Source organism: Microbaculum marinisediminis (genome assembly GCF_025397915.1).
In the GTDB taxonomy this organism is placed as follows: Bacteria; Pseudomonadota; Alphaproteobacteria; order Rhizobiales; family Tepidamorphaceae; genus Microbaculum; species Microbaculum marinisediminis.
In genome coordinates this window covers 171,578-220,809 of the sequence record NZ_JALIDZ010000009.1, presented here as the reverse complement: position 1 = coordinate 220,809, position 49,232 = coordinate 171,578, and the positions used below count along the sequence as shown (strand labels likewise).

The 49,232-nt window shown below is 62.8% G+C and carries 43 protein-coding genes and 1 tRNA gene (1 of these 44 cut by a window edge); 26 read left to right on the top strand and 18 right to left on the bottom strand.

The features are described from left to right. Nucleotides 1-84: 84 nt before the first annotated feature. Nucleotides 85-1,473 carry an aspartate aminotransferase family protein gene (locus tag MUB46_RS19265; protein WP_261617586.1) on the bottom strand — a complete coding sequence of 463 codons (1,389 nt, stop codon included), beginning with the start codon at nucleotides 1,471-1,473 and terminating at the stop codon, nucleotides 85-87. Between the two features lie 233 nt (nucleotides 1,474-1,706). Here MUB46_RS19265 and MUB46_RS19260 point away from each other — a divergent pair, with 233 nt between their 5' ends. Further along, nucleotides 1,707-3,131 (top strand): amidase, encoded by a 1,425-nt coding sequence (locus tag MUB46_RS19260; RefSeq protein ID WP_261617585.1) that lies wholly within the window; start codon nucleotides 1,707-1,709, stop codon nucleotides 3,129-3,131. A 70-nt stretch (nucleotides 3,132-3,201) separates the two neighbouring features. Here the strand turns inward: MUB46_RS19260 and MUB46_RS19255 are convergent, their stop codons facing one another. Both MUB46_RS19255 and MUB46_RS19250 read right to left on the bottom strand, forming a co-directional pair. Further along, entirely contained in the window at nucleotides 3,202-3,579 is a 378-nt protein-coding gene (locus MUB46_RS19255) for a hypothetical protein (RefSeq protein WP_261617584.1), read from the bottom strand. Nucleotides 3,580-3,724: 145 nt separating this feature from the next. Beyond that, nucleotides 3,725-4,096: a DUF4870 family protein gene (locus tag MUB46_RS19250; RefSeq protein ID WP_261617583.1), complete on the bottom strand. Its 372-nt coding sequence runs from the start codon at nucleotides 4,094-4,096 to the stop codon at nucleotides 3,725-3,727. 163 nt (nucleotides 4,097-4,259) lie between these two features. Between MUB46_RS19250 and MUB46_RS19245 the strand changes: the two genes are divergently transcribed. Further along, nucleotides 4,260-5,900 (top strand): fatty-acid--CoA ligase, encoded by a 1,641-nt coding sequence (locus MUB46_RS19245; RefSeq protein ID WP_261617582.1) that lies wholly within the window; start codon nucleotides 4,260-4,262, stop codon nucleotides 5,898-5,900. Nucleotides 5,901-5,909: 9 nt separating this feature from the next. Further along, nucleotides 5,910-6,701 carry a DUF1499 domain-containing protein gene (locus MUB46_RS19240; RefSeq protein ID WP_261617581.1) on the top strand — a complete coding sequence of 264 codons (792 nt, stop codon included), beginning with the start codon at nucleotides 5,910-5,912 and terminating at the stop codon, nucleotides 6,699-6,701. Nucleotides 6,702-6,707: 6 nt separating this feature from the next. Here the strand turns inward: MUB46_RS19240 and MUB46_RS19235 are convergent, their stop codons facing one another. Beyond that, nucleotides 6,708-7,619, bottom strand: a complete 912-nt coding sequence (locus tag MUB46_RS19235) for an MBL fold metallo-hydrolase (protein ID WP_261617580.1) — start codon at nucleotides 7,617-7,619, stop codon at nucleotides 6,708-6,710. Nucleotides 7,620-7,822: 203 nt separating this feature from the next. Between MUB46_RS19235 and MUB46_RS19230 the strand changes: the two genes are divergently transcribed. From MUB46_RS19230 to MUB46_RS19220, 3 genes are all read left to right on the top strand, one after another. Further along, nucleotides 7,823-7,896, top strand: a tRNA-Gln gene (locus tag MUB46_RS19230). 234 nt (nucleotides 7,897-8,130) lie between these two features. Then, entirely contained in the window at nucleotides 8,131-8,760 is a 630-nt protein-coding gene (locus tag MUB46_RS19225; protein WP_261617579.1) for a toxin-activating lysine-acyltransferase, read from the top strand. 261 nt (nucleotides 8,761-9,021) lie between these two features. Next, complete coding sequence (locus MUB46_RS19220) at nucleotides 9,022-10,122, top strand: hypothetical protein (RefSeq protein WP_261617578.1); 1,101 nt, start codon at nucleotides 9,022-9,024, stop codon at nucleotides 10,120-10,122. Between the two features lie 386 nt (nucleotides 10,123-10,508). Here MUB46_RS19220 and MUB46_RS19215 read toward each other — a convergent pair whose 3' ends face one another. Both MUB46_RS19215 and MUB46_RS19210 read right to left on the bottom strand, forming a co-directional pair. Continuing rightward, complete coding sequence (locus tag MUB46_RS19215; RefSeq protein ID WP_261617577.1) at nucleotides 10,509-11,210, bottom strand: GntR family transcriptional regulator; 702 nt, start codon at nucleotides 11,208-11,210, stop codon at nucleotides 10,509-10,511. Continuing rightward, a complete protein-coding gene (locus tag MUB46_RS19210) occupies nucleotides 11,210-14,143 on the bottom strand; it encodes an FAD-binding and (Fe-S)-binding domain-containing protein (RefSeq protein ID WP_261617576.1) in 2,934 nt (977 codons plus the stop codon). The genes MUB46_RS19215 and MUB46_RS19210 overlap by 1 nt, the downstream gene beginning before the upstream one ends. A gap of 240 nt (nucleotides 14,144-14,383) precedes the next feature. On the opposite strand from MUB46_RS19210, the gene MUB46_RS19205 reads away from it, so the two are divergent. The 4 genes from MUB46_RS19205 (at nucleotide 14,384) to MUB46_RS19190 (ending at nucleotide 18,542) form a co-directional block, all read left to right on the top strand. Then, the gene (locus tag MUB46_RS19205; protein WP_261617575.1) at nucleotides 14,384-15,562 is read left to right on the top strand and encodes a pyridoxal-phosphate-dependent aminotransferase family protein; all 1,179 of its coding nucleotides are present in this window, start codon (nucleotides 14,384-14,386) and stop codon (nucleotides 15,560-15,562) included. 56 nt (nucleotides 15,563-15,618) lie between these two features. Beyond that, on the top strand, nucleotides 15,619-16,596 hold the full coding sequence (locus MUB46_RS19200; RefSeq protein WP_261617574.1) for a TRAP transporter substrate-binding protein: 978 nt from the start codon (nucleotides 15,619-15,621) through the stop codon (nucleotides 16,594-16,596). Between the two features lie 99 nt (nucleotides 16,597-16,695). After that, the gene (locus tag MUB46_RS19195; protein WP_261617573.1) at nucleotides 16,696-17,265 is read left to right on the top strand and encodes a TRAP transporter small permease; all 570 of its coding nucleotides are present in this window, start codon (nucleotides 16,696-16,698) and stop codon (nucleotides 17,263-17,265) included. Then, nucleotides 17,262-18,542, top strand: a complete 1,281-nt coding sequence (locus MUB46_RS19190) for a TRAP transporter large permease (protein ID WP_261617572.1) — start codon at nucleotides 17,262-17,264, stop codon at nucleotides 18,540-18,542. Before MUB46_RS19195 ends, MUB46_RS19190 begins: the two co-directional genes overlap by 4 nt. A 725-nt stretch (nucleotides 18,543-19,267) precedes the next feature. Here the strand turns inward: MUB46_RS19190 and MUB46_RS19185 are convergent. Both MUB46_RS19185 and MUB46_RS19180 read right to left on the bottom strand, forming a co-directional pair. Then, nucleotides 19,268-21,154, bottom strand: coding sequence for a bifunctional sugar phosphate isomerase/epimerase/4-hydroxyphenylpyruvate dioxygenase family protein (locus MUB46_RS19185; protein ID WP_261617571.1), 1,887 nt, complete (start codon nucleotides 21,152-21,154; stop codon nucleotides 19,268-19,270). 30 nt (nucleotides 21,155-21,184) lie between these two features. Beyond that, nucleotides 21,185-21,841: a TetR/AcrR family transcriptional regulator gene (locus tag MUB46_RS19180; RefSeq protein WP_261617570.1), complete on the bottom strand. Its 657-nt coding sequence runs from the start codon at nucleotides 21,839-21,841 to the stop codon at nucleotides 21,185-21,187. A gap of 163 nt (nucleotides 21,842-22,004) precedes the next feature. Between MUB46_RS19180 and MUB46_RS19175 the strand changes: the two genes are divergently transcribed. The 5 genes from MUB46_RS19175 (at nucleotide 22,005) to aroQ (ending at nucleotide 26,363) form a co-directional block, all read left to right on the top strand. Further along, complete coding sequence (locus tag MUB46_RS19175; protein WP_261617569.1) at nucleotides 22,005-22,892, top strand: shikimate dehydrogenase; 888 nt, start codon at nucleotides 22,005-22,007, stop codon at nucleotides 22,890-22,892. A gap of 115 nt (nucleotides 22,893-23,007) precedes the next feature. Next, nucleotides 23,008-23,997 (top strand): sialic acid TRAP transporter substrate-binding protein SiaP, encoded by a 990-nt coding sequence (locus MUB46_RS19170; RefSeq protein ID WP_261617568.1) that lies wholly within the window; start codon nucleotides 23,008-23,010, stop codon nucleotides 23,995-23,997. Nucleotides 23,998-24,106: 109 nt separating this feature from the next. Further along, entirely contained in the window at nucleotides 24,107-24,622 is a 516-nt protein-coding gene (locus MUB46_RS19165) for a TRAP transporter small permease (RefSeq protein ID WP_261617567.1), read from the top strand. Next, entirely contained in the window at nucleotides 24,619-25,920 is a 1,302-nt protein-coding gene (locus tag MUB46_RS19160) for a TRAP transporter large permease (protein WP_261617566.1), read from the top strand. The genes MUB46_RS19165 and MUB46_RS19160 overlap by 4 nt, the downstream gene beginning before the upstream one ends. A gap of 11 nt (nucleotides 25,921-25,931) precedes the next feature. Further along, nucleotides 25,932-26,363: a type II 3-dehydroquinate dehydratase gene (gene aroQ, locus MUB46_RS19155; protein WP_261617565.1), complete on the top strand. Its 432-nt coding sequence runs from the start codon at nucleotides 25,932-25,934 to the stop codon at nucleotides 26,361-26,363. Between the two features lie 435 nt (nucleotides 26,364-26,798). On the opposite strand, the gene MUB46_RS19150 is transcribed toward aroQ, so the two are convergent. The 4 genes from MUB46_RS19150 to MUB46_RS19140 all read right to left on the bottom strand — a co-directional run bounded on the left by MUB46_RS19150 (nucleotide 26,799) and on the right by MUB46_RS19140 (nucleotide 31,809). Further along, entirely contained in the window at nucleotides 26,799-28,718 is a 1,920-nt protein-coding gene (locus MUB46_RS19150) for a TRAP transporter permease (protein ID WP_261617564.1), read from the bottom strand. After that, a complete protein-coding gene (locus tag MUB46_RS19145; RefSeq protein ID WP_261617563.1) occupies nucleotides 28,715-29,737 on the bottom strand; it encodes a TAXI family TRAP transporter solute-binding subunit in 1,023 nt (340 codons plus the stop codon). Before MUB46_RS19145 ends, MUB46_RS19150 begins: the two co-directional genes overlap by 4 nt. Next, the gene (locus tag MUB46_RS24400; RefSeq protein ID WP_425256288.1) at nucleotides 29,625-30,404 is read right to left on the bottom strand and encodes an aldehyde dehydrogenase family protein; all 780 of its coding nucleotides are present in this window, start codon (nucleotides 30,402-30,404) and stop codon (nucleotides 29,625-29,627) included. The genes MUB46_RS19145 and MUB46_RS24400 overlap by 113 nt, the downstream gene beginning before the upstream one ends. A gap of 121 nt (nucleotides 30,405-30,525) precedes the next feature. Further along, nucleotides 30,526-31,809 (bottom strand): Rieske 2Fe-2S domain-containing protein, encoded by a 1,284-nt coding sequence (locus MUB46_RS19140; protein WP_261617562.1) that lies wholly within the window; start codon nucleotides 31,807-31,809, stop codon nucleotides 30,526-30,528. Between the two features lie 111 nt (nucleotides 31,810-31,920). On the opposite strand from MUB46_RS19140, the gene MUB46_RS19135 reads away from it, so the two are divergent. The 4 genes from MUB46_RS19135 to MUB46_RS19120 are packed head-to-tail and all read left to right on the top strand — an operon-like array spanning nucleotide 31,921 to nucleotide 35,502. Beyond that, the gene (locus MUB46_RS19135; RefSeq protein ID WP_261617561.1) at nucleotides 31,921-32,865 is read left to right on the top strand and encodes a PDR/VanB family oxidoreductase; all 945 of its coding nucleotides are present in this window, start codon (nucleotides 31,921-31,923) and stop codon (nucleotides 32,863-32,865) included. Next, nucleotides 32,855-34,018, top strand: a complete 1,164-nt coding sequence (locus MUB46_RS19130) for a Gfo/Idh/MocA family protein (RefSeq protein WP_261617560.1) — start codon at nucleotides 32,855-32,857, stop codon at nucleotides 34,016-34,018. The genes MUB46_RS19135 and MUB46_RS19130 overlap by 11 nt, the downstream gene beginning before the upstream one ends. 23 nt (nucleotides 34,019-34,041) lie before the next feature. After that, complete coding sequence (locus tag MUB46_RS19125) at nucleotides 34,042-35,031, top strand: ABC transporter substrate-binding protein (RefSeq protein WP_261617559.1); 990 nt, start codon at nucleotides 34,042-34,044, stop codon at nucleotides 35,029-35,031. A 9-nt stretch (nucleotides 35,032-35,040) separates the two neighbouring features. Continuing rightward, nucleotides 35,041-35,502 carry a hypothetical protein gene (locus MUB46_RS19120; RefSeq protein WP_261617558.1) on the top strand — a complete coding sequence of 154 codons (462 nt, stop codon included), beginning with the start codon at nucleotides 35,041-35,043 and terminating at the stop codon, nucleotides 35,500-35,502. Nucleotides 35,503-35,515: 13 nt separating this feature from the next. Here MUB46_RS19120 and MUB46_RS19115 read toward each other — a convergent pair whose 3' ends face one another. After that, nucleotides 35,516-36,058, bottom strand: a complete 543-nt coding sequence (locus MUB46_RS19115) for a MarR family winged helix-turn-helix transcriptional regulator (RefSeq protein ID WP_261617557.1) — start codon at nucleotides 36,056-36,058, stop codon at nucleotides 35,516-35,518. A 184-nt stretch (nucleotides 36,059-36,242) separates the two neighbouring features. Here MUB46_RS19115 and MUB46_RS19110 point away from each other — a divergent pair, with 184 nt between their 5' ends. Further along, entirely contained in the window at nucleotides 36,243-38,021 is a 1,779-nt protein-coding gene (locus MUB46_RS19110; RefSeq protein WP_261617556.1) for a thiamine pyrophosphate-binding protein, read from the top strand. Nucleotides 38,022-38,048: 27 nt separating this feature from the next. On the opposite strand, the gene MUB46_RS19105 is transcribed toward MUB46_RS19110, so the two are convergent. The 3 genes from MUB46_RS19105 to MUB46_RS19095 are packed head-to-tail and all read right to left on the bottom strand — an operon-like array spanning nucleotide 38,049 to nucleotide 41,157. Beyond that, on the bottom strand, nucleotides 38,049-38,972 hold the full coding sequence (locus tag MUB46_RS19105; protein ID WP_261617555.1) for a fumarylacetoacetate hydrolase family protein: 924 nt from the start codon (nucleotides 38,970-38,972) through the stop codon (nucleotides 38,049-38,051). Nucleotides 38,973-38,977: 5 nt separating this feature from the next. Next, nucleotides 38,978-39,664, bottom strand: a complete 687-nt coding sequence (locus MUB46_RS19100; protein ID WP_261617554.1) for a TetR family transcriptional regulator — start codon at nucleotides 39,662-39,664, stop codon at nucleotides 38,978-38,980. Then, nucleotides 39,661-41,157 (bottom strand): amidohydrolase family protein, encoded by a 1,497-nt coding sequence (locus tag MUB46_RS19095; RefSeq protein ID WP_261617553.1) that lies wholly within the window; start codon nucleotides 41,155-41,157, stop codon nucleotides 39,661-39,663. The genes MUB46_RS19100 and MUB46_RS19095 overlap by 4 nt, the downstream gene beginning before the upstream one ends. A gap of 66 nt (nucleotides 41,158-41,223) precedes the next feature. Between MUB46_RS19095 and MUB46_RS19090 the strand changes: the two genes are divergently transcribed. The 6 genes from MUB46_RS19090 (at nucleotide 41,224) to MUB46_RS19065 (ending at nucleotide 46,687) form a co-directional block, all read left to right on the top strand. Further along, nucleotides 41,224-42,228 (top strand): TRAP transporter substrate-binding protein, encoded by a 1,005-nt coding sequence (locus tag MUB46_RS19090; RefSeq protein ID WP_261617552.1) that lies wholly within the window; start codon nucleotides 41,224-41,226, stop codon nucleotides 42,226-42,228. A gap of 31 nt (nucleotides 42,229-42,259) precedes the next feature. Then, nucleotides 42,260-42,781, top strand: coding sequence for a TRAP transporter small permease (locus MUB46_RS19085; protein WP_261617551.1), 522 nt, complete (start codon nucleotides 42,260-42,262; stop codon nucleotides 42,779-42,781). Next, entirely contained in the window at nucleotides 42,781-44,070 is a 1,290-nt protein-coding gene (locus MUB46_RS19080) for a TRAP transporter large permease (protein ID WP_261617550.1), read from the top strand. Before MUB46_RS19085 ends, MUB46_RS19080 begins: the two co-directional genes overlap by 1 nt. A 17-nt stretch (nucleotides 44,071-44,087) precedes the next feature. Beyond that, nucleotides 44,088-44,900 (top strand): acetoacetate decarboxylase family protein, encoded by an 813-nt coding sequence (locus MUB46_RS19075; protein WP_261617549.1) that lies wholly within the window; start codon nucleotides 44,088-44,090, stop codon nucleotides 44,898-44,900. 38 nt (nucleotides 44,901-44,938) lie between these two features. Beyond that, the gene (locus MUB46_RS19070) at nucleotides 44,939-45,475 is read left to right on the top strand and encodes a cupin domain-containing protein (RefSeq protein WP_261617548.1); all 537 of its coding nucleotides are present in this window, start codon (nucleotides 44,939-44,941) and stop codon (nucleotides 45,473-45,475) included. Between the two features lie 63 nt (nucleotides 45,476-45,538). Beyond that, complete coding sequence (locus MUB46_RS19065) at nucleotides 45,539-46,687, top strand: cobalamin-independent methionine synthase II family protein (protein WP_261617594.1); 1,149 nt, start codon at nucleotides 45,539-45,541, stop codon at nucleotides 46,685-46,687. Nucleotides 46,688-46,975: 288 nt separating this feature from the next. On the opposite strand, the gene MUB46_RS19060 is transcribed toward MUB46_RS19065, so the two are convergent. Then, nucleotides 46,976-48,526, bottom strand: a complete 1,551-nt coding sequence (locus MUB46_RS19060) for a hydantoinase B/oxoprolinase family protein (protein ID WP_261617547.1) — start codon at nucleotides 48,524-48,526, stop codon at nucleotides 46,976-46,978. A gap of 1 nt (nucleotide 48,527) precedes the next feature. Next, nucleotides 48,528-49,232, bottom strand: the 3' portion of a protein-coding gene (locus MUB46_RS19055; RefSeq protein WP_261617546.1) for a hydantoinase/oxoprolinase family protein. The gene runs 1,368 nt beyond the window's last position; the window shows 705 of its 2,073 coding nt (coding positions 1,369-2,073); the start codon falls outside the window, past its right edge; it ends in the stop codon at nucleotides 48,528-48,530.

The window sequence follows — 49,232 nt, the reverse complement described above, 5'->3', positions numbered from 1 at the left end:
GGCGAATTGCGCCGGCCGGCCCCGGAACTAAGACCCGAGAACTAAGACCCGAGAACTCAGGCCCCAGAGCTCAAGCGACAGAACTCAGGCGGCGCGCAGGTTCTGGGCGCTCACGAAGGCTTCGGCCTTGTCGAGGGCGCGGCCGAGCCGGTCGAACAGCTCGCCGATCTCGTCCTCGGAGATGACCAGCGGCGGGCAGAGCGCGATGATGTCGCCGCCGAGCGCGCGCACGATCAGGCCTTCCGCCTCGGCGAACGCGGTGACCTTGGCGCCAACGCCGGCCTTCGGATCGAAGGCGCGCCTGGTGTCCTTGTCGGCGACCAGCTCGAGCGCGCCGATCATGCCCAGGCCGCGCGCCTCGCCGACGAGGGGATGCTCCCCCAGCGCCTTCAGCCGCGACTGGAAGGTCGGCGAAATGGCGTTGACCTTGCCGACGATGTCCTCGCGCTCGTAGATCTCCAGCGTCTTGACCGCGACGGCGGCGGCCACCGGATGGCCCGAATAGGTGTAGCCGTGGCCGAAGGTGCCGAGCTTCTTGCTCTCGTCGATCATCGCCTGATACATGCGCTCGGGCACCATCACCGCGCCGATCGGCTGATAGGCCGACGACAGCGCCTTGGCGACCGAGACGGTATCGGGCTGCATGCCCATGGTCTGGGCGCCGAACATGGTGCCGAGCCGGCCGAAGCCGCAGATCACCTCGTCGTCGATGAACAGCACGTCGTACTTGTCGAGCACCGCCTTGACCTTCTCGTAGTAGGTCTTCGGCGGGATGATGACGCCGCCGGCGCCCATCACCGGCTCGGCGATGAAGGCGGCGACCGTATCCGGGCCTTCCTTCTGGATCAGCGCATCGAGGCTGTCGGCCATGCGCGTGGCGAAGTCCTCTTCCGTCTCGCCCGCTTCCATGCCGCGATAGGGGTGCGGACAGTCGGTGTGCAGGATGTTGGAGATCGGCAAGTCGAAATCGATGTGGTTGTAGGGCAGGCCGGTCAGGCTCGCCGAAGCCACGGTGACGCCGTGATAGCCGCGCAGGCGCGAGATGATCTTCTTCTTGTTGGGCCGGCCCAGCGCGTTGTTGAAGTACCAGGCGAGCTTGACCTGGGTGTCGTTGGCCTCGGAGCCCGAGGAGACGAAGAACACCTTGGAAATCTCGCAGGGCGCGATCTCCTTCAGCTTCTCCGCCAGCGCGATGCCGGGATCATGGCTCTTGCCCGCGAACATGTGGCTGAACGGGAGCCTGCGCATCTGTTCGGCGGCGGCCTCGACCAGTTCCTCGTTGCCGTAGCCCAGCGACGTGCACCACAGGCCGGCGAGGCCCTCGATGTACTCCTTGCCGTTGGAATCGTAGAGAAAAACGCCCTCGCCGCGTTCGAAAACGATCGGTCCGATCGTCCGGTGCGTGTCCAGGTTGGTATAGGGGTGAAGCACCGTCTCGATATCGCGGACGGCGAGGTTGGAAAGCGGCGGCATTTGATCTGACTCCGAATGGCCGGAAGACGGAAAGGTACAGCACCGGCATCACAAGCCGATCCGGGGGCGAATGTAAAGCGGCCGCGCGGGGCTGGTTCGCGCTACGGTGTTGCGCGTGGTCTGCCCGCTCGCTGGCGATGCCCGTCTTGTAATGGTAACGGGTTGGGCAAGACGAGCTGGCGGGACTGTGATGCCAGACAAAACGGAAACGCCTTAGACAAACGGAACCGAATATGACCGCCGACGCCTCCCTGATTTCCAAGACCGCCGTTCAGGTCCGCGATCTGCTGCAGACGGGCGAGGTGAGCCCGCTGGATCTTCTCGATACGATCGAGGCGCGGATTGCCGAGGTGGAGCCGGCGGTCAATGCCTTGCCGACGCTCTGTTTCGATCGTGCCCGGGATCGTGCGCGTGCGCTGATGAATAAGCCGGTCGCCGAGCGCGGCCTGCTGGGCGGCATCCCGGTGCCGATCAAGGATCTGGCCGACGTCGAAGGCGTGCGTTCGACGCGCGGCTCGCCGATCTTCGCCGATACCGTGCCCGCGGCGTCGGACGTGCTGGTGGAGACCCTGGAGGCGCAGGGCGGCATCATCTACGCCAAGTCGAACACGCCCGAATTCGGCGCCGGTGCCAACACCTTCAACGAGGTCTTCGGCCGCACGCTCAATCCCTGGAACACGTCGCGCTCCGCCGCCGGATCCTCCGGCGGGGCGGCGGTGGCGCTCGCCACCGGCACCGCCTGGCTGGCGCACGGTTCCGATCTTGGCGGCTCGCTGCGCAATCCGGCGAGTTTCTGCGGCATCGTCGGCATGCGCCCTTCGCCCGGCCGTTGCGCCGCGACGCCGGGCCTGCCGCTGGACCAGACCATGGGCGTCGAGGGGCCGATGGCGCGCAACGTCGAGGATCTGGCGCTGTTGTTTGACGCGATGGTCGGCGAGGATCCCCGCGATCCGATCTCGCTGCCGTGGGACGGGCGCTCGTTCCTCGAGTCGGCGCGCTCCGGCTGGACGCCCAGGAAGGTCGCCTGGACGAAGGATTTCGGGATTACCCCGGTCGATCCCGAGGTGGCCGAGATCTGCGAGGCGGCCGCCAGGCGGTTTTCCGAAGCCGGCGTGATCGTCGAGGAGGCGTGCCCGGATCTCTCCGAGGCGAATGCGTGTTTCGCCACGCTACGCGCCGCCGGATATGTCGCGGCGATGAAGGCGCTCTATGCCTCGCATCGCGACAAGCTGAAGCCGGACGTGATCTGGAATATCGAGGCCGGCCTGAAGCTCACCGCCAGCGAGATCGCGCATGCGCAGGATCAGCGCCTGACCCTGTTCAACCGGGCGCAGGCCTTCTTCGGCGACTATGATCTGTTGCTGTCGCCGGCCACCATCGTCGCGCCCTATCCGATCGAGCAGACCTATGTGGCCGAATGCAACGGCCACCGGTTCTCGAACTACATCGAGTGGCTGGCGGTCGCCTATCCGGCGACGTTGTGGATGAGCCCCGCGATCTCGATCCCCGCCGGCTTCACCCGCGAGGACCTGCCGGTCGGCCTGCAGATGATCGCGCCGCCGCGCGGCGAGCACCGTCTTCTGGCCGCCGCCAGGCAGCTCGAATCGATCCTCTGGCCGACGCCGATCGTGCCGATCGATCCGCGGCCTGCGGCGTAGCTCGGGTTCTTTTGCGGAAAAGCGCCGGGACGAGAGCCCGGCGCCGAGGGCGGGACGGACGTCCGCCGCTTCAGGCCGGAACCAGTTCCGCTTGCCGGTCGTCCATCGTCGGGGGCGCCTCGACGAAGCCGCGGGGCAGGAGCCGGAAGACCTCGTCGAGGTCGGCGGCGCCGGCGGAGAAGAACGGCCAGCCGTCGTCTCCGGGCGTGTCGTATCCGGGCGCGCGCTCCGGGATCGCCAGAACCAGGAAATCACTGCCGGACTGATCCGTCTGTCCGACGATCCAGTGTACTGATCCGAAATCGGGATGCGGGGTCTCGAGGCCGAAGAGGCTGACGGCCTCCGCGTCCAGCAGCGCCGCGCGGGCGCTCTCGATGATGTCCTGAATGTCGGACGAGCTGTCGGCGGCGGATAGCGCCTGCCGAATACTGTCCGATATCCGATCCACCGCCCCCCGGGCCCCTGGCGTGTGGTTCGTTTGCATGCCGCGAGTTTAGAAGCCAGAAAACGGCGATTTTTCGGCAAGGTAGGCCGGAAAGCGAATTGCCGGGGGAGGGCCCCGGCAATCGTGTTTGATCTGGTTTTCCTGGCCGTCAGACCATCCAGGTCTGCGGGTCGGCGATCGGCTCGCGCCGCTGCAGCGCCTGCAGGCCTTTGACGCAGCGCACCACCAGCCAGATTATGATCGCGATATAGACCAGCCATCCGATCAGCAGCAGCATGAGGACCATGGCGATCACGCCGTAGAGAAGGCCGATCCAGAAGGTCCGGATCTGGTAGATGCTGTGGCTTTCCAGCCAGCCGGTCATGTCTTTGCGATTCATGTAGGCGAGCACGACCGCGACGATCGGCACGATGGGGATGACGATACCGACCAGATACAGGATGTAGACCAGGACGGCGCTCTTGGCCGGGTCGCGCCCGGTCAGGGCGCCGGTTACGTCGTCGACGGGATTTTCGCTCATCATGCGTCCTTACGAATCAAACGTCTGTCATGGAAATGTGGGTTCACGATACCATTTCGACCGGTCAATCGCGACCTGGGGCGCTCGCGGCCATTGGCGCGGCGCGTGCGTGAGGTTACAACAGCATCAACAAGCGGGAACAAACGAGTAAGGGAGGATTTCGATGCTTGGTTTGATGCAGGATTGGCCTCTCCTGTGCCACAAGATCATCGATTACGCCGCCGAGCAGCATGGCGGGCGCGAGGTCGTCTCGCGGTCGATCGAGGGGCCGATCCACCGGATCGCCTACGCCGATCTCCGGATTCGCGCCAAGAAGGTCGCCCAGGCGCTCGAGCGCGACGGGATCAAGCTCGGCGACAGGGTCGGCACGCTCGCCTGGAACACATGGCGGCATCTGGAGGCCTGGTATGGCATCACCGGGCTGGGGGCGGTGTATCACACGGTCAATCCGCGCCTGTTCCCCGAGCAGATCGCCTACATCATGAACCACGCCGAAGACCGGATCATGATGACCGATCTGACCTTCGTGCCGCTGCTCGAGAAACTGCAGGATCATCTGAAGACGGTCGAGCGGTTCGTCATCCTCACCGACCAGGCGCACATGCCCGAGACGAGCCTCCGGGGGGCGGTGGCCTACGAGGAGTGGATCGGGGCCGAAGACGGCGATTTCGCCTGGCGTGCGGTCGACGAGAACACCGCCTGCGGCATGTGCTACACCTCCGGCACCACCGGGCATCCGAAGGGCGTGCTCTATTCCCACCGCTCCAACGTGCTGCATGCGATGGCCGTGACGGTGCCCAACGTGCTCTCGCTGGGCACCGGCGATGTCGTGATGCCGGTCGTCCCGCTGTTCCACGCCAACAGCTGGTCGCTGGCCTTCTCCGTCCCCATGGCCGGCGCCACCATGGTCATGCCCGGCGCGAAGATGGACGGGCAGGCGATCTACGAGCTGCTCGACACCGAGAAGGTGACGTTCACCGCCGCGGTGCCGACGGTGTGGCTGATGCTGCTGCAGTATCTGGAGGAATCCGGCAAGCAGCTCCCCCACCTCAACCGCGTGGCGATCGGTGGATCGGCCTGCCCGCGCTCGATGATCGAGAAGTTCCAGAACAATTACGGTGTTGAGGTGATGCACGCGTGGGGCATGACGGAAATGAGCCCGATCGGCTCGACCTGCGCCATGAAACCGGAATACAGGCATCTGGAAGGCGACGCCAAACTTGATATCCAGGTGACGCAGGGATACGCGCCGTTCACCGTCGAAATGAAGATCACGGACGACAACGAAAACGACCTACCCTGGGACGGCAAGACCTTCGGCCGGCTCAAGGTCCGCGGTCCCGCCGTCTCGCGGTCGTACTTCAAGGGCGAGGGCGGTGAGATCCTCGACAAGGACGGCTTTTTCGACACCGGCGACGTCGCCACGATCGATCGGCACGGCTACATGAACATCACCGACCGGTCGAAGGACGTCATCAAGTCCGGAGGGGAGTGGATCTCCTCGATCGACCTCGAAAACCTGGCGGTTGGCCATCCAGATGTCGCCGAGGCCGCGGTGATCGGCATCCAGCACCCCAAGTGGGACGAGCGGCCGCTCCTGATCATCGTGCGTAAGCCGGGCACCAATCCCAGCAAGGAGGACATCCTCGCCTTCATGCAGGACAAGGTCGCCAAGTGGTGGATGCCCGACGACGTGACTTTCGTCGACGAGATCCCGCACACGGCGACCGGGAAGATCCAGAAGATCACGCTGCGCGATCAGTTCAAGGACTATCGCCTGCCCACGGCCGACGCGGCGGAATAGGCGGGACGATTGCCGGCACGATATCCCGAGCGCTGGTCGCGGCAGGCGCGCTGGAGCCGCCGGCTGGGCATCTTCGCCGTCCCCGTCGCCGTCCTGACGACGCTGCTGCACCGTTTCGCCGACCTCGATACGCAGGCCGGCATGGTGCTGCTCGGCGTCGCCCTGGCGCTGGCGCTGTGCGCGCTGATACTCGGGATCGGGGCCTTCACCGTCATCTGGACACGCGGATTTCACGGCACGCGGCAGGCGATTGTCGGGGTTTTCTGCGCGGTGCTGGTGCTTGCCTGGCCGGCGTGGCTGACGGCGCACCTGGTCTACCTGCCGGCCATCAACGACGTGACCACCGACTGGTTCGACCCACCCGAGCTCAGGCAGGCGGCGCGGGTGCGTCCTCCCGATGCCTTGTCGACCGAGTATCCGGGCAAGGAGGTCGCCGTTCGCCAGCGGCAGGCCTATCCCGAGATCGTGCCGCTGTTCCTCGGCTACTCGGCCAACGAGGTCTATATGGCCGCCCGGACCCTCGCGGAAGACCGGGGCTGGGATATCCTCTACGACATCCCGCCCGGGCTTCAGGAGGCCGGCCGCATCGAGGCGGTGGCGCCGACGCTCATATTCGGTTTCCGCGATGACGTGGTGATCGTGGTGACCCGTCTCGGGCCGCAGGAGACGCGCGTCGACATGCGGTCGGTTTCGCGGTTCGGCCGCCACGATTTCGGCGCGAACGCGGCACGCATCTACGATTTCCTCACCGGGCTGACCGCCCGGATGGAGATACCCGTCGAACCAGAGCCGGCGTCCTGAAACCGGTCATCGCGCCCGGAAGGAGGCGGACAGGGTCGGGTCGCCGTCGCAGGCCACGAGGTCGCGGTCGATCAGATCCTCGATATGGGCGAGCACCGATAGGCCGGCGGCAGTAAACAGGCGCGGGTCCAGTCCCTTGTAGAGCTGCTCCACAATCTCCGGGATCGTGTCGACGCCGTCGCGCAGCCGCTTGAGAATGGCGGTCTCCCGCTGGCGCCGGTGCAGCCCCAGCAGCCGGACGAACCGCTGCGGTTCCCTGAGCGCGCCGCCGTGGCCGGGCAGGTAGAGCCGGTCCTGGCGGTTCGCCAGCGTGTCGAGCGAGGTCATGAAGTCGGCCATGTTGCCGTCGGGAGGGGCGACCACCGAGGTCGACCAGGCCATGACATGGTCGCCCGAGAACAGCGTGCCGGTACCTTCCAGCTCCAGGCAGATGTGATTGGCTGTATGGCCGGGCGTGTGCACCGCGACCAAGGACCAGTCGTCCGTCACCACCCGGCCGCCGTCCGGCAGCACGACGTCGGGCGTGAAGTCGGTGTCGTTCGACGCGTCGAGCCGCTGGTCCTCTCCCGGATGCGGCGCCCGTGCCGGCCGATGCCGGCCGAAGGCGTAGGTCCCCGCGCCGTGCGCGGTGGCCATGATCGGGGCAAGCGGCGAGTGGTCGCGATGGGTATGGGTGACGACGACCGCGGCGACCGTCTCGCCTTCGATCGCCTGTTCGATGGCGGCGCGGTGGGCCGCATCGTCCGGTCCCGGGTCGATGATCGCGACGTTGCCCGTGCCGACGATGTAGGTATTGGTGCCGCGGAAGGTGAAAGGCGACGAATTCGGCGCCACGATTCGTCTCACCCCCGGCGCGACCGCCTCGGGCACGCCGATCGGCGGCTCGAAATGGCGTTCAAAGGGAAGGTCGTCGCTCATGAAGGCTCCGGTTAGGGCGTGATTTCGGCATCCAGTGCTGCCACCTAGGCAATCATTGCGGCGGGGACAAGGTTGAAAGGCGTGATTCACCGGTTGCGGTGGCTTGCGGGCGCGGTGCAAGGGGCGATATAGGTGCTTCGCGCCGTCGAAGCGTCGCATGTGAGGGTCACATGTGTCCCGATGGTTCTCAAACTTCCCGGTATTGGGGCGTGGCCAAGTGGTAAGGCAGCGGGTTTTGGTCTCGCGATCCCAGGTTCGAATCCTGGCGCCCCAGCCAGCCGGTCTGATCTAAATCTACATCGTCGGTCGGGGAGCATCGGAGGCTTCCGGGCAGGCACCGGCTGCGAGCCGGCGGGAAGCGTCCTGCGATCAGAATTCAGCGGCTCTGGTTGACCGGGCCGCAATACAACTAAAGCGTGTTTACAGGCAGAAAAGCGGATGCAATCTTTGGTTTAGACAGATCGTGATAACACGGCGGATCAACCTCGAACCGGCGGGTGCGGGAGGCTGAATGTCTGAGTCGACGAACAGGACGACTGAGTCCGCAAACGCTTCGAACGGTGCCGACAAGCCACCGCCGCTCGATGCCGGCCTCGAAGCCGATCCCGTCACCGAAACCGACGCGGACAGCGCTCCGGGGGACGCCGCCGCAGTTGCGGAAAAACGCAGTGAAGCGGTAGCGGCCTTCACCGCCCGCCTCGGCGAGGTCGTTGCCCTGCTGATGACCATGCCGCGTTACCGGCACATGGCGCTCCAGGATCTCGACTGGATGGTGCTCGCCCCCCTGATGCGCGACCAGCTCGCCGTGGCAACAGCGAACGCCAGGGAATCCGGGGCCAAACAGCTTGCCGGCGCCGTCCTGACCGCCAGGGTCTCCGAGGCCGTCGACGTCTCTATCCGCGAGCAGATCAAGGCCGGCGTGTTTCCGGTCCGGCTCAAGCCGGGCGACTGGACGAGCGGCGAAATCGTATGGCTCCTCGACGTGATCGCGCCGACGAAGCCGATCGCCACGCGAATCCTTTCCGAGGTTTCGCGCGCCCGGTTCAAAGGGCAAAAGGTGCTGGTGCACCCGATCGTCGCCGGGCTGGTGGACAAGGACGTCCTGCGCAAGGTCGGCGGCGAGGGCGGAGAAGCGGCCTAGGCCGATAAAAACCGGGGCGTATCGGCTGTTTCCGTCACTGCGCTGCAACTATACACATCGTTAGCAATTATTGGTTGCACACGTAATGCGCGTGGTGCAAGCTTCCCCAACGGCGTATGGCATAGCGGCTCTCATCGGAGGAGGCACGGTGGGTCGGAGTAATCGTCTCATTGAAAGGTCTGTAAGCGGCCAGAGCGTGTCACCGAGCTGCTTCATTGCTCGTTTTAGCGGAGATCCGCTTGAGCATGTGAGGGCAATGCCGTGACCACCGGCAGTCGAAACTCCTGGGGCGGTGGCGAGCCTGCAAAAGGCGGTGCGGTCTGGAGCCGGATTGTACGGATCGTTCTGCGTTCTTTTGCCGGTTTGATCGCTATTGTTCTTGTAGCTTTCCTCTACGCAACCGGACTCTTTGCGGAATTCGTCGGTTATCTGTGGCCCTCCGTCTACTACACGGAAGTAGTCGCAGACGTGACGGCGGAAGGGCAACGCTACGAGCTGAAGAGCGTCGCAAGATACGAAACACGCCCCAAGGCGCGGTTTGGGGGGCTCGTCGGCGGAGGCAATCCAACCGTAAAAACCGGTGGCCTTATGACGAAGCGGCTTCCCTCCGGCGCCGGCCTGATCATTATCGGACCGGCTCTTTGTTCGAAATCGGATCTATACGGAATTATTCAAAAGGAAGATTTCGCTAGCCCATACGATGTCCGGAACGTCGATCTCCAAAGGTATTTGGTTTTCCGCGGTGCAATCCCGCCCAAGATCCTATGGCTGGATGACGCGAAAGACCCTTCGCTCATCCGTGCGTATTGGGAAGGGCACGTCACCCGTGAAGGGGCAGATGTTCAAGTCCATAGCATTCGATACAGGAGATTGAAGGGCGCGCCATCAGCCGTACCTGAGAATCCCGAACGCGAAGTGCCTTGGCTGGAAGGGCGCAAGGCCCCATCCGAAGAATCTTGCTATCGCGGGCCAGCGGCTTGGGTCGGGTTTTACTCATATGCCGTCGGTGAGGAGGTGTGGTCAGAAATCAAAGGATTTGATCACCTTGGCCACACCGGGGCTGTTGAGCCCATTCGATCAGGATTGGAAACCCTCAATATGAACAGGCGGCCAATTCAAAGAGTGTCATTAGATGAAGAAAAAAACGCATTCATATTTGAAAAGCCAAGTCTAAAAAATGAAGGATATTATGAATATCAAAGAAGATCACTATTAAATGGAAAAGAATATCCGCATCAGTTTGAGAAAATTGTTAATAACAAGCGTTATAAACTGCCTAATACAACATTTTTTGAGAATGAAACAAATACAATAAGAAATATTGGGGTAAATCTGTACGGCAAAGAATATATTTGCCGCTGAGAAGCCTCCGGAGCCAGGCCGCTAAGAAAGTGGGTATGAAACGATGGCAAGCACTGAAGAATACGCGACACTGGCATTAGATGCTTACAGAGATGACGGCGTTGTTCCAACTGAATTATATGGGTGGAATATAAACAGAGGTATGGAACAATTCGGTGTGGTAGATCAGAATTTCTCTGCCAGAGCTTACGAAAAAGGCAACGAAATTGTAATCCCCTATAGGGGTACTGACGCCACAGACGAACTTATTTTCACATCTATTATTACGAGTTGGTTAGGCGGAACTCCCGATCAGGTATTAGGTGCATACAATTTCTATAAAGCAGTTGAAGAAGCAAATCCTGAAAAGACGATTTCATCTACCGGTCACTCGCTTGGGCGGGGCTTTAGCTTCGGCAATTGCCACCAGAGAAGGTCTCGTCTGCCGTTATTGCCCGGCGAAGCGCGTTCAGTTTGTGTTCAAGATGGGTTTTCATCAGACGGCCGAGGCGTTCGGCGCTGCGTGCCTCCAATGCCTCGACGATGCTGTCGTGCTCCAGCACGGCTTCCGTCCATCGTTCGGGCGTCAGGTTGGCCTGGTAGCGGGCGCGGCGCACCCGGTGGGCGACCATCTGGTGCTGCTGCCTGAGTGTCGGGTTGCGGGCGGCGGCTAGAATCGCACTATGGATTTCCTGGTTGAGGTCGAAATAGGCCGGTCGGTCGCCGGATTCGAAGGCCGCATGCATCTTGTCGTTCAGCCGGCGGATCGCAGCGATCTCCTTGTCGGTCGCATGCCGTGCGGCGAGTTCGCCTGCGGCGCCCTCGAGCGCTGCGATCACGGGGAAAACCTCCTCGATCTCGGCAAGCGTCACTTCAGCGACGACTGCGCCGCGGTTGGGGATCAGCCGGACGTAGCCCTCCGACGCAAGGACCTTGAGGGCCTCGCGAACCGGCGTGCGCGAGACGCCGAACCGAACCGTCAGTGCCTTTTCGGGCACCTTGTCGCCGGGGCGGAGTTCGCCCTCCATGATCAGCGCGCGTATCCGGTCGACGAGCTCGACGGCGAGCGCGGGACGGATCAGGGGTTCGGTCTGGTCGTTGGCAAACACTAGGCGGTCTCCATCAGGGCCCCGGCCAGGATCTCGGCGACGTGGCGGGCGCGTCGGTCCGCGCCATCGGCGATCTGGTGCCGGCAGGACGTTCCGTCCGCCACGATCAGCGTATCGGGATCCGCATCGCGGACGGCGGGAAGCAGCGAGAGTTCCCCCATGGCAAGCGAAACGTCAATCGTCTCTGCGTTGTAGCCGAATGCGCCGGCCATGCCGCAGCAGCTCGATTCGACCGTCTCGACCTCAAGCTCCGGCACCAGCCGCAGGGTACTCTCGACCGCGCCCATCGCACCGAACGACTTCTGGTGGCAGTGTCCATGCAAAAGTGCCTTGCCGGGACGGGGCGCAAGCGGCAGGGAGATGTCGCCGGCCTTCGCCGATGTCGCCACGAACTCCTCGAACAGGACGGCGGCCTCGGCGAGCGCCGCGGATTCGCTGCCCGACAGCAACGCGGGAAATTCGTCGCGCATGGTCAGCAGGCAGGATGGTTCGAGCCCGACGATAGGGCGGCCCGCCTCGACATGCGGTAACAGCGCGTCGATGGTGCGGCGCGCCTCGTTGCGCGCCTCGTCGACCATCCCGGCGGCGAGATAGGTGCGCCCGCAGCACAGCGGACGTCCGCCACCTGCCGGCCGCGCGGTCTCGACCCGACAGCCGCCGGCGGACAGCACCGCCACGCCCGCCCGCAGCGTTTCGGGATCGAACCAGCGGCCGAACGTATCGGCGAACAGGACGACATGCGGCGCATCGTTCGCCCCTCCGCTGCGGTCGCCTTCCGCATCCCGGAAATGGTCTGGGCGAAATCTCGGTAGCGAGCGATGGCGCGAGAACCCGGTTAGGCGCTCGGAAAGCGCGGCGGCGCCCGGCACCGTATCGCGCAGGCCCAAAAGACCGCTGACCCGCGCGGCCATCGGCGCGTATCGCGGCAGGTTGGCGATCAGCCGGTCCTGCAGCGACAGACCGTGCGTCTTGCGCCGCTGGTGGAGTACCTCGATCTTCATCCGCGCCATGTCGACACCGGTCGGGCATTCGCGGCGGCACGCCTTGCATGAGACACAGAGCTTGAGCGTCTCCATCATGGCGTTAGAGGTGAGGGCGCCCGGGCCGAGCTGGCCGCTGAGCGCGAGCCGCAGGGTGTTGGCGCGGCCGCGCGTGACATCGCGTTCGTTGCGGGTGACGCGGTAGCTCGGGCACATGACATTGCCCGCGTGAGACCGGCAGGCGCCGTTGTTATTGCAGATCTCGACTGCACCCTGGAATCCGCCCGCGGCGCCTGGCCAGGCCGACCAGTCCAGCGCGGGGCTGAAGTCCTCAACCGCGTATCCGGGGGGATAGCGGAACAGGGTGCGGTCGTTCATGCGCGGAGCATTGACGATCTTGCCGGGGTTGAGGAGATCACCCGGATCGAAGCGCGTCTTGACGACCCCGAAGGCGTCGACCAGCCGTTCGCCGAACATCACGGTGTGGAACTCGGATCGCGAGATACCGTCGCCGTGTTCGCCGGAATGGGAGCCCTTGTACTCGCGCACCAGGCTGAAGGCCTGCTCGGCGATTTCGCGCATCGCCGCGGCATCCTTTTCCAGCTTCACGTTGAGCACCGGGCGAACGTGCAGGCAGCCGACGGATGCGTGCGCGTACCATGTGCCGCGCGTGCCGTGCTGCTCGAAGATCGCGGTCAGCCGGTCGGTGTAATCGGCTAGATGCTCCAGCGGCACCGCGCAATCCTCGACGAAGGAGACCGGCTTACCTTCCTCGCGCATCGACATCATGATGTTGAGGCCGGCGGCCCGCAGGGCGGCGATCGCGCCTTGCAGCTTCGGATCGGTGACCTCGACGACGCCGCCCTCCTGCCGGCCGCCACGGCCGAAGCCGTAGCCCAGATCGGCCATCGTGTCCTGAAGCGCCCGCATGCTCTGCTCGTTCTCATCAGGACTGTCGGCGAATTCGACGAGGAGCAGCGCCGCCGGATCGCCACGCACGAACGCCTCGAGCGTCGGCCGGAACATGGCAATATCGCGAGCCAGCCCGATCATCGTCGAGTCGACCAGCTCGACCGAGGTCGGATCGAGGCGGACCAGATGCTGCGACGCCTCCATCGCCTGCCGGAAGGTCGGGAAGTGGCAGACCCCGAGTGCCTTTTGCGCCGGGGGCAGCGGCGACAACTTGATCTCGATCGCCGTCGAGACCGCCAGCGTTCCCTCAGATCCGACCAGCAGATGGGCGAGGTTTTGCGGTGCTGCGTCCGGGGTCAGCGCATCGATGTTGTAGCCGCCGACGCGCCGCTGCACCTTCGGGAAGACGGCGGCGATTTCGTCGGCCTCGCGTCGACCGAGCGAGAGGAGATCGGCAACCAGATCACGCGGTGGTTCGTTGGCGCCGCGTTGCTCGATCTCGCCGAAGCGCGCCCTGGTTCCGTCGGCGAGCACGGCGTCTATGGCGACGACATTGTCGCGCATGGTGCCGTACCGCAGCGACCGGGCGCCGCAGGAGTTGTTTCCCGCCATCCCGCCGATGGTGGCGCGTGAAGCGGTCGATACGTCGACTGGAAACCAAAGCCCGTGCGGCTTCAACAACCGGTTGAGATCGTCGAGTACGATGCCCGGATCGACCAAGGCGCGCCGGCCCGTGACATCGAGTTCGCGGATCTGGTTCAGGTGCCTGGATGTGTCGACGACGATGCCGGAATTGACGGTCTGGCCGCATTGCGATGTGCCGCCGCCGCGCATGGTGATCGGAACGCCTTCCTCGCGCGCCGCGTCCATCGCAGCGACGATGTCGTCGATACCGCGCGGCACGACGACCGCGGATGGCATGATCTGATAAATGGAGGCATCTGTCGCATAGCGGCCGCGTGAAAACGCGTCGGTGAGCACATCGCCCTGGATGCCCCGCGCCAGGCGCCGCGTCAGCCCGGGCCGCATCAGTTCAGCCATCGGTTTTCCTCCCACACCGCCGGGCCCGCCGCCCGAACGGCTTTCAACAGGCATTGTGAGCAGCCGAGTCCCGGCCGGGATTTTGTTTTGCCTTGACCGCGAATTGGAAGCGATCGTTCCCTTGACAGTAATAATGAATTCATAATTCAATATCAGCTTAATGAAAAGCGGTCCCCACCGCAGGGACCGATGCGCCGGGACGGCAACGTCCGTCCGCGGCGGCGGTTGGGAGGCTGGTCGATGAACACCATGCCGGGGCGTCATTTCCTGCAGATTCCGGGGCCGACGAATGTGCCCGACCGGGTGCTTAGGGCGATGGACATGCCGACCATCGACCACCGTGGCCCCGAGTTTCAGGCCATGGCCGAACGCGTGCTGGCCGGCATCCGCACGATCTTCAAGACCGACAATCCCGTGGTGATCTATCCGGCTTCGGGTACCGGCGCCTGGGAGGCCGCGCTCGTCAACACGCTGTCGCCGGGCGACACAGTGTTGATGTACGAGACCGGCCACTTCGCAACCCTGTGGAAGTCGCTGGCGACGAAGCTCGGCCTGAAGCCTGAATTCATCGAGGGCGACTGGCGGCACGGCGCCGATCCCGACTCCATCGAAGCGCGGCTGCGCGAGGACCGCGAAGGGCGGATCAAGGCGGTCTGCGTCGTCCACAACGAGACCTCGACCGGCGCGGTGTCTCCGATCGGCGACGTGCGCAAGGCGATCGATGCGGCGGGCCATCCGGCGTTGCTGATGGTCGACACCATTTCCTCGCTTGCCTCCATCGACTACCGCCACGACGAGTGGGGCGTCGATGTCACGATCGGCGGGTCGCAAAAGGGGCTGATGCTGCCGCCGGGGCTGTCCTTCAACGCCGTCTCCGACAAGGCGCTGAGTGCGTCCCGTGGTGCGGACATGTCGCGGTCCTACTGGGACTGGAATGAGATGATCGCGATGAACGGCAATGGCTTCTTCCCGTTCACGCCGGCCACCAACCTGCTGTACGGCCTCGACGAGGCGATCCGCATGCTGCATGAGGAAGGCCTCGATCACGTCTTCGCCCGGCATGCCCGGCACGGTGAGGCCACCCGCCGGGCCGTGCAGGCCTGGGGGCTGGACGTGCTCTGCGCGGAGCCCGCTCATTACTCCGGGTCGCTGACCGCGGTGATGATGCCGGGCGGTCATGACGCCGACCAGTTCCGCAAGACGGTGCTCGACAACTTCAACATGTCGCTCGGCAACGGCCTGTCGAAACTGGCCGGCCGGGTGTTCCGCATCGGTCATCTCGGCGACTTCAACGACCTCATGCTCCTCGGCACGCTGGCAGGCGTGGAAATGGGGCTCGAGGTCGCCGGCGTGCCTTACCGGCCTGGCGGGGTCCAGGAAGCGATGAACTGTATTTCGAGGCGAAGCGGGGACGATTAGAAGCCACGCGCCGCGGAATGACGCGCACGAAAAATCAATCAGGGAGGACTAACACAATGAAGGCTACAGCACTTCTGACCGGAATCGCGGTGGTGGCTCTGTCCGGCATCCCTGCCGAGGCGCAGACCGTCCTGAAATTCGGCCATGTCGGCGCGCCGGGATCTCTGTTCGAGATGTCCGCCAACGAATTCGCCCGGTGCGTGAACGAGGCCCCCGGCGGGGTCGCGCAGGTGCAGGTGTTCGGCTCCTCGCAGCTGGGCAAGGACTCTGAACTGCTCCAGAAACTGAAGCTCGGCCAGGTGCAGTTCGCCCTGCCGTCCTCGGTGATGAGCTCGGTCTCCGATACCTTCGGCGTCTTCGAGATGCCCTACATCATCCAGGACCGGGCCCACATGAAGCGGGTGACGGACGAGATGGGCGATACCTTCAAGGATGCCGCAGGCGCGGAGGGCTACCGCATCCTCGGGTTCTGGGAGAACGGCTTCCGCAACATCACCAACAATACCCGCCCGATCAACAAGCCCGAGGACCTGGACGGCATCAAGCTACGCACGCCGAAGGGCGAATGGCGGTTGAAGATGTTCCAGGCATATGGCGCCAATCCGACGCCAATGGCCTTCTCCGAAGTGTTCACGGCGCTGCAGACCGGCGTCATCGACGGACAGGAGAACCCGCTGGCGCAGATCTGGTCGGCGAAGTTCCCGGAGGTGCAGAAGTATCTGTCGATGACCGGGCACGTCTACACGCCGGGCTACATCACCACGTCCCAGCAGCAGTACGATGGCTGGTCGGACGAGGTTAAGGCGGTGGTCGACGAATGCGCCGTCGGAACTCAGGCCTTCGTCTACGAGACGGCGGCCCAGCTCGACAAGGATCTCGTCGGAAAGATCCAGGAGATGGGCACGGCGGTGAACGAGGCCGACAAGCAGGCCTTCATCGATGCTTCAAAGCCGATCTACGAAGAGTTCGCCACGAGCGTCGAAGGCGGCCAGGACCTGATCGACAAGATCCAGTCGCTCGCCAAGGGCTCGTGACGTCAAGGGCTGCGACCTGACGGCCGCGGCCCCTTCCCACGTCATGTGGACTGAGTAAGGCAATACGGGCGCCAGGTGGTGCCCCGGGGGGAGCGAAGCGTGCGCGCAATCGGACGGAATCTGGGCGAAATACTGTCCTGGGTGGTCATCAGCTTGATGGTTGGGCTCACCGTTGTTGTCGTCGTCGCCGTTATCTATCGAAAAATGGGTGCGTCGCTCTCCTGGTACGACGAGATCGCGTCGATCCTTCTCGCCTGGATCACCTACTATGGAGCGGCGCTGGCGGCACTGAAGCGAAGCCATATCGGCTTTGACGACGTCTTGCGGCTGTTGCCGGTCGGTGCACGCAAGGTCGCCGTCGTCATCGCCGAGATACTGGTCATATTCTTTTTCTGCCTGCTCGCCTGGGCCGGCTGGAAGGTGCTCCAGGTGCTCGGAGGGATGTCGCTGATCAGCCTGACGTGGATGCCGGTGCGAGTTACCCAGTCGGTTATTCCCATCGGCGCGGTGCTGTTCATCATCGCCGAACTCCTGAGCCTTCCCGACTACTGGCGCGACGTGATGGCCGGTCGCTCGACTGAGCATGCGGCCATGGCCCACGGGGCGACCCCAGATGGGGCGACACCAAACGGGGCTTCGCAGAACGGCGGGGAGGGTAACCGGCCATGACCCTTTTCGTCATCTTCCTGGCGCTCGTCGTCATGGTGTGTCTGAACATCCCGATCGCGGTAGCGCTGGCGCTGGCCGCCGTGCTCGGCCTGGTCCTGTCCGAGGGGCCGTCGAGCTTCGTCACCGTCGCGCTCGACATGTACGACGGCGCCAACAAGTTCTCCCTGATCGCCATCCCGATGTTCGTTCTGGCCGGCGCGATCATGAACGCCACCGGCATTACCCGCCGGCTGATCGCGTTCGTCTCCGCGCTGATCGGCTTCGTGCGCGGCGGTCTCTCCATGGTGACGATCGGGGTGTCGCTGTTCTTCGCGGAGATTTCCGGCTCGGCGGTTGCCGACGTCGCCGCGATCGGATCAATCCTGATCCCGGAGATGAAGAAGCGGGGCTATGGCAGTCCGTTTGCCGCCGCTGTCACTTCGTCGTCGGCATCCCTTGCCATCATCATCCCGCCGTCGATCCCGATGATCCTCTATGCGGTATCGGCCGGCACCAGCGTCGAGCAGATGTTTGTGGCGGGAATCGTGCCGGGGCTGCTCGGCGCCGCCGGCCTGATGGGCGTCGCCTACTACTTCGCGCGTCGCTACAACTTCCCCGTCGAAGCAGCATTCCAGTTGCCGCTGCTCGGCAAGACCTTCGTCGAGGCGCTTCCCGCCTTCGCGCTGCCGGTCATCATTCTCGGCGGAATCTTCGGCGGCATTGTCACGGCGACCGAAGGTGCCGGCCTCGCGGTCGTCGCGGCGGTCGTGGTCGGGATCTGGTATCGGGAAGTCGACTGGCGGCAGCTCAAGGAGGCGATGCTCGAGGGCGGCATTCAGACAGCCGTGGTCATGCTGCTTGTCGCGGCATCGGTGCTTATGGGCGGCTACCTGACACGCGCCCAGATCCCCCAGGAGATTGCCAGCGGCATATTGGGGCTGACCAGCAACAAGTACCTGATCCTGCTGATCCTGAACGTGTTCTTCTTGATCATCGGATTCTTCCTGCATTCGGCCGCCGCGATCATCCTGGTGGTGCCGATCATTGTGCCGCTCATCGCCCAGGCCGGCATCGATCCGGTTCACTTCGGCCTCATCGTCACCCTCAATCTTGCAATCGGTCAGCAGACGCCGCCGGTTGCGAGCGTGCTGATTACGGCTTGTTCGATCGCCAAGGCGAATATCTGGGACGTTTCGAAGGTGAACTTGCCCTTCATTGGGGTGCTGCTCGTCGTTCTGCTGATCTGCACCTATGTTCCTGCTATCCCGATGTTTCTTGTCGACACGTTCTATAGATGAGCAGGCTTGCTATCGCTGCGGTGCTTCAGAAGCGTTCTCAGGTGTGAACGGATGCACACTTGGCCGGATGTGGCACCGTCATGCGAGAGCCGCGTGAGTTGGAGGGCATTGTCAAGCCAGCCTCACTTGCCCTGATTGGCGCATATCGTCGGGGCTGTAAGGCAGCGAATTACCGCCACTCTGCCAAAGCGCAAGGGAGGTTCTGCTGCAGCTATAGGACGGAAACGGTTCCGCCGGAACCGCATTGTCTTATGCCAGATATCGTTCCCGCGCTCGAACGGGAGGTCCTTGACCCGCCTAAGTGCCAGCGGACATCTGATAGATATCATCGCGGCGAGGCGGATGTCCTCGACCGAGCTGTTGAAACAGCGAAATGGATTCTTCTGTGGCCCGGATTTCCGTTAAGCTGAAATTGTCTCGTTGGCGCTGAACACGGACAGGAGCAGGCGTCGCTTCCGGTCGAAGGGGGGGCGCCGGACTATAAGCCGGTGGGCGGTCTGATCCTCGATCAAATCCTCTGCCAGTCTGACAGGCCGGTGCAGCGTCCCTCGGCGACGATGCGTGCGTCTGGGCTAGAGCCGCCGGTCGGGTGGAGCATCGACGTCCGGAGTGGGTGGTGAGTGGCCATTCGCAGCGGTTCGAAGAAACGGCAACAGGGCCCCGAGAGCAGATATCAGATTAGGCGGGCCGTTGGACTCTGAAACATGGGTTCTCTTCAAATGGTGCTAAGCCACCAAACCCGGCGTACCTAGCATCCGTTTCTGCGCGGCGATCCTGAACGGCGCGTTTGCGGCCCCGTATCCCTTGTAGCCGTCGCGTCGCTCTACGATTTCGAAGAAGAAGCCTTCGCCGTAGTTCGGGCTATAGAGCTGGAAATACTCGCCGCGGTCGTCGCGGTCGTAGAGGATATTGGCCGCGCGCAGGCGCTCTGTAAGGTCCGGCGCAAGCCCGAAACGGGCCTGGAGATCGTCGTAGTAGTTTGGCGAGATCGCCAGGGTCTGGGACCCCTGGTCCTTCAGGGCGGCGGCAGTCTTGAAGATATCGCGCGTCGCGAACGCCAGGTGCTGGACGCTCGACCCGAAGCTCTCGGCGATGAAGCGGCCCGCTAGCGTTCTACGGTTCTCCGCTCCGTTAAGGGTCAATCGCAAGGTTCCGTCGTCGCTCTCGATCACCTGGCTGCGCACCAGGCCGGCCGGATCGATCACGTCGACCATCGGTAGCTTCCTGGTCCGAAAGATTGACGTGTAGAAGAGCAGCCAGGTCAGCATCTCCTCGTAGTTCATCGTCTGCGCGACATGGTCGACCGAGACGAGACCTGCGTCCGATGATGTACCGGCTTCGGAGAACTCGAACTCGATTTCCCAGACACGCCCGAGATCGCTTTTTCCATCCAGGAAGTATATGACGCCGCCGCCGACGCCGCGGATGGCGGGGATGACGAGCTCGCCGGGACCGGCGGGCTGCTCGAAGGTCTGGGCGCCCAGTGCGCGCGCACGCTCGACCGTGGCGGCGGCGTCCTCGACCCTCAGCCCCATCGCATAGGCGGTTGCGCCATGCATCACATAGGCTGAATGCGCCAGACCCTCCTTTTCGGTGTTGACGACAACATTGATCGCGCCCTGCCGGTGGAGCGTGACGTCCTTGGTGCGGTGACGGGCTGTCTCGTCGAAACCCATTGTCTTCAGCAGCGACGTCAACTGCTGCGCCTCGCGTTCCGATGCAGCGAATTCGACAAACTCAACGCCTTCGACCCGGATACGGTCCGGCATCGGCGGTACGTCGATCGCTATGTTCGGTTCGCTGCGCCGGACCTGATCCATCAGGGCCAGCAGCGAGCGATGTCCGTCGATCGCGATCGACTTCGGAGACCCGCCGCGGAACTGGTCATTGAAGATCTCCAGCGAGAGAGGCCCGTCGTATCCGGCCGCGGCCACCGCCCGCATGAAATCGGCAACGGGCAGGTCACCCTCTCCCGGCATGTTGCGGAAGTGCCGGCTCCAGAACAGAAGGTCCATGTCGACAAGCGGTGCGTCTGCAAGCTGGACGATGAAAATCCGGTCGCCCGGAATCGCCCGGATGGAATTCACGTCGATGCGACGGGCGAGCGTATGGAAGGAGTCGAGGATCAGGCCGATATTCGGATGATCGGCCCGCCGCACGACTTCCCAGGCATCGCGGTGATCGTTGATATGCGCGCCCCAGGCGAGCGCTTCGTATCCGACTCTCAGGTTTCGGCGCTCAGCCCGTTCACCGAGTTCCCGGAAGTCATCCGCAAGTCGGTCGATCCCGCCGAGCGAATGCGGCGACACGTTCGAGCAGACCAGCATTAGATCCGTGCCGAGTTCCTGCATCAGGTCGAACTTGCGTTCGGCTCTGTCGAAAGCACGCGCCCGGTAGGGCTCCGGCATCCCTTCGAAATCGCGAAACGGCTGGAACAGGGTGATCTCGAGGCCGTGGTCACGGATCATCTGCCCGACTTCCGCGGGCGATCCGTCAAATGCGAGGAAGTCGTTCTCGAAAATCTCGACGCCGTCGAACCCGGCCGCCGCGATCGCCGCCAGTTTCTCCCGCAGATCTCCACTGATCGATACAGTCGCGATAGACGTCTTCATCGCAGTTGTCCGCATTCCTCCAGTTGCTGGTCAGTCTGCCTTGAGATGCCGGACGACCATCTCGACCACTGCTTCGCGAAGGGAATCGAGCGATTTCCTCGATCCGAGGTCCCGCTTGAAAATCTGGGAGAAGGTTGCCCGGTTGGAGACGTTGAAGAAACACAGCGCGCTGATCTGCCAGTGCACTTCGATCGGATCGAGGCCAGCGCGGAACACACCCTGTTCGACACCGCGTCCGTAGAGGCGGCGAACGGCGTCGATGGCCGTCACGTTGAGCTTCTGAATTACGGATGACTTCGCGAGGAACTCGCCGTGATGAATGTTCTCGATCATCACCAGGCGGATGAAGTCCTCGTGGCCGTTGTGGTGGTCGAACGTGAAACGGACAAGCTTCGCCAGCGCCTCGGCCGGCGGCAGATCCTCGAGATCGAGCGCGGCCTCGGTCATCCGCATCCGGCTGTAGGCGTCCTCGAGAACCTTGAGATAGAGGCCGTCCTTGTCGCCGAAGTAGTAGTAGATCATCCGCTTGCTGGACTTGGTCTTGGCGGCGATCTCGTCGATGCGCGCGCCAGAAAGCCCATTTTGCGCGAACTCCTTCGTCGCCACCTCGATGATGTTGCGTTTCGTGCCCTCCGGATCGTTCGTCCGGCTCGGCGCAGTCCTTTTCGTGATCGTCTCAATCGTCATGACGGCGAGGGTTCTCCTTCTCGCGATAGTCCTATAATTGACTAAACTAACTGGTTCGTCCATAGTTTGGGGCGCCCTGCGATCCAGGCGGGCTGGTCGTCTTAGGCCGGGATGCAGGAGCGGCGGCGTCCCGCAAGGCCCTGAAAACACGAGGCGCGCGGCCTTGAAATCGGACACGGCGGTTCACGACGAGATTGGTCTTTCCGACGCCAGCGTGGCGTTGCGAGCAGGACTGGTCGGCCGCGGTATCCAGCAGTCCCTGAGCCCTCGCATGCATGTGGCGGAAGGCACGCGTCTCGGGCTCGACTATGAATACCACCTGTTCGATTTCGATATCCTCGGAGCGAGTGATTCCGATCTGCCCATGCTAGTCGAAAAGCTGGGGCGCGAAGGCTATGCAGGACTGAACGTCACGCACCCATTCAAGGAACGCGTTATTTCCTGCCTCGACGGCCTGTCTGCAGACGCGGACGTCATCGGAGCGGTGAACACTGTGGTGTTCGGCCCCTCAGGCGCTATCGGCCACAATACCGACTGCTGGGGCTTCGCAGAGAGTTTTCGGCGCGGCCTCCACGCGCCACGGCTCGATACGGTCGTGCTTCTTGGCGCGGGAGGAGCCGGTCTGGCTGTCGCCAAGGCGCTTCTCGATCTTGGCGCGGGGCGAATTGCGATCGCGGATACGGACCCGGGCAAGTCCATCCGCCTCTCGAAACACATAGGGGAAACCTACGGCGCAGACCGTATCGCCGATACGACGGACCTCGAAGCTGCAGTTGCAAGCGCCTCGGGCGTGGTGAACGCGACACCGGTTGGCATGGCCAAGTACCCGGGCACGCCGTTGCCGGTCGATTGGCTGCGTCCGGATCAGTGGGTTGCCGACATTGTGTATTTCCCGGCCGAGACGGAACTGCTGAAAGCCGCGCGGGCGATTGGCAGCCAGGTTCTGCCGGGAGCGGGAATGGCGATCTTCCAGGCCGTGATGGCGTTCAGGCTGATCACGGGGGTCGACCCCGATCCCGTTCAAATGGCCGCACATTTCGGCGCGAGGTAGCAATGGAGGCAAGACAGGTGCCGATCCGAATTGACGTAAACTAACTATTTCGTCCATTATCGAGAAAAGGAACGGTGGACTCTCGGAAGTCCGCTCTAAACGGGAGGAAAATAGCATGTCCATGATGATCAACAGACGCGTCGCCATCCTCGGCTGCGCCATGCTCGCCGCCGTCGGTGTCGCCGGACCTGCGGCCGCGCAGGACAAGCCGACTCTCAAGTTCGCGGCTGTCTTCGGGGATACGGATATCCGCGCCGATGCTATCCGGAACCTGCAGGAAGCACTCTCCAGTGAGTTCACCCTCGAACCGCATTTTGGCGCCACCCTCTTCAAGCAAGGCACCGAGCTCGTCGCCCTTCAGCGCGGCAACCTGGAAACGGGCATCGTCGCGCCGCAGGATATCGCCAAGCAGCTGCCCGAGTGGTCGGTTCTGACGGCCGCCTACCTGTTCCGCGACGCCGATCATCTGAAGACGTTCTTCGCCAGCGAGCCTGGCAAGGAAATGACGAAGATGGCCGAGGACAAGCTCGGCATCCGTATCATCGCGCCAGTCTATTTCGGGACCCGTCAGGTGAATCTGAAACCCGAGAAGGAGATCAAGACGCCGGCGGACATGGCGGGCATCAAGCTGAGAATGCCGGGTGGCGACGCATGGCAGTTTCTCGGCTCCGCACTCGGCGCCAACCCGACGCCGATGGCCTACTCGGAAGTTTACACCGGCCTGCAGACCGGCGCGATCGATGGCCAGGACAACCCGCTGCCGAACGACTACAACATGAAATTCTATGAGGTCACCTCGCAGATCGTGTTGACCAGCCACCTGATAGGCTACGATCTGTTCGCGGTATCCAAGAAAACCTGGGATTCGCTGACACCGGAGCAGCAGGCGACGCTCGAAGCCGAGGTCAACAAGGCCGTCGACTGGAGCACGCAGAGGCACCTCGAAGAGGAAGCCAAGCTCGCCGACTTCTTCAAGGAACAAGGGCTCAAGGTCTACAAGCCCGACGTCGAGGCGTTCCGCCAGTATGCCCAGCAGAAGTATCTCGAATCCGACTTCGCCAGGGACTGGCCGGAAGGAATGCTGGACAAGATCAACGCCCTCTGAAGACTGTCAGGGGAGGGGAATTGGGTCACCAGCCTGATGTGGCCGGTGACCGACGTCCGGACGGGTGCCTACTTTCGCTCGACACTGGTGAGAGCCAGCGAAAAAGCCGATGACCATGAACCAGCTCCGTCTGCTGCGATGGATGAAACGGCGCGCCGAGAACGTCGCAGTCGCTCTGCTCGCGACCGTCTTCGTCTCCTTCATCCTTCAAATCCTCTTCCGCTACGTGCTCGGTTGGCCGGTCGGCTGGACGCTTGAGGTCAGCACGCTTGCCTGGATGTGGCTGGTGTTATGGGGGGCTGCTTTCGTTGTCACCGAGCGCGACGAGATCCGCTTCGATATCGTCTACAGCGCCGTCTCCAGGCGAACCCGCCGAGGTTTCGCGATCGTGACGGCCATGGCGCTGATCGCGCTCCTGCTTGTCTCACTGCCGGCGACTGTCGACTACGTGATGTTCATGAAGGTCGAGAAGGCGTCCTATATCGACATCCGGCTCGACTATCTCTTCTCCGTATACGTGCTGTTCGCTCTCGCCGCGATCGTCCGCTACGCATGGCTCGGTTTTGAGGCGATCCGCGGCAGGGCGCCCGATCTCACCGATCCCTCTCACCTGAGGGACGAATGAGTCTGTTCAGTCCGTTTGCGATCTGTCTCGCCTCGATAACGGTTCTGGCTGTTCTCGGTTTGCCGATCGGATACGCGATGATCGGCGGCTCGATCCTCTACCTGCTGGTGCAGGGGCAGGATCTCGCCATCGCGGCCGAACAGCTTCTGCAAGGGCTTCGCGGCAGCTTCGTCCTGCTCGCCATCCCGCTTTTCATCCTGTCGGCCGAGTTGATGAACGTCGGCAGCCTGTCGAACCGGCTTCTGGATTTCTGCAACGCGCTGGTCGGGCGCTTCCGCGGCGGTCTCGGCCACGTCAACGTTGTGCAGAGCGTGATCTTCGCCGGCATGTCCGGGTCGGCGATCGCGGATGCCGCCGGCGTCGGGCGACTGATCATCGGAATGATGACGCGCGACGGGCGCTATAGCCGCAGCTATGCAGGGGCGATCACGGCGGCCTCCGCGGTGGTGGGGCCGATCATCCCGCCTTCGATTCCGATGGTGCTGTTCGCACTCGTTTCCGACGCGTCCATCGGATACCTGTTTCTGGGAGGCGCCGTGCCCGGACTGCTGATGGCCGCGATGCTGATGGCAATCAATTCCGTCGTGGCGCATCGAAAGGGCTTCCCGGTCGAAGACCCGGTCGTGCTGCGCAGACTTCCCATGATTACGGTGCGAGCGTTCCCGGCGCTGATGATGCCGGTTATCTTGCTCGGCGGCATCTACGGCGGGGTGGCCACGCCAACGGAAGCCGCCGCGATCGCGGCCGCCTATGCCTTCCTCATTTCGATCCTGCTCTATCGCGACGTGTCCGCGAAGGACGCCTATCGGGCCGTCCTGTCGAGCGCACGCTCGAGCGCCTCTATCGGCCTGATGATCGGCGGTGCGCTGGTCTTCAACTACGTGGTGACGATCGAGAATATTCCCAACAGCCTGAGTGCGCTGATATCCGGCTACGATCTCTCGCCGCTCGGGTTCCTGCTGATCGTCAATGTCACGCTGCTGATCCTGGGCTGCCTTCTCGAAGGCATCACGATCCTTCTCGTTATCGTCCCGATCTTCGTCCCGACGGCGCAGGCACTCGGCATCGACATGGTGCATTTCGGCGTGGTCGTCGTCGTCAACCTGATGATCGGCCTGATCACGCCGCCCTACGGCCTTCTGCTGTTTGTCGTCGCCAATGTGGCGCGTGCCGGCCTGTGGCCGATCATGCGCGACGTCTTCCCGTTCCTGCTGGCGCTAATCGCCGCGCTCGCCTTCATAACCCTCGTGCCGGACGCCGTCCTCTGGCTGCCGCGGCTGCTGGGCTACTCCGGATAAGGATCTTCGCGATGACGAAGCCGATCTACGTACTGAACGGGCCGAACCTGAACCGGCTCGGCACCCGAGAGCCCCGCATCTATGGCTCGGCGACACTCGCCGACGTCGAGGCGATGTGCCGCGCGGAGTTGCCGGACAGGCCGATCGAATTCCGGCAGTCCAACCATGAGGGACAGCTGGTCGAATGGGTGCACGAGGCGATCGATTTCGGCGCCGGCATTGTCATCAACCCTGCCGCCTACACCTTCACGTCGATCGCGCTGTTGGATGCGCTGAAGATGTTCGAAGGGCCGATCATCGAGGTCCACCTCTCCAACATTCACCGGCGCGAGTCCTACTATCACCATTCCTACGTATCCAAGGTCGCCACCGGTGTGATTGCGGGACTTGGTGCCGATGGATATCGGTTTGCGCTCAGAGCCGTTTCAAACGCCCTTGCCTAGTCGGTGTCGGAATTGAGCTTTGCAGCCGGACGAAGTAAATCCGACACAAGGTGAGTCGCGAAATATTATTACTGAGACGGCAAGGCGTCAGCCGTGGTCGTTCGAGGGCGTTGCTATGAACGACGGTTCTTGATGCTCTGTTGTTCTGAACGTAACCGCGGGGGCAGCCTGTTTCGCTGAAGCGGATTGCCTCGTGATTTGACGGAGCGCTCGGCCATAGTTGGCAGGGCGGCGCGCGGAATTCCCGGTTGCGTGGCGACTATGACTGAAGCGCGAATGGACCTGATCGCTATCCGAGTAGAGTTCGCTGTTCTGGGTCGCGTGCTGAAGGTTCTGCAAATTTGCTGGGAGCGGCGGTCATGGACGGCTGAGCACAGACTACCGAAGGCAGGCTGGTTTCACGAACTAAGGCCACTTTTCGAGATCGGAACAATACTATTCACCAGGTGCTGTTTCGGGGGCAGGGTTGTTTCTCGACTGAATGTAGAGGAAGGCCATAATCCCGACGGTTAGTGTGCTCCCGATGAGCGCTACGAGCATGTTCGGCGCGACAGCCGCGGTGGCTCCCGCAACGAGAGCGCCGCGCATTGGCCATGCCGTGACTCCGCTTCTACCCAGCTTGATCCACTCAAATGAAACCGCAATAGCGCAGGCGGCGATTGCACCACCGGTTGCGACACGGGCGATTTCGAAGGCGGTTCCCTGACCGAGGATCGCCGGGTTCCAGATGAAAACAAATGGTAACAGGAAGCCGACAGCGGCGAGCCGCATCGCGTCAAACGCGATAACGAATGGATCCTCGTCCGCAATTGCCGCTGCAGCCAAGGCGGCGACCGCAATTGGCGGCGTAAGCGCCGACAAGATGGCGTAGTACAGCAGGAACATGTGGCTTTCGAGGACTGGGTAACCGATCTTGGTCAGCGCAGGCCCGACCAGGACGGCAGCCAAAATGTAGGCCGAAGGGGTCGGCATCCCAAGCCCAAGGATGATGGTGACCACTGCCGCAAGCAGCAGCGTCATGATCGCGGTGCCTCCCGAAATTTCAATGATCACGCTAGCGGCCTTCATGCCGAGCCCGGTCATCGAGAGCCCGCCAATGACGAGCCCCGCGGCAGCGCAGGCGCCCGCGACGGGAAGGATTCGGAGTGTTGTCTCCCCCAGGGCCTCGACGATCTGCCATGGCGTCATACGCGTCTTCTTGGTGAAGAATGTACCGACGATGACAGCGAAGGCACCGGCTCCGGCGGTAAAGACCGGAGAGTAGCCGGCCATCAGAACACCTATGATGACAGCAATCGGTATCAGGAAAGGCCAACCCAAAGCGAAAGTAGAAGCGAGCGTGGGAATGGCGTCGGAATACGGTTTGAGGTCTTCGCGAACCGCGCGCAGGTGCACCTGAAGAAATACGCCAACATAGTAGAGGAGTGCGGGTATGAGGCCCGCATAAACGATCTCTCGGTAGGGGGTCCCGGTGAACTCGGCGAGAATGAAAGCGGCCGAACCCATAATTGGTGGCATGGCGCTACCGCCCGTCGATGCCGCCACCTCAACGGCGCCGGAGAAGCGCTTGGAGTAGCCAAGACGCTTCATGATGGGAATCGTGATCGATCCGGTCGCCACTACATCCGAAGTCGGGCTGCCCGACATCGTGCCGTATAGGCCTGAGGATATGACTGCGACCTTCGCCGGGCCTCCTCGGCTGTTTCCCGTTGCAGCTGACGCGATGTTGAAGAAGAAGTCGCCACCGCCGGCCTTCGACAAAAGGGTACCGAACATCACGAACAGGAAGACATAGCTTGCGACGACCTGGATCGGGACCCCGAATACGCCGTCTGTTGTGAACACGAGAATATCAAGCAGGTAGGTGAACTCGGAGATGCCGTGGCCGAATGGCGGTGGTAGCAGGTATCCAAACCAATTGTAGAGCAGGAAGAGCGCTACGATCCCGGTCAGCGCCGCGCCGGTCGTGCGCCGCGTTGCCTCGAGGGTAAGAAGCAGGATCGCTGTGCCGAAGAAGAACTGCGGACCGGTGAACGGATCAAGGAGGGTGATCCGGTCGGAAATCTCGCCCGCATTGACGAAGAAGAATACACCCGACGCCAGACTCAACCCCGAGAGAGTCCAATCAATAATCGTCGGATTGTCGGGGGCAGAGGGGGAGTGTCCTATAACCAGGAAGAGGAGCGTCAGGATACCCGACACAAACAGGATGCCGAGGACCAGCGGGTCCGAGATAACGAAAAGGTTGGCGTAGATAACCCAACAGGCAAAGGCGGCTGCGATGCCCGTCAGTGTCCGCGCCGGCGCCCCCTTGAAGGCGCGCCGGCGTCCCGTCGCAACGAGGGAAAAAGTCACTCGATCAGGCCCGCTTCCTTGTAGACCTTGGCGGCGCCGGGGTGGAACGGCAAGACGGTCTGGCTCACCATCAGTTCCGGCGAAAGTTGCTTCATCGCACCGTGAACCCCGCGAATTTCGTCGATGTGCTCGAGGACGCTACGGGCGAGAGTCTCGGCCACCGCTTCGTCCATTGCGTCGGTTGCCACCACCATGGCACCGAGCGCCATGGTGTCTATGTCACCCGTCTGTTTTGAGTAGCTGCCGGCGGGGATCGTATAGGACGATGTGCCGAACTGTTCATTCGTCGCGGCGATGACGTCCTCAGGAATTTCAAGCAGAACCACGTCGGTATTCTCATCGATCGCCCGGAACGATGAGTGGCCGATGAAAATGCCATTTGTGGCCATGGTGATCCGCCCGTCCTGCATCAGATCGCCCTGCTCGTTCGCGCCGGCGCGAACAAAGGAGCCACCATTCGCCTCGAGCGTGGCTTCATCGAGTCCTGCTGCCTCGAGCATGAAAAGTGCAACGTCGCCGGTGATGTTGCCCGAACGGTTTATGCCGATGGTGAGAGGCGCACCGGACGATGCGAGATCGTCGAGGCTGTCGATACCGTATTCGTCGGCAACCGACTTCTTCAGGAAGAAGTGCATCGGCGCCCAGTTGTACATGTAGCCGATGGCTTGCAGGTTCGTGACCGGCGCTTTGAATGGCTCCTGTCCCGTTAGTGCGAGCTTGACTTCAGCATCGTGTACCAGGCCCAGGTCGGATCGGTTCGTGGCGAGAAGTCCGATGTTGGCGAACCCACCCCCAGTTGCCTGGTAGGTGATTACGTTGTCCGGATTCTCGGCCTTTGCGGCACGATCCAATCCTGCGCCTAGAAGCGACCACAGCCCACCCGGGTTCCCGCCCGAAAGGGTCAGGTCAATGGACTGAGCCTGCGCGCCTCCGGCCGCCATTGCCAATCCGAGCGCGATCACGATTGACCTTAACTTCATGGTATCCTCCCTCTTGCGATTTTTCGTGAGTATTGGCATCGCCGGCCTCTTCTTTGGGAGGCGACGATCGTAACCGTCCTGGAGCCCGTTTAGGGGGCCATTCGCTCGGACAGTCTTCCGGTCCCAATCCGGATTGCTTGACACCTCCGAAGGGGGCGTCGGGGTCGCTGGCGCCATCGATCCAGGCGCCGTCAGCGTCGCCGTGGCGCAAGCGGCGCACGGCTGTATCTACTCCGCGTGTCCATATCGATGCTTTGAGACCGGCCCCCAAGGCGTTGGCGATTGGCCACTCGTTGACGCCGCGCACGTTGTCGGACTGCGTCTGGCTCGGACCGGAACCCGACCTTGTTTCCACCTCTATAGGGGCGCCAGGCTCGAAAGCCTGGGCCTCCGTCCGCACAACGCGCTCGTGATGCGTGGCGCGGACGAGCGTACGGCCTGATGAGCCACGGGATTTCCCGTCCGTCCGTCCAGGGGGCGTGCCCTTGACCGCGCCGCCGATCGCTTGTTCCGGATTCGTGTCCTGGCGGGAGACGGGAGCGGTCGTGCCGGCGAGTTCGCGTTGGGTACGAAGGCGTCCAGCCGACCGCGCCGATATCGCGAGCGATGCGTCGCAACTCTCTCGCCAATTGCTGGCAGCGACCCGTCCCGATGGGACCGACGCAATCGGGACCGGCTTGCCTGCCAATGACTGGCCGTCCGGCATATTTCCTCCCTTGCCGCGACACCGCTTCGCATTGTCCGTGCGATGTCGCTATATTTTATTCTTAGATATCTATCTTTTTTTAGCGGTGGTGTTTTGTCAAGAACAACTGTTCGGCGCCTCGTCACTCCGCTGCGGAGACGCGCTGCACTTCCTCTCCCAGCGTCCGCCAATCGATCTCCTTGGAGAAGACGCCTTCTTTTGAGGAAATGGAGGTGTGCGGCACGCGTGGTTCTTCGGTGCCGATCGCGGCCCCACCCTCTGCGACGCGCCTGGCGGCATCGCTCATAAGACGTCGAAATTCAACGATCGCCAGGTCGGATGCTCCGAGAAGGTCCGACGATCGGTCCACCCTGGCGCCCATGGAAACCCACATCGCGATGTCCTGGTTGGGGATGCCGCGGATGCCAGTGAAATTTCCAAGCTTCATCATCTGGCGGTCCTGGAGGAAATTGTTCTCCAGGGTCCGGCTCGGGCGCCACCTCTCGTCGAGATCAATGCCAGGGCGCGCATGGTTGAACTTCCGCCATTCCTCCGTCGACGGACATGCTTTGCCGCCCCACGCGATGAAGTGGAAGAACGAGGTTTCGTCGTCGATGGGCACGATCACAGTCGCGACGTTGTAATTGTTGTTAGGCGGAATGAGGGATGTGAAAGGCGCGATATATTCTGTGATCCGCAGGTAGTTGTGGGTCCCGGCGTTCTTGATCGGTTTCCGAATGGCCGCGTAGTGGAAGCCGTAGGACGTCGTCTGCGTCTGCATCCTGGGAGACTTGTCAGTGGAAGGCCGGTACCACGACTTTTCGTCGGCCGAGGCGCCCTCAACTCGCGCCGGCTTCATGTCGGAGGAATGCAGCGATGACGAATGGGCACTGTCTATCTGGCCCTCTGTTATCTGTGCCCAGTTGGCGGGAATGCGGATCTTCAGGATGGATACGGGCGTGCCCTCGGTTGGCGCGAACGCAGGAGGCTGGAACTCGGGTGCTTCCCTTTCCGTGTCTAGCCAGGCCCAGACGAAGCCGCCCCATTCCTTAACCGGGTAGGCACGATGCTTCACCTTGCCATGCAATGGCGATTCCTCCGGCTCCGAGGACATCGCGACGCAGTTCCCGTCCACGTCGAACTTCCAGCCGTGATAGAGGCAGCGTAGTCCGCAGTCTTCGTTCCGCCCGAGGACCAGTGACGCTTTCCGATGTGGGCACAGTTCATCGAGAAGACCGACACGCCCTTCGGTGTTGCGGAAGCAGACGTAGCTCCTGCCGATAGCCTCGACCCGCAGTGGCGCGCCGTCCGGTTCCGCCACCTCTTCGATCAGGCATACCGGCGTCCAGTGCTGCCGCATCAGAACACCCATCGGGGCTTCAGCCTCGACCAATGTAAGCAGATCGTTCTCTTCGGCTGTAAGCATTTCGACCCTCCAGTTCTACATGCCGGCGTCCTCCCCTTCCGGGTAGGCAACTTGACGAAAACCTTAGATATCTAATATCAAATCAGTTCAGGGATCAACAAGAGGCAGGAAATGGAACGTCCCGAAGATCGGATGGCGTTGAAAGTGATCTCGCGAAACCAACTGACGTCCGACATCTGCGAGTTCACGTTGGCGGGGGAGGGGGGGGCAGCGCTCCCGCCCTTCACGCCGGGCGCGCACATCACCGTCGAAACCCCGAGCGGCGCGATGCGGCGTTATTCTCTCCTCAACGAAGGCGAGGCCCCGGAAACCTATGTGATAGCGGTCAAGCGAGAGGCGAATTCCCGGGGAGGGTCTGCCTCGATGCACGACGACGTGCACGTGGGCACGGCGTTGAACGCCGAACCTCCGAAGAACGAGTTCGCGCTGGTGGCTGCGCCGAAGTATCTCCTGATCGCAGGCGGAATCGGCGTTACCCCGATCCTTTCGATGGCCCGCGCGCTTTCTCAGGAAGGAACGGCCTTCAGCATGATCTACTGCACGCGATCGGCCAATGAGACCGCGTACCTCGATGAATGCAGAGGCTTTCCCGGCGCGATCGTCCACCATGACAAAGGCGAGCCCGACAACTTCTACGACTTCTGGGAACATTTCGAAGAGCCCGGACCTGAACACGTCTACTGCTGCGGCCCCGCACCTTTGATGGAGGAGATCAAGGCCGTTTCCGGCCACTGGCCGGAGGGGCGCATTCATTTTGAGGACTTCAAAGCGGCCGAGGTTGTCCGGGAAAACGACGTTCCCTTCAAAGTGACGGTCGCGAGCACAGGCCGGACGATCGAAATCCCTGCCGATCGGTCAATTCTGGAGGCGCTTCGCGATGCCGGCGAGGCAACCGTCAGTTCCTGCGAGAGCGGGACGTGCGGGACATGCAAATGCAAGCTTGTGGACGGGGACGTGGACCACCGTGACCTGGTCCTGATGGAGGAAGAGAAGAGCGATCACATCATGATCTGTGTGTCGCGTGCCAGGTCGGGGGGGCTCGTCATTGATCTCTGACCCGGTCCGGCTTGGCGTCGCGGGGCTCGGCCGGGGCTTCATGCTGACACTTCCGAGTCTGCGTTCCGATCCCCATGCGGCACTTGTTGCCTGCGCCGCCCCGCGTGAGGAAAGCCGAACCGCGTTTGTGGCCGAGTTCGGCGGCAAGGCGTATGCGACGGTGAACGAACTGGCACAAGACCCCAACGTGGAGGCCGTTTACATCGCCACGCCACATCAGATGCACCGCGAACACGCAGACGCAGTCGCGTCTGGCGGCAAACATCTTCTGGTCGAGAAGCCCCTGGCGATCTCGATGGACGACGCGGATGCAATCGTGGAAAGCGCAGCGCGGGCCGGATTGCATCTGATCACGGGGCCAAGCCACAGTTTCGATCAGCCGGTGCTCTTGGCCCGGGAAATGGTCGCGTCCGGAAAGTTCGGGGCGGTCCGCATGATCCACGCGTTCAACTACACCGATTTCCTGTACCGCCCCAGGCGGCCCGAGGAACTGGACACTGCGCAGGGAGGCGGTGTTGTCTTCAGCCAGGCCGTGCACCAGATCGACATCGTCCGTCTTCTGATGGGCGTCCGCGCGACACGGGTCGTGGCCATGACCGGAGCTTGGGATGCCGCCCGGCAGACGGAGGGCGCTTACTCCGCCGTGATCGAGTTCGAGGGCGGGCGTTTCGCATCGCTGACCTACTCCGGCTACGCCCATTATGACAGCGACGTATTGCAGGATGGGATCAGCGAACTCGGGCTTGAGAAGGTTCCCGCTACCTATGGGAGAAGCCGCAAAGCGTTGTCGCGCCTGACGTCGCCGGCCGATGAACCGAAGCTGAAATCGGGGCGGACCTATGGGGCGACCGACGCGCCTTCCCCCGCACCGCATGCTGAGCACTTCGGCCCGATGATTGTCAGTTGCGACCGCGCGGATCTGCGCCTGACTCCCAAGGGCGTGGAGATATGGGGCGATTTCGAGAAAAAGTTCGTCGCGGCCCCACCCGATCCTGCACCCCGCTCGCCGGTCTTACGCGCTCTTTATGAAGCCGTACGGAACGGTCGACCACCCACCCAATCCGCGGGCTGGGGACGGGCAAGTCTCGAGGTCTGCCACGCAATTCTTGAAGCCGCCCGCGCCGGCCGGTTCGTCGACCTGAAAAAGCAGTAATAGACGTTGATCGGAGGAGACCGTTGACCAAGCTGACCCTTTCAATCGCCATGGGCGACTATGACCGGACACGTCCTATCCACGACGGCAGGGTCACGATCGACGGCGTTACCGCAGTGACGCAGCTGTTGTCCCCCGAAGAGATGTTTTTTCGTGCCTTCCGCCACCAAGCCTTCGATGTCTCCGAACTGTCCTTTTCATCCTATTGCGTCAAGCGCGCGCGGGACGACTCGCCCTATGTTGCGGTTCCGGTCTTCCTCTCGCGGGCTTTTCGGCACTCCTCCATCTACATTCGGACCGACAAGGGGATCGAACGCCCCGCCGACCTGAAAGGCAGACGTATCGGGATTGCCGAGTGGCAACTGACCGCCAACGTCTGGGCGCGCGGAATCCTGGAGGATTACGGCGTCAAGCCGCGCGACATCAAATGGGTGCGCGGCGGCATGCACACGCCGGGTCGTCCCGAAAAGATCAAGATCGACCTGCCGAAGGGCATCGACATTTCGCCTGCGCCCGAGAACACATCGCTTGACGAGTTGTTGCGCGCTGGCGAAATCGATGGGTTCATCGGACCGCGTTCGCTTGCTTGTTTCGACGAAGGTTACCCGAACGTCGGACGGCTTTTCCCGGACGGCATCAATGCGGCATCGGAGCATTATAAGCGCACCGGGATATTTCCGATCATGCATGTGCTCGGTTTGCGGCAAGAACTGGCCGAGGCTCATCCCTGGTTGCCCGGCGCGCTCCTGAAGGCGTTCTCAGAGTCCAAGGCAGTCGCCGAAGCAGCGCTCGCGGATACGTCGGCCACGAAAGTCACGATGCCTTTTGTCGAAGATGTTCTGGCCATGGCGCGCAATCTCATCGGCTCCGAAATCTGGACCTACGGAGTCCCGGGCAACCGACACGTGCTCGAGACGTTTCTCGATTTGCATCATCGCCAAGGCCTGTCGCCACGCCGGCTGTCAGTCGAGGAGCTGTTCCATCCCTCTACGTTTGAGGCCTATTCGTTGTGAAGGGACACCATGGCTGATCAAGAGATCGAGACCCTGAAGCCGGCAGTGCCTTCGCCCGGTGACGTCATTGCGATTGAGACCGAAAAGGGCATGCGGCATGTCCAGGTGACGCACCACTGTTCGCCGTACCCGGACATTGTACGGGCCGTCCATCCGGTTTTCAGGTCTGGGGCCGCCGAAGATATCGCGAAGGGAAAGACGGCATTTACGGCGATGGTCGAACTGTCGGGCGCATTGCAGGATAAAGCAGCTCGGACCAAGTTGATTGGGCGGGCCTCGGTCCCGTCGGAGTGCCGAGAGTTTCCGACGTTTCGTCTCCCGATCCGAAACAGGGACGGAGAGGTTGTCTATTGGTGGGCCTGGGACGGAGAAGAGCTGCGCATCCTGCCGGATGCCGCCGATGAAGAGCTGCCGATCCGCGAGGTCGTGCCGATTGATGCTCTCCGCATGCGACTTGCAGAACTGGGCTGATTGAGATGCCGGACTATACCGCGGCGTTGCGTGTCGGCGGAACTTTCAGACCAAGAGCCTCGGCCTCGGCCTCGTCGTCGGCCAGATTGTTCAGGATCTGAACCAGCATATCGCGGAGCTGATCCTGCTTCTTCGCGGACAGTCCACGCAACGCGGAATCATTCGCTTCGACCGCCAGAGGTTCCAGCGTTGACTGCAGGTCGCGGCCCTTCTTGGTAAGGTATACGTGGTACTTTCGCTTGTTACCGCCCTGGGTGCGGCGAACTATGATGTCCATCTTCTCGAGCTTGGATAGCGCGGTGTGGACGGTCGGTTCGGTGAGGTTGGCGAGTTCGCTGAGCTCGCGCTGAGTTAGCCCTTCCTGTTTCCAGAGTATGCGCAGGAAAACCCACTGGCCGAAGGAAACACCTTGGTCGGCAAGACGACGACTGAGGGAGCGGCTAAAACCCCTGGCACAAAGCCGCACGAGATGTGCGATGCGTTCGTCCTTATAGGCCGGTAGACGGCCCGCTCTTCGGTCCGGAGATGCGCTAGCGCTGCTTTTCTTCTGAGTCATTCAATACGTTCCCACCGCCCCATTCGCATGTCCGCAGGGCCTTAAGATAACTAGCCGCCATTCCATTTGCTACACGCATTAGTTGTTGTTGGGTTTGAATTCGTGCGTGCATGCACGAACAAAGAAAGGCTTGACGGATACTTAGATATCGAATTTATCCAGGGTGTTGCGATAAGGTCGGATAATGAGCGTTTACCGCGACGATATCGAAGTGCCCGTGCCTCACGCCGACGGGGAGTTGTGGGGAAGCGATCTTCTCGCTGACATGCTTCGCGCACTCGGTTATCGCTACATTGCGCTGAACCCTGGTTCCAGCTTCCGCGGGCTTCACGACAGCTTGGTGAATCGCCTCGGCAATACGAACCCGAAGATACTTCTCTGCCTGCATGAAGAGCACGCGGTTTCCATCGCACACGGTTGGGCCAAGGTGACCGGAGAGCCGATGGCCGTGGTGCTCCACGCAAATGTCGGACTGATGCACGGCTCCATGGCGATCTACAACGCATGGTGTGACCGCGTTCCGATGGTGGTATTTGGCGCAACCGGGCCGGTAGACGCGCAAAAGCGTCGTCCTTGGATCGACTGGATCCACACCGCGCGTGATCAGGCTGCCATGGTGCGGCCTTATGTAAAGTGGGATGATCAGCCGGCCAGCCTCAAGGCGTCCCTTGCCTCGATGGCGCGCGCTGACGCGATCACGCGAACGGCGCCGCAGGCCCCAACCTACGTCTGTTTCGACGTATCCGTTCAAGAAGAAAAACTGTCGGTTCCCCAGCAACACCCCGATCCGGGATTGTACCGTGCGCCCGAAGCGCCGGCCCCGACAGAGGCCCAATTGACCGAACTCGAGGCACTGCTCCAGGCGGCAACTTCTCCTGTTTTCATGATGGGGCGCGTTTCCCGCTCAGAGGATGACTGGGACGCCCGTGTTGCGTTGGCCGAACGGTTCGGCGCGAAGGTGGTGACCGATATCAAGACGGCCGCGGCCTTTCCCACGGACCACCCGCTTCACGTCGGACCGCAATCCTTCTTCCTTGCGGATAAGCCCGCGCGCGCAATCGCGGAGGCCGACTTGATCATTGCCTTCGATTGGGTCGACCCGGCTGGCGCTTTGCGCCAAGCCGGCGCCGAGGGCACGCTTGTCAACGTTACTCTCGATCACCAGCTTGCCAATGGCTGGAGCCTTGATCACATGGCCCAGCCGGCCGCGAGGCTTCACATCGCGGCGCTGCCGGACACCGTTATCGGCGATCTCGTCATGCGCCTTGGACTCGACGGCTCCAGGCAGCCGCCGCCGGCGCCTCGAAACGCGGATGCGCCGCCCCCGCGCACCGGTAGTCTTTCGATGGATAATTTCGCCGCCACTCTCGCCCAAAGCCTGGCCAGCGAGCCCGTTACCCTCGTGCGCCTTCCGCTCGGCTGGGGTGGCGGCAGTTGGCATTTCCGGCATCCGCTCGACTACCTCGGGTACGATGGCGGTGCTGGCATCGGATCGGGGCCGGGCATGCTCATAGGCGCCGCATTGGCGCTCGAAGAAAAAGATAGAATACCCGTAGCCGTGCTCGGCGACGGGGATGTCATGATGGGCGTGTCCGCCTTCTGGACTGCGGCGCGCTATAGGATTCCCCTCATCGCGATCGTCTGCAACAACCGCTCATATTTCAATGACGAGGTCCATCAGGAGAGGGTGGCCGTTACCCGGTCTCGCCCTGTGGAGAACAAGACGATAGGGCAAGCCATATCGGGCCCGGACATCGAATTTGCCGCGATAGCGAGAGCGCAGGGCCTAGAAGCGATCGGACCTGTGGAAACGGACTTGGATCTTGCTGCCGCACTAAAAGAGGCACTTCTCAAGTTTCGAAATGGACTGCCGGTTCTTATAGATGCACGCGTTGATCCCGAGTATGCAGAAGCCATGGCGAAGGGAATGACCGAGACAGGTGGTCAGAAACACGAAGGCTGATCTGTCAGGTCGATGCTGTCTATCGTTCTAAGCCATGTGCCCTATTCGGTTCCGGAGGAGCCCGAGGCCTTCGATCTCGAGCTCGACAACGTCGCCGGCCGACAGAAATCGTCCGTGCTCCAGGCCGCATCCGTTTCCAACCGTCCCCGACCCGATCACCTCGCCCGGGTGAAGCGTTTCGTTCTTCGACACGTGCTCGACGATCCGCGCGAAGTCGTGATGCATCTCGTCCGAGCGACCACGCGACCAGACCTCGCCGTTGACGCGCGCGGTCATCTCCAGTCCGTCGGCCGGATCGACTTCGTCCGGCGTGACGAGCCAGGGGCCCAGCGCATTCGCCGTGTCGAAATCCTTGCCCTTGGCGGGGCCGAGGCCCGCCTGGATTTCGGAGAACTGGAAGTCGCGCGCCGAGAAATCGTTGAAGATCATGTAGCCGGCGATGTGCTTCTTCGCGTCGGCTCTAGAGATGTCGCGCCCGCCGGTACCGATAACGGCGGCGATCTCCAGTTCGTAGTCCAGCCGCGTTTCGCCCTTCGGCCAGCGTATCTCGTCCTCCGGTCCCGAAACGGCAAAGCGGTTGCACTTGTAGTAGATCGGCTGCTCGTACCAGACGGCCGGCACGGCGATCTCGTCCGGCGAGACCCATTCCGGGGCCAGGCCGAAGATATGGCGGTTGGCACGGGCCTGCCGGAGGTGCCTCTCGAACACCAGCGCATCGCGCATCTGGGCCGGCCGCGGCAGCGGCGCCAGAAGCCGGACGTCGGACAGTGCTATATGATCCGTCTCCCGCTCACCGGCGGCACGTGCGGCCTCCAGCGCTTCAGGGCCCGCCTCGAGCAAGGCGCGCATCGAGCGAAACGCGGGCCGGCTGTCGTCCAGCGCCACGATGCCCTCGTGCCGAACAACGCCGATGCGGATCGTATCATCCGCCTGGAAGGTCACTAGTTTCATAGGGGTCAGTCCGCAGTTGGGCCGAAAGCCGTGGTGGCGAAGTTGACGAGCTCCGCGCGAAGGGTCTCCGTGTCGTCGACCGAGCTCTGTCCTTCGGACAGCCGTTCGATCCGACCTCCGGCGCCCCGATCGCTCATCGTGAGGATCACTGCGCCGGCCATCATGTGATACCGCCAATGCACCTCCCGAACTTCGAGATACGGTGCGGCAAGGCACAGGACGGATATGAACCGCTTGGCAAGCGGATCGAGTTCCTCCTGCACGACGGCCTGGGTCCAGTGTGTCGGCGACAGCCTGTGCTTGAGCACCAGCTGAGCCAGCAATGTCCCGTTGCGCGGCGCATCGGCGCTGACATAGGCGTCGACGAAGACCTCGATGATATCGCGGATCGGCGGCGGGCCTCCGGCGATGCGGGCGTTTTCCAGAATGCGGTCCAGACCGGCGAAACGCCGCTCCGCGCTCTCTCGGGCGACGTGTCGAAAGACCTCGACGGACAGATTGTCCTTGCCGCCAAAGTAGTAGTTCACCGCCGCGACGTTCGCGCCGGCTCTTTCGGAGATTGCGCGGGTCGTTACGCGGTCTATCCCGTTTTCGGCAAACAGGGCGGCAGCCGAGTCGAGCACGCGGGCCCGGGTAACGTCGTCGCCCTTGTCGGCGCCCGTGCGGTTCGACCTCTGCGTGTTGTCGATCATGTTCTTTGCCCGGCCTGCTTCACTGCACTGCTGACCACGTTCGCATATGCGGCCGCGGTCTTCGCCGCCACATCGCGCGCCTGTTCCACGTCGGCCGCGATCTCCCCGAAGCTGTCGTTCAGGCGCTCTTTCAAGGCGTCGAGATCGGCATGAACGAGCCGTCCGTTCTCTTTCACGATCTTGCCTTCGACGAGAACCGTCGACACATCGCCAGGCCGCGATTGCAGCATAAGCATCGAGACGGGATCGGTCATCGGCGTCATGTTCGTGCCGCGGGTATCGAACAGCGCGATATCGGCGATTGCACCGACGCTCAGGCGCCCCACGTCGCGGCCCAGTTTCAGCGCGTCCGCACCGAACTCCGTTCCAAATCGCAAGGCGTCGCGAACGCTCAGGCTCACCTCGTCGGGGACGCGCCCGCGATCGAGAACTGCCTGGTTGTCGATGGCCCGGGCCGTCTGCAGCGCGATGCGCAGTTGGGTCAGCATGTCGCCGCTGTTCTGCGAGACGATATCGACACCGATACTGGGCGCGCCGCCGGCCTTCAGCAGGCGGTTGGTCACCGGAAATCCCATGCCCATCTGCATTTCCGTTTCCGGCGTGATCGACAATCCGCCCCCGCTCTCCACCACTCGCGCGATCTCGCGTTCGTCGCACATGTTCGCGTGCACATGAAGCATATCGGGGCCGAGCAGGCCGTGACGGTCGAGATCGGCGATGCCGTGCGGGGAGCCGAACGTTCCCACATGCAATGTGATCAGGGCATCGTGCTTCCGCGCGACCTTGATCTCGCTGGCCGTCTGATCCGGCTCGACAAGTCCGAATTCCGTCAGGGCCAGTCCGAATGTCAGGCGGGGGCCAGCGACGGCATCGAAACGGCGGACGACTTCCTCGGCATGAGCCAGCCGTCCCGCGTGGTCGGTGAAAGCCCTCGCGCGCGTCGGGACATCGTAGAAGCCGTAACAGAACACGCCGCGTATCCCGGCATCGGTCAGGCCCTGGATCGCGGCTTCCGTATGCTCGGGGCTGTTCATGATGTGGGAGTAGTCGCAGACCGTCGTGACGCCGGTGTCGAGCGCCTCCAAAGCGCCGACGAGATTGGCCAGATACACGTGGTCCGGCGTATAGGCTGTGGCGTAGCCGACCCTGATTTCCCTGACATAGTCGGTGAGCGACCAGTCCGCCGCCACGCCACGAATGGCCGTCTGCCAGACATGGCGGTGGGTGTCGATCATGCCGGCCGTGGCGATGGCGCCCTTGCCGTCGATGACGCGCGCGCCTGCAACGGCGATCTCCGGTTCAATCGCCGCAATACGACCGCCGACAATCAGGATATCGCTGGTGGTCGGCCGCAGGTTCGGCGCCGCGTCCGGCGTCGCGACGTAGGCGGACTTTATAAGAAGTTTGTCCAATCGATCGGTCCTTCCAGGGCGTCGGGGAAGCCTTCTAGGGTCTCGTACCGGATGGGTCAAGCAGTTGTTTGAAACATCCATTTGACATTCCCCGGCAGCCGGTATAGCGGATTGGGAAATTGCACGATGGGACAAGGGAGAGACGCCATGCTGAAACCCGCATTTGCAATCGGAACCGCGGCCGCGCTCTGGGCGAGCGCAGTCGGCGCCCAGGAAACAATCGATCTGAAATTCGCCGTTTTCACGCCGGAGCAGGAGATCACCTACCAGGAAGCCATGAAGCCCTGGGCCGAGGCGGTCATGGAGGCCACCGACGGCAAGGTGAACATCCAGATGTTTCCAGGCGGCACTCTGGGCCGCGACGGCTCCAAGCAGATCAAGATGCTGAAAGACGGCGTCGCCGACATCGCCTTCATCATTCCCGCCTATAACCCGGGCCTGTTCCCCGACAATGCCGTGATCGAACTGCCGGACACCTCGGCAAATGCGACCGAAGGGTCGGTTGCCTTCTGGCGCCTGCTCGAGGGCGGGAATCTGCGCGGTTACGAGGACTTCGAGGTCCTGGGAATGTTCACGACAGCGCCGTACTCGATCCACGGTACGTTCCCGATCGAGACCATGGCGGACTTGAAGGGCAAGAAGATCCGCATCGCCGGCAAGCTGGAGCAGCAGTGCGTCGAGGCCATTGGCGCGGTGCCGGTCGGCATGCCGATCTCGAAGATCCCGGAAAGCCTTAGCCGCGGCGTCATCGACGCAACGCCGATGCACTATGCGGCGCTGCACGCCTTCGGTGTCGCCGGCGCCACGGATCACCACTATCACAACGTGCTCGGATCGCTTCCCTTCGGCTTCATCATGACGCGCGAGACGTTCGATGCGCTGCCCGAAGATGTCCAGGCGGTGATGCGCGAGAAGGGCGGCGAGGCGCTCGCACGCATCTTCGGCGCGGCGATGGATGCGGAAAACGCCAAACTGGTCCAGCAGACCATCGACGATCCCGACCAGACCGTTGTCGAGCCGTCCGAGCAGGACAGGAAGGACTGGGCGGAAGCCGTGTCGACCTGCGTCAACGCGTGGACGGCCGAACATGACAAGGGTGAAGAACTCCATCAGGCGCTGATCGAGCAACTCGAAGCCATCCGCGCCGAGTAATCTGGCGGCTCCTCCTACGAGACCGAGGCGGATGAATCTCGACCGCATACAAGACGCGAATGTCCGCCTCACCCGGGGCATCGCCCTCATCGGTCTGATCGGACTGCTGATCGTTGCCACCGCGACGCTTGTCGACGTGCTGTCGCGGTGGCTGCTCAACGCACCGATCGCAGGGGTCTACGATCTTTCGACACTCTTCATCTCGGTGACGATGGCTGCCTGTTTCCCCGCGGCACTGGCGAGCCGGCAGAATATCCAGGTGACGTTCCTGGCCGAACTTCTTCCAGCCAAGGTCGAACAGGTTCTCGACGTCGTTGCCGGCATTGTCACGCTCGCCTTCTTCGCGCTTCTCGCCTGGCAGCTCGCCGTCTATTGCGGTGAGCTGCTCGAGAGCGGTGAGACCTCGTTCATTCTGGAAGTGCCGATCGCGCCTTGGTGGATCGTCGTCACGGCGCTGTTCTTCCTCTGCATCCCGGTGCAGATCCTGGTGGTCTTCGTCGATGTCGCCCGTCTGTTCCGCCACAGCCCGGCCGTGAAGAAAGGTGCGGCGTGATGGATCCCATTACCATCGCCCTGATCGGCATCGGCTGCATGTTCCTGATGATCGTGGCGAAGGTCCCGATCGGGATCGCCATGGCGATGACCGGCTTTCTCGGTTACGCCTTCTATGACGGGGTGAAGCCGGCGCTCAGCATCCTCGTCTCCGAGCCTGTCGGCATCATTCAGAACTTCGAGTTCGCCGTAATTCCGCTGTTCCTGTTGATGGGCAGTTTCGCCACCGCGGGTGGGCTGTCGGCGGAGATCTACCGGCTCGCCTACGCATTCATCGGGCATCGGCGCGGTGGCCTGGCCATGGCAACGATGGGCGGGTGTGCCCTGTTCGGCGCCGTATGCGGATCGTCACCCGCAACGGCCGCGACCTTCGGGCGGGTCGCCCTTCCGCAGATGCTCCAGCGCGGCTACGCGCCGTCCTTCGCCGCCGGATGCATCGCCGCGGGCGGAACGCTCGGCGCGCTCGTGCCGCCGTCCATCATCATGATCATCTATGCGGTCCTGGCGCGCGTCCCGATCCTCGACGTCTTCATGGCCGCGGTCATCCCGGCCATACTCGCCGTCGTACTCCACGGGCTGACGATTGCCCTCTACACCCGCTACAACCCGGATGCCGGGCCTGCCGGAGAGAGGACGAGCTGGCGCGAGCGGCTGATCGTGCTGCGCGACAGCTGGGCGGTCATCGTTCTGCTATCGGCGGTTATCGGCGGCATTTACGGCGGCGTCTTCACCGTCAACGAAGCGGCCGCCGTCGGCGCGATGTTTGCGTTCCTGCTCGCCTTGTTCCGCCGGCGTCTGACCTGGACCACCTTTCTGGGCGCGCTCGGCGAGACGGCAGCCAACACGGCCGTGATCTATCTGATCATCTTCGGCGCCTCGATCTTCTCCTACTTCTTCACGATCACCGGTGCGCCGGCCGCGATCGTGACAGCGATCGGCGCGCTGGATGTGCCGCCGCTGGTGATCATTTTCGCGCTCCTGCTGATGTATCTCGCGCTCGGCGCCGTGTTCGAGACGGTGTCGGCGATGCTGATCACCCTTCCTTTCGTCCTGCCGCTTGTCACGGCGCTGGGCTACGACCCGATCTGGTGGGCGATCGTCAACATCGTGGTCATCGAACTGGGCATGATCACGCCGCCGATCGGCCTGAACGTGTTCGTGATCAAGGGAGTCGCGGACAACCTGTCGCTTGGCACGATCTTCAGGGGCGTATCGGTCTTCGTCGCCTCCGACATCGTCCGGCTGATTATCCTGACGCTGTTCCCCATCCTTTCACTGGCGCTCCTTTGATAGATCGGGCAGACGGAATGACCCAAGGCACGATCTTTCGCATGCCGTATGGCTTCGGGCCCATGCCCGGCCCGCGGCAGGGCCCCGACGGGAAGCCGCATGACTGGACGACGGGACCGCGAAGCTACACCGCGAGCGTCCGATTCCTGTCGACGCGAGACGCGCTCGAGCCGCTTTTGCCGCCGGGCTTCTATCTGGACGGCGATCCCGAGGTCGAGGTCCGCTATACCGAACTGACCGAACTCGCGTGGCTTGCCGGACGCGGCTATCGTTTGCTCGGCGTCTATCTGAAGGCGGGTTACAGGGGGCAGCGGGACACCGCGCGTGGGCAGTTCCTGTCGGTTCTGTGGGAGAATCTCGCCGATCCGATTCTGAGCGGCCGTGAGGAACTCGGGTATGCGAAGCTTCCCGCAGAGATCTCGGCACCGCGTCGCGTCGGCCGGACCGCCGAGGTCACTGCGTCCTGGATGGGATTTCCCTTCTTCCGCATGAGCCTCGAGGGGATCGAGGACGCCGCGCAAGCGCCGGCCGCGCCGCCGCCGAGCGACGGGGTGCTCCATTACAAGTACATTCCTCGGACAGGCGCCTTGGACGAGGCAGACTGTGCCTATGCCTGCCTTTCGCCCAATGTCGCGACGCATCGGCGCGTTGTTGCCACGCAGACGGCGACCGCGACGTTCGCTTTTGTCAGGGCCAACTGGGAACAGATGCCGACCCAGTTCCACATCGTGTCCAGACTGGCTGAGCTTCCGATCCTTGATACCTTGCCTGCCCGGATCGAAACGGCGATCGGGGCATCCGACCTCGGCAATCAGCGGAGGCTCGAGTGACTACGTGCGTTGAACGAAACAGAGAGGAGAATCGCGAAATGCTAGTTCCGGTCCGGCGGATCATCACGGAAACAACCGCTGAAGGTCGGTCGAGAATACTCTCGGATGGCCCAAGCCCGCATGCCGTCGAGACCGCGCCCCACAGGGGCCTGTCGAACCTGTGGGTCACGTCGTCGCCGACACCCGATCTTTCCGTGGAGGATGGCGCCGACCAGCCTGTCGTACTCGCGCCGTCCGGCGGCGGAAACATATTCCGGTTCTTCCAGCTTCCGCCGGCCGGCAGTCTCGACAATGATGCGGAAGGCCAGGCCGCGGCGCACGACGTCTTCGAGGCCATGGGGGCCGGATCGGCGCGGATCGCCAATGCACGCCATCCCAGCATGCACAAGACGGATTCACTCGATTACATCATCCTCCTCAAGGGGCGGGTGAAGCTCGTGCTCGATGAAGACGAGACCATCCTCGAGCCGTTCGACGTCGTCATTCAGCGCCAGACGAACCACGCCTGGGAGAACCTGTCCCCCGAACCCGCCTTGCTGATGGCGGTCCTTCTGGATGCGCCCGCTGATGCGTGATCCGGTTGGAGCCTGCGTGATGTGGCAGGCGCGCGAATCCAGAAGTCAAAGAAGGAGTGGTTGATGGCCAACATCCGATTCCGGACCACGCACGTGGGATCCTTGCCGCGCGGCGAGACGCTCGCCGGCATGCTGATTGCCCGTGAGGCGGGTGAAAAGGTTGATGCCTCTGCGTTCGACACGCTGGTGGACGAGCGCGTCGAAGAGACGTTGACCAGGCAGATCGAAGCGGGCGTCGACTGGGTCAATGACGGCGAGCAGGGGCGGGCCGGCTTTCAGACCTATGTCGCCGATCGGATGACGGGCTTCGGCGGGGAGTCCCGCCGCGAGGCGCCCCTCGACTATGAGCGATTTCCGACCTACGCCGCCATGGCGCGCCGCGGGATGGGCAATGTCGCGAAAGTCCGCGATGCGCCGATGGCGATCGGCGAGGTCGCCTACGAAAGTACCGCCGAGATCGAACAGGAATGCGCGCGCCTTGCCCGCCACCTGGCGAACCACGATCTGAAACCGGGCGACGCCTTCCTGACGGCGCCGTCGCCCGGCATCGTGGCGACGACCCTCCAGAACGCGCACTACAAGACCCACGACGATTATCTCAACGCGCTCGCTGGCGAGCTTCGCAAGGAATACGGGGCAATCCTCGACGCGGGCTTTGCCCTCCAGATCGATGCGCCGGATATCGCGATGGAACGCTGCACGTTCTTCAAGTCGCTTGATACCCCGGATTTCCTGGTGGCCGTCGAACGCCATCTCGAAGCCTTGAATGCGGCGATCGAAGGCATTCCGCCCGAGCGGATTCGCCTGCATTGCTGTTGGGGCAACTGGGCCGGTCCCCATGTCCACGATATTCCGCTTCGAGACGTGATCGGGATCTTCTATCGGGCCAACGTCGGTGCTTTCAGCATTCCGTTCGCCAACCCGCGCCATCAGCACGAGTACGAAGTCTTCCGGGAGTTTCCTTTCCCGAAGGAAGTGTTGCTGCTTCCGGGAATTGTCGACACGACCTGCAACTACATCGAACACCCGGAAGTCGTCGCACGCCGGGTCCTGGAAGCGGTCGGCGCCATCGGCGATGCCGAACGCGTGGTTCCGAGCACGGACTGCGGATTTGGAACCTTCGCGGGCTACGAATTTGTCGCCGAGGAACTGGTCTGGGAAAAACTCTCTGCCCTCAGAGAGGGGGCCGATATCGCCGCGAAACGGTTGTAGGCGTCCCGGGCACGAAGTCCTGGATAACGCCACCAGCGCGGTGGGCTCGTTGCCCCGGTTCAGCGATCTCGCCGTCGCATCGTGACCGCACCCCTGATGGCCGAGCGGCCGTGGCACGAAATGGCCGCGTTGGGTCCGCGTGCCACGGTTCCTTCGCGAACCACGTGACCTTTAAGCGAATGCGTGCCTGTCGATCGTGTTGCCAGCGGGGCGTGGCGGTATTGTCCCGCAAACACGGGGCGCGTCGTATTGATCGGTGCGATAGCCCCGTGGCGTATACCCGACTGGCTACCCGGCTCGGCCATAGCCTCCGCCGCCCGGGGTGATCATGAGCACCTCGTCCTCCGGCTGCATCTCGATCTTGCGCGCCTCCGACACTGCCTTGCCGTTGATAGCGAAATGTCCGGGCGTTCCCGATCCCCCACCGAACAGGCCTTCCGGGCCTTCCGTCAGGCGGGAGGGAATAGCGTTCAGAAGCCACGGTGATCCCGTGCGCATACGATAGCCGATGCGTTGGCCGTCGCCGCCGCGATATTTGCCCGGGCCGCCCGAGCCGAGTTCCAGCTCCTTGCAGGTGAACTCGATCGGAAAGGCGGCTTCCAGCACCTCGGTCGGCACCGCCGCGACGCCGGTCGGGTAGCAGATCGCCGAAAGGCCATCCTTGGTCGCGCGCGCACCCATCCCGCCGGAATAGTTGAACATCGAGCTGGTGAATGGCTGCCCGGCGCGATCGCGACCCTGTATCTGAATCGTCCAGACGGCACCTGAGCCTTCCGCGACCACGTTCTTCGGCGTGACATGGGCGAGCGCCTTCAGGATCGGAAAGGGCACGTACATGCCGACGACGTGCCGGGCATTCACAGGCACCGGGTACTTGGCATTGACGATGCACTCATCCGGCGCCGTCACACGAATAGGCGACAGGCTGCCGTAGTTGTTCGGCAGCTCCGGATTGAGCGTAGAACGCACCGCGAAGGTTGCGTAGGCGTGGGTGTAGGCCGGCACGACATTGATCCCGATCGGGCTCGGCCCCGACGATCCGGCGAAGTCGATGGTGATGTCGCCGGCCTCAGCGTCGATGGTCACGGCCGTACGCAGCGTGATGATCTCGCCGCTCGGTACGTCGAAGCGACTTTCGCCGGTATAGGTGCCGGAGGGCAGCTTCGAGATCGCCTCCCGGGTTGCCGTCTCCGAACGGGTGATGATTTCGTCAGCCAGCTCCTCGATGTCGGCAAGGCCGTAGCGATCGCACATCGCGTTGAGGCGCTCGGCGGCGATGTTGCCGCTCGCGACTTGCGCGCCGAGATCGCCGAACAGGGCATCCGGCGTGCGTACGTTCTGGCGCATGACCGCGTGCAGGGTCTCGTTCGGCTTGCCGGCCTCGTAGAGCTTGAGGACCGGGATCCAGAGGCCTTCCTCGTGGATGTCGCGGGCGCCCGAGCCGACGCCGTAGCCGCCGATGTCGGTATGGTGGATCGTGGAGCCGCAGTAGCCAATGATCTCGCCCGATCGGAAGATCGGCGTAAGCACCGTGATGTCGAAGAAGTGTCCTGCCGACATCCAGGGATCGTTGGTGATCAGTACGTCGCCGGGCTTGAGCGTCTCCGGCGGTATCGCCTTCAGGAGGTTTCGCGCCGCCGCGCCCAGAGAATTGATATGGCCGGGGGTCCCGGTCACCGCCTGGGCAACCATACGGGCGCGCTTGTCGAACAGGGCGTTGGCGAGATCGCCTGCCTCGCGCACGACCGGTGAGAAGGCGACGCGCTGCAGGGCACGCGCCTGCTCCGAGACGATGCTGATCACGTTGGACCAGAGAATCTCCAGTTCTATGCCGTCCATCTCAGGCTTCCTTCCTGCGGGCGATCAGGCTTCCGTTCTCGTGCAGGACGACACTCCAGCCCGGCAGAACGAAGGCCGTCGTTTCGCGTTCCTCGATGATCACGGGGCCGGCGATCGTTTGGCCGATCGCGATGGCCGAACGGTCGTAGACGGGAACGTCGACGGGTGTGTCGGCAAGATGCACGGGGCGCGTCCGCTTCGGCGCGGCGGGCTCGGTCGCGAAGGCGATTGTCGCCTCGCGTGCCGGTGGCTTTCCCTGTGCGACGACACGCCAGCTTACCACTTCCACGGACATGTCGGAGAGCTTGAGGCCATAGACCTTCTCGTAGGCGGTCTCGAAGGACTCACGAAGCGTCGCCGGGTCGGCGATCTTGCGCGGATCGTCCTCGAACTGGACGGTGATCTCCGACTGCTGGCCGACATAGCGCATGTCTGCTGCAAAGCCGAAGCGCGCCTGCGCAACGTCGAGACCGGCCTCGAGCAGCGCTGATCTGCCTTCCTCGATCATGGTGTCGAGGGTTGCGCCGAGGGCGCTCCAGTCGATGTCCCCGAGCCGGGCAAGCGCGCTGCGCACGAGGTCGATCTTGGCTGGTGTCACCAAAGTGCCGAAGGCCGACAGGACGCTGGCGAGGGGCGGGTAGATCACCATGCTGGCATCCACCAGTTCGGCGACTTTGCAGGCATGTACCGGGCCGGCGCCTCCGAA

Coding starts and splice junctions, on each gene's coding strand:
- MUB46_RS19265 (WP_261617586.1), bottom strand. CDS start 1,473: ATGCCGCCGCTTTCCAACCTCGCCGTCCGCGATATCGAGACGGTGCTT.
- MUB46_RS19260 (WP_261617585.1), top strand. CDS start 1,707: ATGACCGCCGACGCCTCCCTGATTTCCAAGACCGCCGTTCAGGTCCGC.
- MUB46_RS19250 (WP_261617583.1), bottom strand. CDS start 4,096: ATGAGCGAAAATCCCGTCGACGACGTAACCGGCGCCCTGACCGGGCGC.
- MUB46_RS19245 (WP_261617582.1), top strand. CDS start 4,260: ATGCTTGGTTTGATGCAGGATTGGCCTCTCCTGTGCCACAAGATCATC.
- MUB46_RS19235 (WP_261617580.1), bottom strand. CDS start 7,619: ATGAGCGACGACCTTCCCTTTGAACGCCATTTCGAGCCGCCGATCGGC.
- MUB46_RS19225 (WP_261617579.1), top strand. CDS start 8,131: ATGTCTGAGTCGACGAACAGGACGACTGAGTCCGCAAACGCTTCGAAC.
- MUB46_RS19210 (WP_261617576.1), bottom strand. CDS start 14,143: ATGGCTGAACTGATGCGGCCCGGGCTGACGCGGCGCCTGGCGCGGGGC.
- MUB46_RS19205 (WP_261617575.1), top strand. CDS start 14,384: ATGAACACCATGCCGGGGCGTCATTTCCTGCAGATTCCGGGGCCGACG.
- MUB46_RS19200 (WP_261617574.1), top strand. CDS start 15,619: ATGAAGGCTACAGCACTTCTGACCGGAATCGCGGTGGTGGCTCTGTCC.
- MUB46_RS19190 (WP_261617572.1), top strand. CDS start 17,262: ATGACCCTTTTCGTCATCTTCCTGGCGCTCGTCGTCATGGTGTGTCTG.
- MUB46_RS19185 (WP_261617571.1), bottom strand. CDS start 21,154: ATGAAGACGTCTATCGCGACTGTATCGATCAGTGGAGATCTGCGGGAG.
- MUB46_RS19180 (WP_261617570.1), bottom strand. CDS start 21,841: ATGACGATTGAGACGATCACGAAAAGGACTGCGCCGAGCCGGACGAAC.
- MUB46_RS19170 (WP_261617568.1), top strand. CDS start 23,008: ATGTCCATGATGATCAACAGACGCGTCGCCATCCTCGGCTGCGCCATG.
- MUB46_RS19165 (WP_261617567.1), top strand. CDS start 24,107: ATGACCATGAACCAGCTCCGTCTGCTGCGATGGATGAAACGGCGCGCC.
- MUB46_RS19160 (WP_261617566.1), top strand. CDS start 24,619: ATGAGTCTGTTCAGTCCGTTTGCGATCTGTCTCGCCTCGATAACGGTT.
- aroQ (WP_261617565.1), top strand. CDS start 25,932: ATGACGAAGCCGATCTACGTACTGAACGGGCCGAACCTGAACCGGCTC.
- MUB46_RS19145 (WP_261617563.1), bottom strand. CDS start 29,737: ATGCCAATACTCACGAAAAATCGCAAGAGGGAGGATACCATGAAGTTA.
- MUB46_RS24400 (WP_425256288.1), bottom strand. CDS start 30,404: ATGCCGGACGGCCAGTCATTGGCAGGCAAGCCGGTCCCGATTGCGTCG.
- MUB46_RS19140 (WP_261617562.1), bottom strand. CDS start 31,809: ATGCTTACAGCCGAAGAGAACGATCTGCTTACATTGGTCGAGGCTGAA.
- MUB46_RS19135 (WP_261617561.1), top strand. CDS start 31,921: ATGGAACGTCCCGAAGATCGGATGGCGTTGAAAGTGATCTCGCGAAAC.
- MUB46_RS19120 (WP_261617558.1), top strand. CDS start 35,041: ATGGCTGATCAAGAGATCGAGACCCTGAAGCCGGCAGTGCCTTCGCCC.
- MUB46_RS19115 (WP_261617557.1), bottom strand. CDS start 36,058: ATGACTCAGAAGAAAAGCAGCGCTAGCGCATCTCCGGACCGAAGAGCG.
- MUB46_RS19110 (WP_261617556.1), top strand. CDS start 36,243: ATGAGCGTTTACCGCGACGATATCGAAGTGCCCGTGCCTCACGCCGAC.
- MUB46_RS19105 (WP_261617555.1), bottom strand. CDS start 38,972: ATGAAACTAGTGACCTTCCAGGCGGATGATACGATCCGCATCGGCGTT.
- MUB46_RS19100 (WP_261617554.1), bottom strand. CDS start 39,664: ATGATCGACAACACGCAGAGGTCGAACCGCACGGGCGCCGACAAGGGC.
- MUB46_RS19095 (WP_261617553.1), bottom strand. CDS start 41,157: ATGGATGTTTCAAACAACTGCTTGACCCATCCGGTACGAGACCCTAGA.
- MUB46_RS19090 (WP_261617552.1), top strand. CDS start 41,224: ATGCTGAAACCCGCATTTGCAATCGGAACCGCGGCCGCGCTCTGGGCG.
- MUB46_RS19085 (WP_261617551.1), top strand. CDS start 42,260: ATGAATCTCGACCGCATACAAGACGCGAATGTCCGCCTCACCCGGGGC.
- MUB46_RS19080 (WP_261617550.1), top strand. CDS start 42,781: ATGGATCCCATTACCATCGCCCTGATCGGCATCGGCTGCATGTTCCTG.
- MUB46_RS19075 (WP_261617549.1), top strand. CDS start 44,088: ATGACCCAAGGCACGATCTTTCGCATGCCGTATGGCTTCGGGCCCATG.
- MUB46_RS19070 (WP_261617548.1), top strand. CDS start 44,939: ATGCTAGTTCCGGTCCGGCGGATCATCACGGAAACAACCGCTGAAGGT.
- MUB46_RS19065 (WP_261617594.1), top strand. CDS start 45,539: ATGGCCAACATCCGATTCCGGACCACGCACGTGGGATCCTTGCCGCGC.
- MUB46_RS19060 (WP_261617547.1), bottom strand. CDS start 48,526: ATGGACGGCATAGAACTGGAGATTCTCTGGTCCAACGTGATCAGCATC.